Raw genomic sequence first — 56,649 nt, forward strand, 5'->3', positions numbered from 1 at the left:
CCGCCAACGAGCAGCTCCAGCACGCCCAGGAGATCGTCATCGAGTTGCGCAGCAGCCTGCGGGTCGACGTCTGGGAGGGCGGTCCGCGTCTCGCGGCCCTGTACGGCTGGCTGATCACCGAGCTCGTGCAGGCCAACGTCAAGGGTGACCGCAACCGCGTCGAGTCGTGCCTGAGGGTCGTCGAGCCGCTGCGCGACGCGTGGCGCCAGGCGGCCGCCAGTCTCGCGGCCGGCACCGCATGACCGCGGCACACTCCGCCGACGAGCAGCGCCGCGCGGAGTGGACCACCGTCCTCGAGGAGATGGAGGTCGAGGTCCTCGACGCCGAGCGCTCCATCCGCGGCAACCGCGCGGAGGAGATCGCCGCCTGGGGCCGGCGCATGGCCGACTGGACCCCGCCGTCGGTGCTGGGCCCGGTGCCCGTGGACCTGCGCGAGCGGGCCGCCCGCCTGCTGCAGCACCAGCTCGCCGTCGCCGAGGAGCTCGTCGAGCGGATCACCCAGTCCCAGCGCCAGCGCGACGTCGCCGCGCGCATGGCCTACCGCCCCCGCCCGGTGGCCGCCTTCATCGACCGCGCCCTCTAGCACTTCTCGACAGTCCCCGACCCGGCCGGGTCCGCCAGACGGCGGGCCCGGCCGTCGTCGTTCCCGGCCGGTCCCCGCCTCCCGTGCACGGGAGGCGACTCACGGGGCACCACCGACCCCAGCGGCGCCCCTGCGGCTCGTCCACGCCGTCCGTCACACCCGTCCCCGGAGTCACGCCGGGTGGTCAAGGTCTGACGGACCGCTGCCGATGCCACCCCTGCACGGACAGCACAGCCCTCGCCACGGATCGGCGGCCCCTCCCCTGCGCCCTCGCGCGCGCGGGGGTCCCCGACGTACCCGGAGGCCAGTCGTGCCCTGCCGTCCTGCCCGCCGGCGGTCCGCCCGATGCTGATCAGCGACGCCACGATGACCACGCTGCACGCGGCGCTGACCGGCCTGGCCCAGCGCCAGCGCGTGACCGCGGACAACATCGCCAACGTCCAGACCCCGGGCTTCCTCGCCGGCCGGACGGACTTCGAGTCCTCGCTGCGCACCGAGCTGCGCCAGGGGAGGACGCCCACGGTCTCCGGCGGCTCGGTCGCCCGCTCGCTCGAGCCCACCCGTGAGGACGGCAACAACGTGAACCTCGACAGCGAGACGGTCATCGCCACCGAGACCGGCCTGCGCTACCAGTTCGCCCTCACCGCGCTCGACGGCAAGTACAGCGGCCTGCGCACGGCGCTGAGGACGTCCTGACGTGTTCGACGGCCTCGACATCTCCGGGTCCGGCCTGTCGGTCCACCGCCGCTGGATGGACGCCGTCTCGGACAACATCGCCAACATCAACACGGTCAGCTCGACCGACGGCGAGGCGTTCAAGGAGCGCATGGTCGTTGCGCAGGCCGTGGACTACGGCTCCGGCGAGGGCGGCGTGCGCGCCGCCCGGGCCGAGTTCGGCAGCGGCGAGGGCCGGCTCGTGTACGAGCCCGACCACCCGCTGGCCGACGCCGAGGGCTACGTCCGCTACCCGGACATCGACCTCGGCGACCAGATGACCCAGCTGATCATGGCCCAGCGCGGTTACCAGGCGAACCTGGCGTCCCTGGAGCGGGCGACCACCGCCTACCAGGCCGCCCTCCAGCTCGGGAAGGGCTGAGCATGACCTCCCCCATCAGCGGCCTCTCGCTGCCCGGCTTCCCGACCGTCGGCGCGCTCGGCGGAGTCGACGGTCCCACCGCCGCGGCGCCGGCGACCACCTCGGCGTCCGGCGAGGGCTTCGCCGCGGCGCTGACCGGCGCCCTCGACGAGCTGGGGAGCCTGCAGTCGGCGAAGGACCAGCTCGCGGTGCAGGCCGCCACCGGTGACCTGCGCGACGTGCACGACTACATGATCGCCGCGCAGGAGTCCTCCGTGGCGACGGAGATGGTCGTGACCTTCAAGAACAAGGCGGTCGAGGCCTTCACCGAGATCATGAGGATGCCCGTCTGATGCCTGCCGCACTGGCCGGGCCGCTGGCGAAGCTGCGCGGCACGCTCGCCACCATCAGCGTGGGCCAGAAGGTCGTGATCGGCCTGCTGGTCCTCGGGCTGGCTCTGGGTGGCTTCTTCTTCTACCGGTGGATCACGACGCCGACCATGGCGCCGCTGTTCTCCAACCTGGCCTCGGCCGACGCCTCGGCGATCGTCGACGAGCTCAACGCCGGCGGCGTCTCCTACGAGCTGTCCGACGGCGGCCAGACGATCCTCGTGGCCAACGACCAGGTGTACGACCTGCGGCTGCAGATGAGCGGCAAGGGCCTGCCGGCCGGCTCCGACACCGGCTACGCGCTGCTCGACGAGCAGGGCATCACCACCAGCGAGTTCCAGCAGCAGGTGCAGTATCAGCGCGCCATCGAGGGCGAGCTGTCCAACACCCTCGAGGCGCTCGACGGGGTGCAGACCGCCGTCGTGCACGTCGCGCTGCCGGAGGACGAGGTGTTCGCCAGCGACGAGGGCGAGCCGACCGCGTCGGTCCTGCTGGACCTGACGCCGGGCACCCAGCTCTCCGGCGAGCAGATCCAGTCGATCACCAACCTCGTCTCCTCCAGCATCGAGGGGATGGACCCCGAGCAGGTCACCGTCTCCGACTCCACCGGCCAGCTGCTGTCGGCCGCCGGGCAGGGCGTGACCTCCGCCTCCGGCGACGCGCGCTCGCAGATGGAGACCGACTACGAGACGCGGCTGGCGGCCAACGCCCAGTCCATCCTCGACACCGTCCTCGGCCCCGGCCACGCCCGCGTCGCCGTCCGCGCCGACCTGGACATGTCGCAGCGCGACAGCACCGCGACGACCTACGGCTACACCGAGGGCACGCCGCCGGTGTCCGAGCAGAACTCCAGCGAGCAGTACACCGGCGACGGCGCCGTCGTCGGCGGCGTGCTCGGCCCGGAGAACACCGCGGACGCCGCGGACGGCACGGGCGGCGGCACCTCGGAGTACGCGACCGAGTCGACGACGGCCAACAACGCCGTGGACCAGACGGTCACCAACACCGTCTCCGCCCCCGGCGAGGTCAACCGGCTCACCGTCGCGGTCGTCCTGGACGACACCGTGGCCGGCGGCCTCAACCAGGCCCAGGTGCAGGCGCTCATCGGCAACGCCGTCGGCCTGGACCCGGCGCGCGGCGACGGCATCAGCGTCGCCTCGCTGGCCTTCGACACCACGGCCGCCGACCAGGCCGCCGCGGAGATGACCGCGGCCCGCGAGGCCGAGCAGCAGGCGCAGATGTGGTCGCTGGTCAAGAACGGCGCCATCGGCCTGGGGATCGCGCTGCTGGTGCTCGTCGTCTGGCTGCGCTCGCGCCGCCGCGACGACGACGAGGAGGACGAGGACGACGAGCCGCTGGCCCTCGACGAGGGCCTGATCGCCGAGCTGGAGCGGCTGCGGGTGTCCAGCTCGCGCGACGACACCGCCGTCCTGGACAACCGGGCGCTGGAACTGGAGGCCGCGGAGCGGCAGCGGGTGCGAGGGGAGATCGCCACGATGGTCAGCGAACGTCCGGACGAGGTGGCGCAGATGCTGCGCGGCTGGCTGAGTGATGTGAAGTGACCGAGCTCGCGAGGTCACCCATGGGTACCGCGACCTGCGGAGCAGGTCCTACGAGCGCCAGCGAGGAGGAGCTGTGACGCTCGCCAGTGTCGAGCAGCTGGTGGGCGCGGGCGGGACCAACCTGCCCGCCCTGCCGCCGGCCCGGCCCCGGCCCGAGATGCCGGGCCTGCGCAAGGCCGCCGTCTTCCTCGCCCAGATGAGCAAGGACGAGGCCGGGCTGCTGCTGTCCAAGCTGCGTCCCCGCGAGGTGGAGGCCCTCACCCGCGAGATCATGAAGCTCGGCTCGGTGGAGCCGGCCGACGTCGACGGCGTGCTCAGCGAGTTCCACGAGCTCATGGCCGCGCAGCGCTTCGTCGGCCGCGGCGGCGTCGACTTCGCCCGCGAGATCCTGGCGGCCGGCCTCGGCGAGGACAAGGCCGAGGGGATCCTCGCCCGGCTCAACGTCGTCTACACCGAGGTGCCCTTCGCCTCGCTGCGCAACGCCGACGTCCGCCAGCTGGTCACCTTCCTCAAGGACGAGCACCCGCAGGTCATCGCCCTGGTGCTGGCCCACCTGTCGGCCGCGCAGTCGGCCGAGGTGCTCTCGGGCTTCTCCCCCGAGCAGCAGGCCGAGGTGGCGCACCGGATCGCCACGATGGACCGCACCTCCCCGGAGATGGTCCGCCTGGTGGAGGAGGAGCTCGGCCGCCGGATGGGCTCGCTGCTCGCCCACCAGGACATGTCCACCGTCGGCGGCGTCGAGACGCTCGTCGAGATCATCAACCGCTCCCCGCGGCCGACCGAGCGCTCGATCCTCGAGTGGCTGGACACCTCCGACCCGGAGCTGGCCGAGCAGGTGCGCGCGCAGATGTTCGTGTTCGAGGACATCACGACCATCGACGACCGCTCCATGCAGCTGGTGCTGCGCGAGGTGGAGGCCAACGACCTGGCCACCGCGCTCAAGGGCGTGCGCCCCGACGTCCGCGACAAGGTCGTGCGGAACCTCTCCGAGCGCGCCGCCGAGAACCTCGCCGAGGAGATCGAGCTGCTCGGCCCGGTCCGCGCCCGCACGGTCGAGGAGTCCCAGGGCAAGATCGTCGCCGTCATCCGCACCCTCGAGGAGCAGGGCGTGCTGACCATCTCGCGGGGCGGGGACGATGAGTTCGTCGCCTGAAGCAGCCCGTCCCCCCCACCCCTCGCACGCCCGGGGCGGGACCCTGGACGGCGCCGATCGCGGGACACGGCCGTCGGTGCTGCTGCGCGGGGCCTCGGCCACGGCGGCAGCGCCCTACCGCTCGGTGCCCGGGACGACGGTGCCGCCGCGCCCGCGGCCGGAGCCCCAGCAGGCCGGGCCCTCCCCCGTCGTCGCCACCGCCCCCGAGGTCGTCGTCGAGCGGCGCGGCACCGTCCGCCGCGCCGCGGACGTCCCCGTGCCCAACGGCCGTGGCGTGCGGCGGCTCGGCGACGTCTACGCCGAGGAGCTCGCCCGGCTGCGCGAGTTCGCGCGGGCCGAGGGGTACGACGCCGGCCACGCCGAGGGCCTGGCCGAGGCCGGCCGGGTCGTCGCCCGGGCCGAGGCCGACGCCGCCGCCCGGCTGGCCGACGTCCAGGCCCGCTGGGAACGCCGGATGGCCTCGGCCACCGCGGCCCTCGGCGCCGCCGTGTCCGCGCTCGACGCCGCCGCGGTGCCCACCGCCGAGGACGTCCGCGAGACCCTCCTCGGCGGCGTGCTGACGCTGGTGGAGGACCTGCTCGGGCGGGAGGTGTCGGCGTCGACCACCGCCGGGCTCGACGCGGTGCGCCGGGCGCTGACCCTGCTGCCCTCCGACGCCCCGGCCGTCGTCCGGCTGCACCCCGACGACCTGGCCGAGGTCCCCCCGAGGCGCTGGCGGCGCTGCCGCCGTCGGTCCGCGTCGTCGGCGACGAGGACGTCGAGCGCGCCGGCGCGGTCGCCGAGTGCGGTGCCCGGCGGGTCGACGCCCAGCTGTCCACGGCGCTGGCGCGGGTGCGGGCGGTGCTGTCCGCGTGAGCACGACCGCGCTGCTGGAGCGCGCCCGCCTCGCCGCCCGCCCGCAGCTGACCGGCTCGGTGGTCGGCGCGATGGGGCTGACGCTCACCGTCGAGGGCGTCGTCGCCGCCGTGGGTGACCTCGTCGAGGTCGACCCCGGCCCGCGCGGGCTGATGGCGGAGGTGGTCGCCGTCTCCCGCGACCGGCTCACCTGCATGCCGCTGGGCGAGCTCGGCGGCGTGCACGCCGGCGCCCCGGTCCGCAACACCGGTATGCCCCTGCAGGTGCCGGTCGGCGAGGCGCTGCTCGGCCGGGTGCTCGACGGCCTCGGCCGGCCCGTCGACGGGCACGGCCCGCTCGGCGCCGGGGTCGACTGGGTCGACCTGGCCAGCGAGACCCCGCACGCGCTGTCCCGCCGCCGGGTGGACGAGGCGCTGCCGGTCGGCGTGCGCGCGCTGGACACCCTGGTGCCGGTCGGCAAGGGCCAGCGGCTGGGCATCTTCGCCGGTTCCGGCGTCGGCAAGTCCACGCTGCTCGCGCAGATCACCCGCGGCACCGAGGCCGACGTCCGGGTCATCGGGCTGATCGGCGAGCGCGGCCGCGAGGTCAAGGAGTTCCTCGAGGAGAACCTCGGCCCGGAGGGCATGGCGCGCACCGTCGTCGTCGTCGCCACCTCCGACGAGCCGCCCCTGGTGCGGCTCAAGGCCGCGTTCGTGGCCACCCGCATCGCCGAGGGCTTCCGCGACCAGGGCCGCGACGTGCTGCTGCTCATGGACTCGATCACCCGCACGGCCATGGCCCAGCGCGAGGTCGGCCTGTCCGCCGGCGAGCCCCCCGCGACCCGCGGCTACCCGCCGAGCGTCTTTGCGATGATGCCGCGGCTGCTGGAGAAGGCCGGCCCCGGCGCGACCGGCTCGATCACCGGCCTCTACACCGTGCTCGTCGAGGGCGACGACCACAACGAGCCGATCGCCGACACCGCCCGCTCGATCCTCGACGGGCACGTGGTGCTCACCCGCACGCTCGCGACCACCGGCCACTTCCCCGCCATCGACGTCCTGGAGTCCATCTCCCGGGTCGCCGGTGCGGTGGTGTCGCCGGCACGCATGGCCGACGCCCGCGAGGCGCGGCGGTTGCTGGGCGCGCTGCGCGACGTCAAGGAGCTCGTGGAGATCGGCGCCTACCAGGCCGGCAGCGACCCGCTGGTCGACCGCGCCCGGGCGCTGTCGCCCGTCCTCGACGCCTTCCTGCGCCAGCCGCTGGAGGACCGCACCGCTCCCGACGACGCGTGGTCGATGCTGCACCGGCTCGTGACGGCCGGCTGACGTGGGCAAGCGGGCCGGCTTCCGCCTCGAGCCGGTGCTGCGGGTGCGCCGGGCCGCCGAGCAGGCCGCCGAGCGGGCCGCCGCCGACGCCGCCGCCGCGGCACGGGAGGCCGAGCGCCGCGCCGAGGAGCAGGCCGCCGCCCTGGCCACCCGGGTGCCGCCCGTGTCGTCCCCGGCACACGTCTTCCTCGCCGCGATGGTCGCATCGGCCGCCGCGGCTGCCGATGTGACAGCTGCACGGGCGACGGCGCAGGCCTCGGCCGAGCAGGCCGGGCTGCTGCGCGCGCGGTGGACCGCCGCCGCCCAGGAGACGAAGGCGCTGGAGAAGCTGCGCGAGCGGCACCTCCTCGCGCAGCGGCACACCGAGCTCTCCGCCGAGGAGCGCGCGGTCGACGACCTGGTCACCGCCCGGCACGCCGGGACCGGCACCGACGGAGGAGAGGAGGGACCGTGGAGGGACTGAGCGCGGTGCAGGGCCGCATCGCCGAGATCCAGAACCGGATCCTCACCCTCGCCTCGGCGTCGTCGACGTCGACCTCGGCCGCCTGGGCCACCGCGGCCTCCGCCGCCGGGCTCACCGGCACCTCCGCGACGGGCGCGACCGCCGCCGCGGCGACGACGGCGACCGGCACGGAGGGGCAGGTCGTCGCCGCGGCGCAGCGCTACCTCGGCGTCCCCTACGCCTGGGGCGGCACGGACCCGTCGGTGGGCCTGGACTGCTCCGGGCTGGTGCAGCGCGTCTTCGGCGACCTGGGCATCGACCTGCCGCGCACCAGCTCCCAGCAGGCCACCGCCGGCACACCGGTCGCGAGCCTCCCCGAGGCGCGCCCCGGCGACCTCGTCTTCTTCGACAACTCCCCGTCGCGCCCGGGCATCGACCACGTCGGCATCTACGTCGGCGACGGGAAGATGATCGCCGCGCCGCAGGAGGGCGACGTCGTCAAGGTGCAGGACGTGGGCGACCCGGCGCTCATCCGCCGGGTGCTCCCCTCCTCCGCCGCCTCCCCGGCGCCGACCCCCGCCGGCGGAGCGGGGCTGGCCGGCGTCCCCTACGCCGACCTGTTCACCGCCGCCGGCGCCCGGCACGGCGTCGACCCCGCGCTGCTGGCCGGCGTGGCGAAGGTGGAGTCCGGATTCGACTCCGCCGCCGTCTCGTCGGCGGGCGCCACCGGCCTCATGCAGTTCATGCCGGCGACGGCCCGCGGTCTGGGCGTCGACGCCACCGACCCGGCGTCGTCCGTCGACGGCGCTGCGCGCTACCTGCGCCAGCTCACCGACCGGTTCGGCTCGACCGACCTGGCGCTGGCCGCCTACAACGCCGGTCCCGGCACGGTCGCCCGCCACGGCGGCATCCCGCCGTACGCCGAGACCCAGTCCTACGTCCGCAGGGTCACCAGCGCCGCGGAGGCCTACTCGTGACAGCACCCGCCCTGATCGCCACCACCGCGGCCGCGCCCGCCCCGGCTCCCGCGGCCGGCGGCTCCGACCCCGCCTCGGCCGCCGGCTTCGCGTCCGCGCTCGACGACGCCGTCGCCGAGCGCCCGGCCGCCGACCGCCCGTCCGGCGAGCGCGGGGTCGGCCGCGACGGCGAGCGCCCCGGCCGTGCCGTGGGCCGCGACGGCGAGCGCCCCGGCCGCGCCCTCGGCCGCGACGGGGAGCCCGGCCGTCCGGAGGCCGCCGACGCCGGTGCCGCCGCCGACGGCGCGGCGGCCACCGGCACCGCTCCCGCCGTCGACACCGCCGCCGTGCCCGGTGCGCTCCCGGCCGGCTGGGCGCTGGCGCTCGCGCTGGGCACCCCCGTCCCCACCGCCGTTCCCCCGGCCGCCGGCGCCGCCGGCCCGGCCGCCGCGCAGGGCGCCGTCGCCGACGGGACCGGCGCGGTGCCGGCTGTGGCCGCCGGACCGCCGCAGGCCCTCCCGGCCGCGGCCGCCGACGCCTCCGTCCCGGCCGGTGCCCCCGCCGCGCCGCACCCGGGCGCCGTGCCCGCCGCGCCGGCGCCGGTCCCGGCGACCGCCCCCGCGGTCCCCGGCGCGCCCGCCCTCCCCGAGGGGCTCGTCGTCGTCCGGGCCGCCGACCCGGCACCCGCGACGGGCACGACGGCCGCCGTCCCCGTCCTCGCCGAGCCGCTGCCCCCGGTCCCGGTCGTCCCGTCCTCCGGCGGCACCGCCGACAGCGGTCCCCGGGAGCAGGACCGCGGCACCGCGGACGGGCCGGTCCCCACCGCCGCCACCGCCGCACCGGCACCCGCCCAGGCCCCCGCGTCGACGGCCCCGGCCGCTCCCGCCGCCCGGGCCGACGTCCCGCAGCAGCCGGTGGCCGCCCAGGTCGCCCCCGCCGTCGCCACGCTCGCCGACGGACCCGACGGCACGCACACCATGACGCTGGTGCTCACGCCGGAGACACTGGGGCCGGTCGAGGTCCGGGTGACCGTGCACGAGGGCCGGCTCGACCTCAGCCTGCGCGGCGCCTCCGACGCCGGCCGCGCCGCGCTGCTCGACGCGCTGCCCGACCTGCGCCGCGACCTGGAGGCCTCCGGCCTGACCTGCTCGAAGCTGCAGGTCGACCGCGACCCGGCCGGCTCGGGCCCGTCGCAGGCGCAGGCCGGCTGGCAGCAGGCCCAGCAGCAGGCCGGCGGGCAGGGCCGCGGCGGTGCACACGGACCCGCCGACGACCGCGGCCGCCCGTGGCTGCGCGACGCCGACCCCGACGGCGGCCGCCCGGCCGCCGCCCCCGTCCACCCCGCGTCGAGCGGCCTCGACGTCCGGGCCTGAGAGGAGCCGACGATGACCGACCCCGTGGGCGGCGTGGGCAGCAGCCCGGCCACGTACACGGCCAGCACGGCCGTGGACCGCAGCGACCAGATGGGCAAGGACACGTTCCTGCAGCTGCTGGTCGCGCAGATGAGGTACCAGGACCCCAACAGCCCGACGAGCACGACCGAGTTCATGTCGCAGACGGCGACGTTCACGCAGGTCGAGAAGCTCGAGGAGATCGCCGCGCAGAACGCCGAGCTGCTCGCGCTGCAGCGTTCGCTCTCGGCCGGTGCGCTGGTCGGCCACGCCGTGAGCTGGACCGCCGAGGACGGCACCACGAGGTCCGGGACGGTCTCCTCCGTCCGCTTCGGCTCCGACGGGGCGAGCGCCGTCGTCGGCGGCACCGAGGTGCCCATCGGCCGCCTCACCGAGGTCTCCCTGCCGGCGTAAGGCAAGCCCCCGCTCCCCCCTCCCGAGAGGACCCCCCGTGCTCCGTTCGATGTTCTCGGCCATCTCCGGCCTGCGCGCCCACCAGACCAAGCTCGACGTGACCGGCAACAACATCGCCAACGTCAACACCGTCGGCTACAAGAGCAGCCAGACCGTCTTCGAGGACACCCTGTCCCAGGTGATCCGCAACGGCTCGGCGCCCACCGCCGAGACCGGCGGCACCAACCCGGCGCAGGTCGGCCTCGGCGTCAAGGTCGCCGGCATCACCACCAACTTCGGCCAGGGCTCCACGCAGAACACCGGCCGCGCCACCGACTTCATGATCAGCGGTGACGGCTTCTTCGTGACCAAGGCCGGCAACGAGAACCTCTACACCCGCGCCGGGTCCTTCGACTACGACGGCGCCGGCAACCTGGTCACCCCCGACGGCGCGCAGCTGCAGGGCTGGTTGGCCCGGGGAGGCTCCGTCGACCCCAACGGGCCGATCGACGCGCTGAAGATCCCCTTCGGCCAGGTGATGGCCCCCAAGGCGACGAACGCCGGCACGCTGCTCGGCAACCTGTCGACGTCGGCTGCCGTGGGTGACGAGGTCGAGACGCAGGTCACGGCCTACGACGCCGTCGGCACCGCGCACGAGATCGCGCTGAGCTTCAGGCGGACCGCCGCCGGCTGGGACGTCGCGGCGACGGAGAACGGGGCCCCTCGCGGGTCGGGCGCGATCGCCTTCGACGCGTCCGGTCGCCTGGCGGACGGCACGTCCGTCGACGTGGCGGTGGGCACGGGCTCGATGCGCATCGACCTCGACGGGATGACCCAGTACGGCGGCAAGACCTCGCTCACCCCCAGCGGCGTGAACGGCAACGCCATGGGCACGCTGCAGTCGATCTCGCTGAGCGGCGACGGCACGATCATGGGCGTCTACTCCAACAGCCTGCGCGAGCCGATCGGCAAGCTGGCCATGGCCACCTTCGCCAACCCCGGCGGCCTGTCGAAGGCCGGCAACAGCAGCTACCGGGTGGGCGACAACTCCGGCCAGGCCGTCGTCGGCGAGGCCGGTACCGGCGGACGCGGCACCCTGACGGCCGGCGCGCTGGAGATGTCCAACGTCGACCTCGCCGAGGAGTTCACCGGCCTGATCGTCGCCCAGCGCGGCTTCCAGGCGAACAGCCGCGTGATCACCAGCTCCGACGAGATCCTCCAGGACCTGGTCAACCTCAAGCGGTGACGCACGGCCCCCGCGGCCCGGCACCCGTTCCCCGGGGTGCCGGGCCGCGGCGCGTCGCGGCCCCGCTCACGACGCCGGTACGCGTGTGACGTGCGGGAACGCGGTGCCGGGCTCACCCCCGGGGGTGATGCGGCGGGCGCGGTTCGGCTCAAGCAGTCCCCGCGCGGGACCGATGGTCCCTGTAGCCGGCGCCGCACCGTCGCGGCTGCCTCTCCCCCTTCCCGACCGAGCCAGAGGACCCACCCGTGATCCGAGTGACGCGCCTGAACGGGGAGCACTTCGCGCTGAACCCCGACCTGATCGAGCGGGTCGAGGGCCACCCCGACACCGTCGTCTTCCTCGTCGACGGCACCAAGTACGTCGTCAGCGAGGACGTCGACGCGGTGCTCGACGAGATCCGCGAGTACCGGGCCAGCATCCTCGCGACCGCCTACGCCATGGACCGCGGCACCTACCGCACCACCGTGGGCAGCACCGACGCGGACGGCGGGCCCCGCCGGGCGTCGGTCGTGCCCTTCCCGGCCCGTGAGGAGCGCTGACCCGTGGATCCCGCCACCCTGATCGGCTTCGTCGTCTCCCTCGTCGCCCTCCTGGTCTTCATGGTGATGGAGGGTGCCGACCCGACGTCGCTGCTCTTCCTGCCGGCGATCGTCCTGGTCATCGTCGCCACCTTCGGCGCGGCGATGTCCGGCCAGACGATGGACGACGTCAAGAAGGTGGGCGGCTGGTTCAAGATGGGCCTGATGCCGGCGAAGGTGCCGTCGGCGAAGGACCAGATCCAGACGCTGGTCACCCTCGCGGAGAAGGCCCGCAAGGAGGGCCTGCTCGCGCTGGAGGCGCAGGTCAAGGCGATCGAGGACCCCTTCCTCAAGCGCGGTCTGCAGATGGGCATCGACGGCACCGACCCCGAGGAGCTGCGCGCCGTCCTCGAGAGCGAGATCGCCGCCAAGAAGGCGGAGGACAAGGTCGCCGCCAAGTTCATGACCACGATGGGCGGCTACGCCCCGACCATCGGGATCGTCGGCTGCATCGTCGGCCTGATGAACGTCATGGGGAGCCTGAGCAACCCCGAGGCGCTGGGCCCGATGATCGCCTCGGCGTTCGTCGCCACCCTCTGGGGCGTCATGGCCGCCAACTTCTGGTTCCTCCCCATGGGCGCCAAGATCCTGCGGGTCAGCGACCTGCAGGCCGCCCAGATGGAGCTGCTGGTCGAGGGCATCGCCGAGATCCAGGCCGGCACCAGCCCGCGCGCCGTCCGGCTCAAGCTCAACTCCCTGATCCCGCCCAGTGAGGTCGCCAAGGAGGCCGCGTGAGCGGCGGCGGCCACGGCGGCCGCCGCCGCGGCAAGAAGCACGAGGAGGAGGAGCACGAGAACCACGAGCGGTGGCTGGTGTCCTACGCGGACATGATGACGCTGCTGCTGGTCCTCTTCGTGGTGCTCTTCGCGATGAGCCAGGTCGACAAGGAGAAGTTCGCGGCCCTGGCCAGCGGCCTCTCCGAGGCCTTCGGCGCCCCGGTCACCGCCGTGCAGGGCTCGGGGAGCAACCCCGAGGCCTCGGTCCTCGACTCCCTCGACGCCGCCGTCGACGTGCAGATCCCGCCGGCCCCCGCCGACGAGGAGTCGGTCGACGCCGCCGCCGCGCAGGCCGCCGCCCAGGAGGCGGCGCGGGTCGCCGCGGAGGCACAGGCCGAGTACGACCAGCTCGCCGCCGCCCGCGACGCGATCGACGCCGCGCTGGCCGCCGCCGGGCACGCCGACACGGCCCGCTACGAGATCGACGAGCGCGGCCTGGTCGTGCACATCGTCTCCGACCCGGTCCTCTTCGGCCCCGAGGAGGCGACCCTGCAGCCGCAGGGCCGCGAGATCCTCGACGCCGTCGCCCCCACGCTGGCCGCCCTGCCCAACCGGCTGACCGTGGAGGGGCACGCGAACTCCCTGCCGGTGACGCCGGGCGGGCCGTGGCCCTCGAACTGGGAGCTGTCGGCCTACCGGGCGACGACGGTGGTGCGCCACCTCGCCGCCGAGGGCGTCCCGCAGGACCGCCTGTCCGGGACCGGCTACTCCGACACGCGGCCGATGGTGCCCGCGTCCGATCCCGGCGCCCTGTCCCTGAACCGCCGCGTCGACATCGTCGTGCTGTCCGACGCCTCCGCCGAGGCCAACGAGCTGCTGCCCGGCCTCGACGCCCCCGCACAGGCGGCCCCCGCACCGGCAGCCCCCGCACAGGAAGGCACCCACGAGTGAGCACCAAGACCAAGGACAAGGCCGCCAAGGACAAGGACGCGCCCGCGGACGGCGAGGAGGCGAAGGGCGGCAAGAAGAAGCTCCTCCTGGTGCTGGCCGTCCTCCTGGTCGTCGCCGGCGCCGCCGCGTACTTCTTCCTGTTCACCGGGGAGGCCGAGGCCGAGGAGCCGGTGGCCGGCGAGGTCGTGGCCCTCGAGCCGGTGACGGTCAACCTGGCCGGCGGCGGGTACCTCAAGATCGGGATCAGCCTGCAGACCACCGAGGACGCCGCCTCCGGCGGTCACGGCGGCGGCGGCGTCGACGGGTCCAAGGCCCTCGACCTCGTCATCTCCACGTACTCGCAGGCCCAGCCGGCCGACGTCACCGGCGCCCGCGAGGCGCTCAAGGAGTCGCTGGAGCACCAGATCGTCGAGGCCTACACCGACGAGGAGGGGGTCGAGATGGTCATGGGCATCTACTTCACGGAGTACGTGACCCAGTAGCGGCCGCAGGGGTCGACGGTGTGCGCGCAGGCCGCACTCCGGACCGCGGAACCCGGCCCCAGCGCACACGCCCGCCCGTCCACCCCCTGCTCCACCGCCACGGGGGGCAGGACCGCCCCACCGGTCCCGCCCCAGTGACCCCGGGACGCACCACGCGTCCCACCCTCCCCGGCTGACCGGCGGCGCCCCGCGCCGCCGGTCAGTTCGCGTTCCGGCCCCGCCGATGAGGGGACCGTGACCCGCCCCGACACCGCGACCGCGCCCGCTGGGCCCGGGCCGCAGGCGCCGGCCGGTGGCCGCAGCCGGCGCGGTGCCCCCCGCACCTACGACTTCCGCCGTCCCACCAAGCTCGGCCGCGAGCACGTCCGGGTGCTGCAGATCGCGCAGGAGGCCTTCGCCCGGCAGGCGACGACCGTCCTCACCACGATGCTGCGCACCGGCGCCCGGCTGGAGCTGCACGGCATCGAGCAGCACTCCTACGACGACTACGTCGCCACCCTGCCCGACCCGTGCTTCCTGACGACGTTCACCATCGAGCCGCTCGCCGGCAAGGGCCTGCTCGCCTATCCGCTCGACATCGCGATGGCGAGCGTCGACCACATGCTCGGCGGCTCGGGCGCCGCCACCCAGCCCGAGCGGCCGATGACGGCGATGGAGACCACCATCACCGGGCAGCTGATGACCCGGCTGCTGCAGGAGTTCGCCGCCGCGTTCGCGCACATCGCCGTGATGCAGCCGGTGGCCGACGACGTCGAGTACAACCCCGCGCTGGCCCAGGCCGCGGCCGGCTCGGACACCGTCATGGTCGCCCGGTTCACGATGTCGATCGGCAGCCGCGAGGGCAACGCCTCGCTGGTCCTGCCCTTCTCCTCCTTCGCGCCGGCGCTGTCCAACGCCGCCTCGCCGCAGCTGTCGGAGTCCGCGCAGCGCAAGCGGCAGCGCGCCGCGCAGCTGCTGGCCGAGCGCCTCGAGCTCGTCCCGGTCGACGTCAGCGTCCGCTTCAGCCCCCTCGAGGTGTCCTCGGAGGACCTGTTGTCCCTCACCGTCGGCGACGTCCTGCTGCTGCGCCACCCGCGGGACGCCCCGCTCGAGGTGACCACCAACGACGCCGTGTTCGCCCACGCCATCGCCAGCAACCACCGCCGCCGCCTGGCCGCCGCCATCGTCCCCGCCCCCTCCGCCGCGCCGAAGGACCCCGCATGACCGCCACGCTCGAACCCGCCCAGGCCGCCACCTCCGCTGCTGCGGAGACCATCACCGCCGTCGTGGTGGCCGCCGCCCGTGCCGCGGCCGCGCTCGTCCCGGCCGGTGCCGAGCTGCACCCCGGCCCGGCGGTGACCGACCCCGACGCCGTCCCGGTCCCGCCGGCCGCGGCCGTCGCCGTCGGCGCCCGGCTCTCCGGGGAGATCACCGGCGACGTCGTCCTCGTGCTCTCCGCGGAGGTCGTCGAGGCGCTGGACAACTCCCCCGTCGGCCCGATGGACGTCGCGACCGCGCTGCGCCCGGCGCTGGAGGCGGCCGCGGCCACCCTCGGCCGGGTCCGCGTGGACGCCGAGCGCACCGAGGACCCGGTCACCGCGCTCGACGGGCTGCGGGACAAGGGCATGTTCGTGGCGGTCCCGCTGGCCGCCGGCACCGACCACCAGGCGACGCTCGCGCTGCAGGTGACCCTGCCGACCGCGGCCCGCGCGCCGCGCAACAGCCTGGACCTGCTGCGGCACGTGGCCATGGAGGTCACCGTCGAGATCGGCCGCACCCGCATGACCGTGGGCGAGCTGCTCTCGCTGCACCCGGGCGAGGTGGTCGAGCTCGACCGCGCCGCCAGCGCCCCGGCCGACCTGCTGGTCAACGGCACGCTCATCGCCCGCGGCGAGGTCGTCGTCGTCGACGAGGACTTCGGCCTGCGGATCAGCGAGATCGTCAGCGACGCCGCCGCCGAGCTGGGAGCCGCGCAGGCATGACCTGGATGCTGATCCGGCTGATCCTGTCGCTGGCCTTCGTCGGCGGCGTCCTGTGGTTCGCCGCGCGCCTGGCCAGGAAGCGCGGGCTGGGCTCCACCGGCGGGCTGGTCGAGGTCGTGGCCCGTCAGCGGATGGGTCGCACCAGCACGGTCAACGTGCTGCGCATCGCCGACCGCGTCCTCGTCGTCGGCGCGACCGAGGAGCAGGTCACCCTGCTCGCCGAGCTCGACGGCGACGCCGTGGAGACCTCGCTGGCCGAGCGGGCCGCGACGGCCTCCCCGGCCGAGGGCGGCCCGGCCGTCCCGGCGCCGCGTCCCGGCGGCGTGCGGGTCGGCGGCGCGCTGGCCGGCTCGGTGTTCGACCGGCAGGGCTGGGCGGGCTTCGTCACGTCGCTGCGCGAGCGGACGGTCCGCCGCTGATGACCGCTCCCCCGCCACTGCGGTCGCTGCCGCGCCGGGCCGCCGCCGTGCTGCTGGCCCTGCTGGGCTGCGCCGTCGCCGGTGTCCTGCTCGCCGGGCCGGCCGCCGCGGCCCCGACCGCCCCCACCCCGCCCACGGCACCGACCGTGCCCGCGGTCGACGGCGGGGTCGACATCTCGGTCGGCAACGGCAGCCCGAGCACCTCGATCACGCTGATCCTCGCGATCACCGTGCTGTCGGTGGCCCCTGCGGTGCTGCTGCTCTGCACGTCGTTCACCAAGATCGTCGTCGTCCTGTCGCTGACCCGCAACGCGCTGGGCCTGCAGTCCTCACCGCCGAACTCGGTCCTCACCGGCATCGCGCTGTTCCTCACGCTGTTCGTGATGGGCCCGGTCCTGTCCGACGTCAACGAGGTCGCCGTCCAGCCCTACATGGACGGCGCGATGACGGTCTCGCAGGCCTACGACGCCGGCGTCGTGCCGCTCAAGGAGTTCCTGCTCGACAACACCCGCGACGACGAGCTGCAGCTCATGGTCGGCCTCTCCGGCGAGGAGCAGCCCGAGGACCGCGGGGCGGTGAGCATGACGACGCTGGTCCCGGCGTTCGTCCTCTCCGAGCTCAAGAGCGCCTTCATCATCGGGCTGGTCGTGTTCATCCCGTTCCTGGTGCTCGACATGCTCGTCAGCGCCTCGCTGATGGCGATGGGCATGATGATGGTGCCGCCGTCGATCGTGTCGCTGCCGTTCAAGCTGCTGTTCTTCGTGGTGGTCGACGGCTGGGCGATGATCACCACGTCGCTCGTGGGGTCGTACACGTGAGCGACGCCGACGTCACCGACATCGCCATCCAGACGATGATGGTGGCCGCCAAGGTGGCCGCCCCGGTGCTGCTGACCGCCCTGCTGGTCGGCTTCCTGATCTCGCTGTTCCAGGCGGCGACCCAGATCCAGGAACCGACGCTGTCGTTCGTCCCCAAGATGATCGCGGTGAGCATCGCGCTGCTGGTCACGGGCAACTGGGTGCTCGCCGAGCTGGTCGACTTCACCCACACCCTGTTCGCCCAGCTGCCGCACCTGCTCGGGCGGACCTGACCGGCATGGACCTCGAGGTCCCGGCGGTCACGCTCGCGGCCCTGCTGCTGGCCACCGCGCGCGCGGCCGGCTTCGTCCTGCTCGCCCCGCCGTTCACCACCCGCACCATCCCGGCGCCGGTCAAGGGCGCGCTGGCCCTGGCGCTGGCGGTCGCGCTGGTCGACCGCGTGGCGCCCGGGCTGCCCGAGCCGACGACGGGGTTCCTCGTCGTCACCGCCGTCAGCGAGGTGGCCATCGGCGCGGCGCTGGGCTTCGTCGTCCAGCTGTTCTTCACCGCGGTGCAGTTCGCCGGTGAGCTCATCGACGTCACCGGCGGCTTCTCCCTGCAGCCGGCCTACGACCCGCTGGCCATGACCACCAACTCCGTCATCGGCAAGCTGCACTACCTGCTGGCGACGACGCTGCTGTTCACCAGCGGCGGGCACCTGCTGATCGTGCGCGGGTTCGCCACCTCCTACGAGGGGCTGCCGGTGAGCGGCGGCTACCCCGCCGGGGACGTCGCCTCCGTGGTGCTGACGGCGTTCTCCACGATGTTCCTCGCCGCGCTGCAGATCGCCGGCCCGATGGTGGCCGTGCTGCTGCTGGCCGACGTCGCCCTGGCCCTGCTGTCCCGGGCCGCCCCGGCGCTCAACATCTTCGCCATCGGCTTCCCCGTGAAGATCATGCTGACCCTCGCGCTGCTCGGGCTGACCTTCCCCCTGCTGCCGCCGGCGCTCGACGCGCTGCTGGAGCAGGCCACCCGCGCGGTCGTCGGTCTCCGGAGCGGGTGAGCCGGGGTGGCCAAGGACGGTCAGGGGGGTGAGAAGACCGAGAAGCCCACTCCGAAGCGCCTCAAGGAGGCGCGCAAGGAGGGGCAGATCCCGCGGACCCAGGAGCTGGGCACCTGGGCCGGCGTGGCGGCGGCCAGCGTCTTCCTCCCGATGCTGGTCGCGAACGGCTTCGACGCGATCGGCCGGCTGTTCGTGCAGTTCGGGACGGTGGTCGACGAGCCGGAGGCCGAGGCGGTCGGCGTGCTGCTCGGGCAGGCGCTGACGGTCTTCCTCGAGACGCTGCTGCCGATGGCGCTCTCGCTGATGCTCGTCGGGGTGCTGGCGTCGGCCGCGCAGGGCGGGGTCGCCCTGGCCACCAAGGGCATGAAGCCGACGCTGAAGAAGCTCAACCCGTTCCCCGGGATGAAGCGGATGTTCGGCACCCACGGGCTCTGGGAGGCGCTCAAGGCCGTCATCAAGACCGCCGCGCTCGGCACCGTCGTCGTCGTGACCAGCGACCGGGCGCAGGCGCTGGTGTCGGCGTCGGGCGCGCTGCCGCTGTCGGCGGTGGTGGCGACCTTCGCCTCCTCCGCCGTCCTCATGTTCCGCGTCGTGGCGATCACCGGCCTGGTCATCGCGATCGCCGACTACGTCGTCGTGCGCAAGCAGACGATGGCCAAGCTGAAGATGACCAAGTACGAGATCCAGCAGGAGCACAAGCAGTCCGAGGGCGACCCGCACGTGAAGGGGCAGCGCCGCTCCATGCAGCTGGCCATGTCGCGCAACCGGATGATGGCCGAGGTCGCCACCGCCGACGTCCTGCTGGTCAACCCGACACACGTCGCCGTGGCGCTGCGCTACGAGCCCGAGCGGGGCGCGCCGCGGGTGGTGGCCAAGGGCGCCGACGAGCTGGCCGCGCGGCTGCGCGAGCGGGCCGCCGAGGCGCGGGTGCCGATGGTCCAGGACGTGCCGCTGGCGCGGGCCCTGCACGCCTCGTGCGAGCTCGGCCAGGAGGTGCCGCCGCAGCTGTTCACCGCCGTCGCCCGCGTGCTCGCCTTCGTGATGCAGCTCGGCGCCCGCGGCGTGCGCGGCGGGTTCCACCGGCCCGGCTTCCAGGCACCCGACGTCGCGGACCTGCCGCGGGCCGGCCGCCGGAGGACCCCGATCGCGTCCTGACCTCACGGGGCATTGGAGGCGATACGCACGTCCCGCCTGCCGATACGTGCGGAGGGCCTCCCATGCCTCGCCCCGGCGTGGGGCGGCTGTGACTGGTGCGGCGTCCGCGGTCGGCCGGGCACCCCCGGCTGCCGATGGACTGCCCGTGCGAGGGATGACCAAGGCAGCCGTGCCCATCGGCGTGGTGGCCATCGTCCTCATGCTGGTCGTGCCGCTGCCCGCGGCGGTGCTGGACCTGCTGCTCGGCCTGAACATCACCGCGTCCCTGCTGATCCTGCTGGTCGCCATGCAGATCAAGCGGTCGCTGGACTTCGCGGTCTTCCCCTCGCTGATCCTCATCGCGACGCTGTTCCGCCTCGCGCTCAACGTCTCCTCGACGCGGCTGGTCCTCACCGACGGCTACGCCGGCAAGGTCATCGAGGCGTTCGGGCACTTCGTGATCGGCGGCTCGCTCGTCGTCGGCCTGGTGATCTTCGTGATCCTCACGATCATCCAGTTCGTCGTCATCACCAACGGTGCCGGCCGCGTCGCCGAGGTCGGCGCGCGCTTCACCCTCGACGCGATGCCCGGCAAGCAGATGGCCATCGACGCCGACCTGAACGCCGGGCTGATCAACGAGAAGCAGGCGCGCAAGCGGCGCACCGAGGTCACCGCCGAGGCCGACTTCTACGGCTCGATGGACGGTGCCTCGAAGTTCGTCAAGGGCGACGCCATCGCGGCCATCATCATCACGATCATCAACCTGGTCGGCGGGTTCGCCGTCGGGGTCATGCAGCGCGGGATGGCGCCCGGCGACGCCGTCGCCACCTTCTCGCTGCTGACCGTCGGCGACGGCCTGGTCTCGCAGATCCCCGCGCTGCTGCTGTCCACCGCGACCGGCATCATCGTGACCCGCTCGGCCAGCGAGGCCGACATGGGCACCGACCTGCTCGCCCAGCTCGGCCGGTTCAGGCAGCCCGTCCGCATCGCCGGCGGCGCCGCGCTGGCGCTGTGCCTGATCCCCGGGCTGCCGAAGCTGCCGTTCCTCGTGATCGGCGGGGTCTTCCTGTTCATGGCCTCCCGCATGCAGGAGGTCCCGCCCGAGGACGACGAGACGCCGGCGATCGCCGCCGCCGAGGAGCCGGCACCCGACTCCCCCGAGGCGATCGCCGAGCGCATGCGGGTCGACCCGCTGGAGCTCGAGGTGGCCTTCGACCTGGTCGACCTGGTCGACTCCTCCCGCGGCGGCGACCTGCTCGACCGGGTCAAGGCGCTGCGCCGGAAGGTCGCGATGGAGACCGGCCTGGTCATCCCGCTGGTGCGCACCCGCGACAACCTCGACCTGCCGGCGTCGCAGTACGTCATCTGGCTCAACGGCGTCCCGGCGGCCAAGGGCATCTCGCCCGCCGGCACCGTGCTGGCCATCGGCGACGCCCTCGACGGGCTGCCCGGCCGGCCCACCCGCGAGCCGGTGTTCGGCCTGCCGGCCAAGTGGGTGCCGGTCGAGCTGCAGCGGCAGGCGGAGATGGCCGGCGCCACCGTCGTCGACCGCTCCTCCGTCATCACCACCCACCTCGCCGAGGTGGTCCGGCAGAACGCCGCCGAGCTCCTCGGCCGCGAGGACGTGCGGCTGCTGGTGGAGATGGTCAAGCGGACCCACCCGGTCGTCGTCGAGGAGCTCACCCCGGCGCTGCTCACCCTCGGCGAGGTGCAGCGGGTGCTGCACGCGCTGCTCGAGGAGAACGTCTCCATCCGCGACCTGGTGCGCATCTTCGAGGCGCTGTCGCTGCGGGCGAAGACCTCGACCGACCTCGACGGGCTGGTCGAGGCGGTGCGCTCCGCGCTCGGCTCGGCGATCAGCCACCCCTACGTCACGCCCGACGAGCGGCTGCACGTGCTCACCGTCGAGCCCGGCTTCGAGCAGCGGCTGCTGGAGGCGGTCCGGCACGGCGACGGCGGCCAGGTGCTGGCGCTGGACGCCGGCTCGGTCGACGCCCTGGTGACCGGCTGCAGCGGGCTGCTCGAGGACGCCGAGCAGCACGGTCTGTCCCCCGTCCTCGTGTGCTCCCCGCAGGTGCGGGCCGCGCTGTCCCGCCTGATGCGTCAGGTCCTCCCCCGCCTGCCGGTGATCTCGTACTCCGAGGTCTCCCGGACGGCCCAGATCGAGTCACTGGGAGTGGTGAACGGTGCCGTTGCCATCCGTTGAGGCGCCCACGCCCGAGGCCGCCGTCGCGGCGGCGCGGGAGCGGTACGGGCACGCGGTGCGGATCGTCGGCGTGCGCCGCATCCGCTCCGGCGGCGTGCTGGGCTTCTTCGCCACCGAGCGCTTCGTCGCCGAGGTGGAGGAGGTCGAGCCGGCCCGGCGCGCCCCCGCGCCGAAGTCGGAGTCCGCGCGCCGCATCGAGGCCGCGCTCAGCCGTGACCCCGGCCCGCTGCAGGACACCGGCGCCTTCCTGCGGGCGACCGAGATGCACCGCGGCCGGCCCGCGGCGGCCCGCCCCACCGCCCGACCGGCCGCGCCCCGCGAGCTGCCCGACCCGGTCGCCGAGCTGGCCGGCCTGCTCGGCTCCGCCGACGGCGACCCCGGCGCCGGCCTGTACTCCCGCGCGTCGGTGAGCACGCCGCGCCGCCCGGCTCCCGCTGCCGCCGCGCGCCGCCCGGCTCCCGCTGCCGCCGCGTTCCGCCCGGCTGCCGCACCCCGCACCGCGGCCCCTGCCGCTGCGGCTCCCGCTGCTCCCGCTCCGGCCGCCCGCCGGACCGGCCGCGCCCCGGTGCGGCCCCCGGCGACGCCGGCCGAGGCCGCCGGCCCGTCGCTGTTCACCGCCGCGCTGGCCCAGGTCGTCGCCGGCGACCGCGAGGTGCGCGAGGCCGTGGACGACGCCGTCCGCTCGGCCGCCGCGCTGTCGGCCGCCGAGGCCCTGCGCGCGGTCCAGGAGGTCGCCGACGCGACCGCCGCCGCGACGGCCAGGGACGAGGAGCCCGAGCTGTCCTCGGTGCTGCGGACGCCGGAGCCGGCGCCCGCGCCGTCGACGCCGCTGGCCGCCGCGCTCGCCGCGGCGATGGCCGCACCCGCTGCCGCGCCGGCTCCTGCGCCCGTCGCGCCGCTCGCCGAGGAGCCCGCCGTCGAGGAGCCCGCCGTCGAGGAGCCCGCCGTCGAGGAGGCCGCCGTCGAGGAGCCCGCCGTCGAGGTGGCCGAGGCCGTCGAGGTGGCCGAGGCCGTCGAGGTGGCCGTGCCCGGCGTGGACATGTGGGCCGACCCCGTGCCGGTCTCCTGTCCCGCCGTCTCCCCCGAGCCCGTCGCCCAGGTCCACGAGGACGTCGTCGACGAGGTTCTCGAGGAGGCCGCCGAGGAGCCCGCCGACGAGGTCCCGGCCGACGACGAGGTCCCGGCCGACGACGAGGACTCGCTGCTCACCGACCTGCTCGGGCCCGTCGAGGAGCCCGCCGTCGAGGAGCACGCCGTCGAGGAGCCCGCTGTCGAGGAGCCCGCTGTCGAGGAGCCCGCCGTCGGGACCGCCGCCGTGGCCCTCGTGCTCGACGACGAGCCCGTCACGGACGTGCTGCCGGCCGTCGTCGCGGAGCCCATCGAGGTGCCGGCGCCGCGGCCGGTGGCCGAGTGGGCCGCGGAGCCCGACCTCACCGGCCCCGTCACCGGGCGCGAGGAGGCCATCGCCGAGGTGCTGCGCGCCGCCCTGGCGCACGACACCCCCGACGACGCCCTCACCGACATCCTCCGCGGCGTGCTCGCCAGCGCCTCGACGCAGGGCGGCGTGCACCGCGGCCGCCCGCCGGTCCCGGCGCCCTCGCAGCGCGCCGACCAGGAGCCGGCCTGGGTCGAGGCCTCGGCCGAGTCCGACGAGTGGGAGGTCGAGGAGGCGGTGCTCGCGCCGACCGCCAGCGACCCCGCGCCGCTCGCGCTCGACTCCACCGCCGTCCTGCCGCCGCTGTCCCTGCTGCCGCCGCCCACCCCCGGCGCGGAGCTGGCCGTGCCGCGGCTCCTCGGGCGCCCGCCCGTGCCGCCGGCCCGCCGCCTGCCGCCGGTGCCCGGCCAGGCCGTCGCCCGCGTGGCCGCCCCGGCGCCGGGCCTGGCGACCGTGACCCGCCTGCCGGTCGACGCCCGTGCCGGCCGCGGCTGGACCCCGGGTCGTGTCGTCGTGTCGTCGGTCCGCGAGGCCGGCACCACGCCCGCCGGCCGCGGCTGGGTCGACCCGCGCCTGGTCGAGGCCGCCGGGACCGTCGCGCGGCTGCGCGCGCTCGGTGTCCCGGAGGACCTGCTCGGCGCCGGCTTCACCGGCGAGGTCGCCGACGCCGGCACCTACGCGGCGCTCACCCGGGCGCTCGGCGCTGCGCTGCCGGTGGCGCCGCCGGCCCCGACCGGCGCCGGTGAGGTGCTGCTGGTGGTCGGTCCGGGCGTCGAGACGCTCGCCGCCGCCCGCTCGCTGGCGGCCACCATGCGCCTGGACGCCGACCGGCTGCAGTGGGCCACCCGCGGGGACCTCGCCGCGCTGGCGCCCGAGGGCGGACGGATCACCTCGGTCGACACGGCGATCGCCCGCAAGCAGGAGGCCGCCGTCGCGGGGACGCCGACCGTCGTGGCGGTGGACGCCCCGATGCGCGCCGGTGCCCGCACGTGGCTGGAGCAGATCATGGCGATCTTCTCGCCGGCGGGCGTGTGGGCCGTCGTCGAGGCGACCCGCAAGCCCGAGGACGTCGGCCCGTGGCTGGACGCGCTCCCCCGCGTCGACGCCCTCGTCGTCCAGGACACCGACCTGACCGCCGACCCCGCCGCCGTGCTGGGCCGGACGACGGTGCCGGTGGCCCTCATCGACGGGGCGCGGGCCACCGCGCACCGCTGGGCCTCCCTGCTGTGCGAGCGGCTGGAGAGCGCTGAGTCATGAGCCCGCTGCGCTGGGACGTGCTCACGGTGGGGCTCGTGCTGGCCCTGCCGGTGCTCGCGCTGTACCTGCGCGGTGACTTCACGGTCGACGAGGTGGCCGCCCGGCTGCCCTGGTGCCTGCTCGCCGGCTGGGGCGCGGTGGCGCTGCTGCGCTGGGCCGCGACGCCGCGGACCCGCCCCGCCGACCGCCGCGCCCGCGCGACGTCGGCCCTCCCCGACGAGGACCCCGCCCCCGTCCCCTGACCCGCTCCCGCGGCGTCGTTCGTGCTCCTGCGGTGCTGCGACAGCGCCGTCGACGCCGCGCTGGCCAGCGGTCACCTGTCGCGGGAGGACCTGACCGCCTGCCTCGAGCGGATGGGTCCGGTGCCCGGCTCCCGCCGCGCCGCACGCGTCACGACGTTCGCGGACGGACGCAGCGAGAGCGTCGGCGAGAGCCGCAGCCGGGTGCTCCTCCACCGGCTCGGGATCCCGGCTCCCGACCTGCAGGTGCGGCTCCTGCGGCCGAACCGGTCGGTGATCGGCCGGTGCGACTTCGGCTGGCGTGAGCACCGGACCGTCGGCGAGTTCGACGGGCGTGTGGAGTACCGGGCCGACGAGGGCCGCGACCCGGGCGACGTCGTCTTCCGAGAGGAGCTCCGCGAGGACGAGATCCGCGACGCGGGGTGGGAGGTGGCCCGCTGGACCTGGGCCGACCTCGACACCCCGTCCGTGGTCGATCGCCGCATCCGCCGGGCGCCCAGCCGGGCCGGGCGACCGCGCTGACCGGCTCTTGCGGTGTTCCCGTCGCTCCCGCGGTCCTGCAGGGCCGCGAGAGCGGTCGGGACACCGCAAGAGCCCGGTCGGTCAGCCGGTCAGAGGGGGAAGTCCTCCAGCATCTCGGTGACCAGGGCGGCGATCGGCGAGCGCTCCGAGCGGGTGAGCGTCACGTGCGCGAACAGCGGGTGGCCCTTGAGCTGCTCGACCACCGCGGCCACGCCGTCGTGCCGGCCGACCCGCAGGTTGTCCCGCTGGGCGACGTCGTGGGTGAGCACCACCCGCGACCCGCTGCCCAGCCGCGACAGCACGGTCAGCAGCACGCCGCGCTCCAGCGACTGCGCCTCGTCGACGATCACGAACGAGTCGTGCAGCGAGCGCCCGCGGATGTGCGTCAGCGGCAGCACCTCGATGAGGTCGCGCGCGGCGATCTCCTCGAGGACCGCCGTGGACACCAGCGCGCCGAGGGTGTCGTAGACCGCCTGCGCCCACGGGGACATCTTGTCGCCCTCGCTGCCGGGCAGGTACCCGAGCTCCTGCCCGCCGACGGCGTACAGCGGCCGGAAGATCACGACCTTCTTGTGCGCCCGCCGCTCCATCACCGACTCCAGCCCGGCGCAGATCGCCAGCGCCGACTTGCCGGTGCCCGCCCGCCCGCCGAGCGAGACGATCCCGACCTCCGGGTCGAGCAGCAGGTCCAGCGCCACCCGCTGCTCGGCCGAGCGCCCGTGCAGCCCGAACGCCTCGCGATCGCCGCGCACCAGCCGCACCTGCTTGTCCGGCGTCACCCGCCCCAGCGCCGACCCGCGCGAGCTCAGCAGCACCAGCCCGGTGTGCGCGGGCAGCTCCGCGGCCGCCGGCACGTACACCTCGCCGGTGTCGTAGAGGGCCGAGAGCTCGGCGTCCTCCAGCGACAGCTCGGCCATGCCGGTCCAGCCTGCGTCGACGGCGTCGAGCACGCGGTACTCGTCGGTGTCCAGGCCGACCGCCGCCGCCTTGACCCGCAGCGGCACGTCCTTGGTGATCAGGCAGACGTCGCGGCCCTCGGCGCGCAGGTTGAGCGCCACCACCATGATCCGGCTGTCGTTGCTGTCGTTGCGGAAGCCGGCCGGGAGCACCGCGGCGTCGCTGTGGTTGAGCTCGACGTGCAGCGTGCCGCCGTCCTCCCCCACCGGCACCGGCGCGTCGAGCCGCCCGTGGGTGACCCGCAGGTCGTCGAGCAGTCGCAGCGCCTGGCGGGCGAACCAGCCGAGCTCGGGGTGGTGCCGCTTGTCCTCGAGCTCCCCGATGACGACCAGCGGGAGCACCACGTCGGCGTCGCCGAAGCGCAGCAGCGCGCGGGGGTCGGAGAGCAGGACGGAGGTGTCGAGGACGTACGTGCGGCGCATGGTCACGGTCGACTCCCGATGGGGCGCGTGCTGCGCCCCGGCTCGAAGGTGGCCGGGTCCCGGCGCAGGGGCCGGGGACCGGCCCCCTCGGTGGACGTGGACGTCAGCACCAACCGGGCCTCCCGTGGACGGCGGAGCGGGCCCGTCGTCCACCCCGGACGCTAGAGCCGTGAGGTGACAGTCACATGACGACGAGGCGGCGTGTCATCCCTCGGGGGGACCCACGAGTCCCTCCCGTCGCTCAACTGGACTCCCGCCGGAACCGCCGGACGCCGAACCACCAGCCCAGCGCCGCCATCGCCAGGGTCAGCCCGAGCCCCCACCACGCCGTCGCGGAGGTGTACGAACCGTCGAACAGCGACCGCACGCCGTCGACGACGTGCTTGAGCGGGTTGACGTCGCTGACCGCCTGCAGCCACCCCGGCGCCAGGCTCATCGGCAGCAGGATCCCCGACAGCAGCAGGACGGGCAGGACGACGGCGTTGAGCAGCGGCGCGAACGCGTCCTCGCTCTTCAGCGTCAGGGCCAGCGCGTACGACACCGCCGAGAAGGCCGCGCCCAGCAGCGCGACGAGGGCCAGCGCCAGCACCACCCCCAGCACCGGCGCCCGCAGCCCGAGCGGGAGCGACACCAGCACCAGCACCGTCCCCTGGACCAGCAGGACGACGACGTCGCGCAGCACCCGGCCCAGCAGCAGCGCCGTGCGACTGGCCGGGGTCACCCGCTGGCTCTCCACGACGCCGGCCCGCCACTCGGCGATCAGGCCGAAGCCGACGAACAGCGCACCGAAGATGCCCAGCTGCACGAGGATCCCGGGCACGAACACCTGGTAGGCGTTGCCCGACCCGAGCTGGCCCGACAGCGGCTCCAGCAGCGGCCCGAACAGCAGGATGTAGAGCACCGGCTGGGTCAGGCCGATGACCACCCACGCCGGGTTGCGCAGCGAGAGCCGCATCGCGCGCGCGAAGACCGTCCAGGTGTCGCGGCCGATGCCGTTGGTGGCGACCGGCAGGGTCATCGCAGTGCTCCTTCCGGCTGGGGGACGACGGGCGCGACGGGCGTGCCCTCCTCGCGCAGCGACCGCCCGGTCAGCCCGAGGAAGACGTCGTCGAGACTGGGCCGGCGGCTCTCGATGCCGGCGATGCCCAGGCCCGCGGCGTCGAGCTCGCGGACCAGCTGCACCAGGGCGGCGCCGCCGTGGGGGACGCGGCCGACCACCCGGTCGCCGTGCACCTGCGGGGCCTCGGCACCCGGCAGCCCGGCGACCAGCCGCGCGACCTCGCCCGCCTCGTCGGCGCGGGCGGCCGTGACGGTGAGGACGTCGCCGCCGACGCCGGACTTCAGCGCGTCCGGCGTGCCCTCGGCGACGATCGCGCCCGAGTCGATGACGAGGATCCGGTCGCACAGCGCGTCGGCCTCGTCGAGGTAGTGGGTGGTGAGGAAGACCGTCGTCCCCCGCTCCTCGCGCAGTCCGCGGACGTGCTGCCACAGGTTGGCCCGGGCCTGCGGGTCGAGGCCGGTCGTGGGCTCGTCGAGGAAGACCAGCCCCGGCTCGTGCACCAGCCCCATCGCGATGTCGAGGCGGCGCCGCTGGCCGCCGGACATCGCCTTGGGCCTGCGCTCCCACAGCCCCTCGAGGTCGAGCTCGGTGAACAGCCGGCGGCCGCGGGCGGTGGCGTCGGCGGTGCTCATGCCGTAGAGGCGGCCGTGGTCGACGACCTCCTCCCCCGCCAGCGCCTCGGGCTGGGTGGAGCCGCTCTGCGAGACGTAGCCGATGCGGCGGCGCACGCCGACCGGGTCGGCCAGCAGGTCGCAGCCGGCCACGGTCGCGGTGCCCGCGGTGGGCACCAGCAGCGTGGTGAGCATGCGCAGGGTGGTGGTCTTGCCGGCCCCGTTGGGACCCAGGAAGCCGACGATCTCGCCGGCCGCGACGTCGAGGTCTACACCGGCGACGGCACGGACCTCCTGCTTCTTCCTCCGGAAGGTGCGGGCGAGCCCGCGGGCCTCGATCACGCGGGCAGTGTTCAACTTTGACTAGCGGGCGGTCAACCCGTTTCCGGCGCGTCGCCCAGCACCGCCGGCGGCCAGACGCCGTCGACCGGGAGGTCGGGGCCGGGCTCCTCGCCGGCGAACCGGTAGTGCCCGGCGTCGAGGCGCCCGCAGACCTCGCGCACCCACGCGCGCTCGCCCTCGATCCAGTGCCCGGTGACCTGGAACAGCTCGGCGGTGGTCGCCGGCGCCAGCCGGTCGGTGACCACGCTGCGCACCCGTGCCGCCGTGCCGGACGCCGCGGCCTCGAGGTGCAGCGCCCGCGCCCGGAGCGCCTCCCGCACCTCCGCCCGCGGCAGGACCGTCACGAAGCACAGCCCGGCCAGCAGCCGCGAGGGGTCACCGGGTGCGGGCTCGCGCAGCGCCAGGTCCAGCAGCCGGCGGAACTCCACCTCGCCGTCGGGGGTGAGCCGGTAGGACACCGGGTCGCCGGGCACCTCGTCGACCAGGCCGTGGCTGGCCAGCGTCCGCAGGCCCGAGTAGATCGAGCCCGGCTTGACGTGCGCCCAGTCCTCGACCTGCCAGCTCAGCAGCTCGCGGCGCAGCAGGTAGCCGTGCACCGGCTGGAACACCCGCACCGCCCCGAGCAGCAGCAGCCGCGTGGTCGACATGCGCCCACTGTGCCCGGACGGGACCGCGCCGGGACAGCGACCTCACTCGGAGCGGCGGTCCCTGGGCACGTCGGGCAGCCAGGGCAGCTCGCGGGTGGGCGGCGTCCGCGGCGGGACGTCGTCCGGCGGTGGCCAGCCGGCCAGGTCGTCGTCCGGGGGCCACTCGTCGCGGGAGCGCCGGCCGCCCCGTGGCCGCAGCGCCACCAGCGCCCACACCAGCGGGACCGCGAGCACCGGCCACTGCACGCGGAGGTCGCCGATCCACACCAGGCCCGCGAGCAGCAGCGCGAACAGCCAGCCCGCCGTCCACAGGCCGAGTGCGCGGGCCTCCCGGGGATCGCGGCGGGGCACCGGTCAGGCGGCCGACAGCTCGGCGGTGACGACGGCGGGGGTCAGCGGCTCGTCGAGCAGGCGGACGAAGCGGTCGGCGACGTCCTGCCCCTCCGGCCGGGCGGCCAGCCAGCGCTGGAGCAGGTCGTAGCCCTCGACGTAGGTGGTGATGTAGGCCCGCCACAGCGGATGGGTGAGGAAGCGCAGCTGCTGCCGGGCGCGGTCGGGGCTGACCAGCGACCAGCGCTGGATGTAGGCGGCCACCTCGTCGGCGTCGGCACCGCGGTCGTGCAGCATGACGGCGGCGTCCTGGCGCACGCGGTTGAGCGGCGCGGCGGCCGCGGCGATCCGCTCGGCGAGGTGCCCGTCGAAGCGCAGTCCCAGGTCACCGAGCACCTCGGCGCCCCAGGGACCCCACCCCCTGCCGACGGCGGCGTCGACGCCGAGGTCGGCCAGGCCCTCGGCCATGAGGCACTCGGGCGTGTTCACCAGGAACACCGTGTGCTCGAGGTGCCCGTCGCGCTCGACCAGCCCGCGCTCCTTGCGGCAGTGCTCGGTGTGGTGGCCGGGGTAGGACTCGTGCGCCACCAGGTGGGCGAGCTGGCTGAGCCGGTGCGGCAGGTCGGCGTTGATGGCCACCCGGGAGCGGAAGTCGCCCTCGTAGTAGTTGAAGCCCGACCACGGCTTGTCGGTGACCACCTCGTAGCGGACCGTCTCGACCTCGGGCAGGCCGTAGCGGCCGCGCACCCGGTCGCGCAGGGCGCTGGACAGCGCGTGCACCGCCGCCTCCAGCCGCTGCGGCGGGCACTCCTCGCGACGGCGGTGCGCGGCGTAGCGCTCGGCCAGCGTGCCGTCGCCGGGCAGCAGCGCGTCGAGCTCGGCGTGCGCGGCGGCGTAGGAGGCGGCGTCGCCGAGGACGAGGTCGACCTGGAAGTAGCTGCGCACCTCGTCGAGGAAGCCGACCGGCTCACCGCTCATCTTCCGGGCGCTGCACTCCAGGCCGGTCAGCTGGCCGCGGAGGAAGGCCGTGCGGTCCTCGGCGAGGCCGGCGGCGTCGAGCTCGCGCAGCAGCGCGCGGGCCTGGTCGCGCAGCCCCTGCGGGGTGGGCGCCGGCTCGCTCTCCACCTCGGCGCGGATCCGCTTCTCCCCGGTGTAGGCGTCGACGAAGCCGGCCTCCAGCCGGTCGAAGCGCAGTCCCAGCCGCACGTACTCGAGGGGGACGTCGACGGCGCCGGGAGACATGCGCCCGAGTCTGTCACCCACCGAAACGGCGGTGCCGCGCCCCGTAGGCCCGCAGCGCGCGCAGGAAGTCCACCCGCCGGAAGTCGGGCCAGTAGACGTCGGTGAAGTAGAACTCCGAGTGCGCCGTCTGCCAGAGCAGGAAACCCGACAGCCGCTGCTCGCCGCTGGTGCGGATGACGAGGTCGGGGTCGGGCTGGCCGCGGGTGTAGAGGTGCTCGGCGATGTGCTCGACGTCGAGGGACTCGACCAGCTCGTCCAGCGACGTCCCCCGGCTGGCGTGGTCGGCCAGCAGCGAGCGGACGGCGTCGGCGATCTCCCGGCGCCCGCCGTACCCGACGGCGAGGTTGACCGTCGCGCCCGGCCGGGCGCGGGTGACCTCCTCGGCCTCCTTCAGGACGGTGACCGTCTCGGCCGGCAGCAGGCCCAGCGCGCCGACCGGGTGCAGCTGCCAGCGGCGGTCGGGGGCGGAGAGGTCCAGGGCGACGCCCTCGATGATCCGCAGCAGCGGCGTCAGCTCCGGCTCGGGCCGCGAGAGGTTGTCGGTGGAGAGCAGGAAGAGGGTGACCACCTCGACGCCGGCCTCGTCGCACCAGCCGAGGAAGGAGGCGATCCGGTCGGCGCCGCGGCGGTGCCCGGCGTTCGGGTCGAGCAGCCCGGTGGCGCGCGCCCAGCGGCGGTTGCCGTCGATGATCGCGCCGACGTGGCGGGGGACGTCGGCGCCGACCAGCTGCTGCGCCAGCCGGCGCTCGTAGAGCTGGGTCAGCGCGTCGCGGACCCACTGGCGCGCCCCCACGGCGCCCACACTAGGCGTCCGGGGACGCCGCCGTTCCGCAGCCTCCCGGGCGCGCGTCGGGGCTCCGCGCGGATGACGGCGAACTCACAGGTCGCTGCCGGTGCAGGCCGACCTACGCCTCCGTAACCTCGGTGCATGAGCCTCTCCCCCGACGACCGCCGGCGTGTCCGGGTGCAGGCCGACGACGGGGCCGAACTCGAGGCCCCGCGCGGTCCGGCCGTGGCCACGGTCCTGGAGGAGGGGCAGCAGGTCGAGGGGACCTGGACCGCCGAGGACTTCGACGACGACGACTGGGACCACCCCGACACCCGGCCGCGGATGCGCGGCTGGCTGCACCTGTTCGCGTTCTTCGGCGCGATCGCCGCCGGCGCGGTGCTCATCCCGCTGGGCTCGGTGCTCGGCGCCCGGGCCGGCTTCTCCGTCGCCGTCTACTGCCTCACGATCTGCGGGCTGTTCGGCATCAGCGCGCTCTACCACCGCCGGCGCTGGTCACCCCGCGGCTGGCGGATCATGAAGCGGCTCGACCACTCGATGATCTTCCTGTTCATCGCGGGCACGTACACGCCGTTCTCGCTGCTCGCCGTCGACCAGCCCCTGGGCTACTGGATCCTCGGCGGCGTCTGGGCCGGGGCCCTGGCCGGCGTCTGCCTCAAGCTGACCTGGCCCACGGCGCCGCGCTGGGTGGGCGTGCCGCTCTACATCGGCCTGGGCTGGGTCGCCGTCTTCATCCTCACCGACATCCTGCACATCGCCGGCGTGACGTCGCTGGTGCTGCTCGCGGCGGGCGGGGTGCTCTACACGGTCGGCGGCGTGGCCTACGCGATCAAGAAGCCGAACCCGTGGCCGGGCGTGTTCGGCTACCACGAGGTCTTCCACGCGATGACCATCGTGGCCGCGATCTGCCACTACATCGCCGTCTACTTCGCGATGTACAACTCGCCGTTCGTGGGCTGACCCGCGCGGGTCCCGCTCAGGCGAAGAGCGGACGCTCGTCGAGGCGGCGGGAGACGCGGCCGGCGAGGCGCCAGGCCCGGGCGACGACGTCGCGGTCGGCGTCGGTGACCAGGTTGCCCATCACCCGCAGCGCCACCGTCATCAGCAGGCGGGAGCGCATGCCGACCGGTCCCGCCGCGGGCAGCAGGCGCGGCAGGGTGAGCAACCCGGCCAGCCGGCGGGCGATGGAGAACGCCTCGCCGTAGTGGCCGCGCAGGGTGGCCGGCCACGCCGCGGACCAGTCGGCCTCACCGAGCATCCCGGCCAGCGTGCGTCCGGTCTCCAGGCCGTAGTCGATGCCCTCGCCGTTGAGCGGGTTGACGCACCCGGCGGCGTCGCCGACCAGCGCCCAGTTCCGCCCGGCCACACCGGACACCGCCCCGCCCATCGGCAGCAGCGCCGACGCGGGCGCCTGCACCGGTCCCGACAGCTGCCAGTCCCCGCGGCGGGCGGTCGCGTAGGTCTCCAGCAGCGCCCTGAGCTGCACCCCGGCCGGCCGGCGCGCGGTGGCCAGCGTGCCGACGCCGATGTTCACCTGCCCGGCCGCCGCGCCGAGCGGGAACACCCACCCGTAGCCCGACAGCAGCTCCCTCTCGGCGTCGCGCAGCTCCAGGTGCGAGGAGATCCACTCGTCGTCGCTGCGCCCGGAGGCGACGTAGCCGCGGGCGGCGACGCCGTAGGCGGTGTCGCGGTGCCACTCCCGCCCGAGGACCCGCCCGAGGGGCGAGCGGACGCCGTCGGCGACGACCAGCCGCTGGCAGCGCACGGTGGACCGCTCCCCGCCGACGTCGAACACCACGCCGCGCACCCGGTCGCCGTCGCGCTCGACGTCGACCGCCCGGGCACCCTCCAGCGGCGTCGCGCCGGACCGCAGCGCGCAGGCGCGGATGCGGGCGTCGAGCTCGGTGCGCGGCACGGCGCTGCCGTGGTCGGGGAACGCCCCGCCGGGCCAGGGCAGCTCCCAGACCCGGCCGAAGCCGGCGGCGCGCAGGCCGCGGTTGCGGGCCCTGCTGCGCGCCCAGTCGCCGAGGCCGAGCCGGTCGAGCTCGGCGACCGCGCGCGGCGTCAGCCCGTCGCCGCAGGCCTTGTCGCGCGGGAAGACGGCGGCGTCGGCGAGCAGGACGTCGCCCCCCCGCGCGCCGCCCACGCGGCGGCGGCCGATCCGGCCGGCCCGGCTCCCACCACCAGGACGTCGGTGGCGGTGGGGACGGCAGCGGCGGCGGGCACGCCCCCAGTGTCCCTGGTCAGCGCCGCGCGCTAGCCGAACAGGGGGAAGCGGCCGGCGGACCCGCCCAGCGCGGCGCGGTCGGCGGCGGTCAGCGGCTCCCGGCCGGTGCCGCGGCGGGCGGCGGTGGCGTCGTCCCACCCGTCCGGGAGGGCGCCGCCGAGCAGCGCCCCGAGCACCCGCCGGACCTCGGCCAGCCCGTCGGCCGGCGGCCCGGGCCGGTCCAGGTGCGCCACCAGGTCGAGGTGGTGCACCGCGGCCTCGACGGCGAGCGTGGACGTCAGGTCGCCGGCACGGACCACCCGGCCTTGCGTCGCCACGAGGTCGCCGGGGTCGACGCGGCCCGCGGCCACGCAGACCGCGGCCGCCGTCTCCGCGTACAGCGGCGCCAGGTTCGGCATGCCGCCCGCGACGCTGGCCCGCACGCGGGTGCGCCACGCGGTGGAGTCGTCGTCCTCGGGCGTGGGCTGCCACGAGCGCCAGTACGCGACGGCGTCGGTGGTGGCCGGCCCGGCCGCCGGGGTGGCCAGCGCGACCAGTCCCCGGCGGGCGTCGTCGAGCAGGTGCTGGGTGAGGTCGAGGACCGCCCAGCCCGCGCAGCCGCTGGGCCGGTCCCCCTCCTCCGGCGTCAGGTCGCCGACCAGGCCGGACAGGGCGCCGTAGGCGGACCGCAGCAGCTCCAGGCTCACCCCGGCAGCCTGGCAGCTCACAGCTGCGGGCCGCGCTCAACGACGGGCGCCGACTACGCCTGTGGGGACGTAGCCAGAACGGTCCTGGGCCGGCCGCGAGAGCACACACGCCGCTCGTGCGGCCGGTCGGACGTGCGCGCTGGCCCGTCCGGGTGAGGCGGCATCCGTGTCGGCACCAGCCGCGGTGCTGCGTGCCGATGCTCCTCGGGACGAGAGTCCGAACAGCGGAGCAGATGGCGGCCGACGGCGGCCACGGAGCCGCGCAACGACGTGCGGAGAAGGCATGGCGATCACCGGCACCTGGGCCCGGTTGGCGGTCCTCGCCACGGCGGCAGCGGTCCTCCTCAGCGGGGGTGCTCTCCTGCCGGCCGTGAGCGCTCAAGCCGCCCCACCCGGCTGCACCCACGACGCCGTGGTCTGTCCCTCAAGGGTCTACGTCGGCGCCTCGGTCCCAGGCCTGCCCAGCGACCCGAACGCCACCGCCGCCTTCACAGCCGCCACGGGCGTCGACCCGTCGGTGGTCCTGTTCTTCGCTGGCCTGAACTACCAGGTCGACAGGGAGGCGCTACAGCGACTGGTCGATGACGATCGGCTGCCGATGATGACCTGGGAGCCGTACGACTCCACTCAGCCGACAGCGAACCCCTACCCGTTGAGCCGCATCGCGGCCGGCGACTTCGACGCCTACCTCCGCCAACAAGCCAGCAGGATTGCCGCCGTCGACGGCCCGGTCGCCATCCGCTTCGCACACGAGATGAACGGCAATTGGTACCCGTGGGGTGCGGGGGTGAACGGCAACACGCCCGCGGACTATGTGGCCGCGTACCGGCACGTCCATGACGTGGTCACCGGCGCAGGCGCGACGAACGCCGTCTGGGTGTGGGCGCCCAACGTGGTCGACTGGCCGACGCCCGGGGACGTGGGCCCGTACTACCCCGGAGACGCCTACGTCGACTGGGCCGGCTTCGACGCCTACTTCGACGATACGAACGACACCGCCCGTTTGTTCGCCGCCACCGTCGGCCAGCTGGATCGGGTCGCGCCCGCCAAGCCGATCTACGTCGCTGAGACAGCGGTCCTCCCCGGCAGCACTCGGCCAGCGATGATCCTCGACCAAGTCGCCGGGCTGCTGGCCATCCCGCGGCTCGTCGGCTTCACCTGGTTCGACCACCCCTCTCGGCACGACTGGCGCATCGAGAACGACCCGACGGCCGCGGCTGCCCTGCGCGAGGCGCTCACCTCCCCCTATTTCGGAGGAGCCGGGCACGTCGACGACCCTGTCGTCGCCCCGCCGGTCGCCATGGGCCCACCGTGGATCACCGGAACGGCGCACGTCGGTCAGACCCTCGCCTCCTCGACCGGCTCCTGGCGCGCGACGGCCGAGTCCGGCGCCCTGACCCTCGCCCGTCGGTGGTACCGCTGCACCGACCCGGTCAGCCCGTCGTCCTGCGTCGCCACGGCGTACACGGGCGGCGGCTTCGTGCCGGGGTCCGGCTACGTCGGCGCCTTCCTCCGCGTCGCAGTCACCGCGAGCAATGACGTCGGCTCCGTGGTCGCCTGGTCCGCACCCACGCAGGCGGTCCTGATGACCCCCGCCACGCCGGCAGCTCCAACCGTCGAGGGGTATAGCGGCGCACTGAAGATCGTCTTCCCCCGGACCGTTCCCACTGGGGCGACGCACTGGCGGCTGAGCATCGATGGCGCCCCCAAGCAGCTCATCCCGGTCAGCACGACCACGTACTGGCTGACCGGCTTGAGCAACGGCACGAGCTACGACCTGTCGCTGGCCGCGGTCTCTGCATCGTCGACCGGGGCGTTGTCCTCCGCTGTAACCACGGGCACCGCGGTGCCAATGGCCTTCCCCTGGAATCCCTCCGTCAGCGTCACGGGCACGACTGTGACGGTGCAGGTGCCACGGACGGCCCCGACCGGGGCGACCGGCTGGCGACTGACGGTCGGTACGGCCATCCGGGACCTGCCGCTCGACGCCAGGCCCGAGGTGTTCACCGGCCTGCCCCCGGGTGTGGCGACGCCGTGGACGCTGCGGGCGCTCGCTGGCGGGTGGAACGGGCAACCGGGCACCTCGCAAGCCGCGTCGGGAATCTTCACCCCGGTCACCTCGGAACAATTGCCGGCTTCACCTGTGGTCCCCTTCGTCGAGGCCCGCGACGGCGCCTTGCGGGTGGTGTTCCCCCCTGCTCCAGCTCGGGCCACGCACTGGCAGTTGACTGTCGACGGAGTCGCCAAGCAGTTGATCCCGGTCGGCCGAGCCGACTACTGGCTGACCGGCCTGACCAACGGTCGGAGTTACACGATCGGCCTGGCTGGCGCAGTTGTGACGGCCACCGCGTCGGCGACCGGTCCGGCCACCTCTGGCACCGCAGCCCCCATGCCGGCTCCGTGGAACCCGGTCGTGACCGTCGTCGACACCACGGCCACGGTGACCCTGCCGCGCACGGTCCCGGTCGGCGCGACCGGTTGGCAGCTGACCGTGGGCGACGTCACGCGCATCCTGCCGGTCGGCACCACCACCAGTCAGTTCACCGGCCTCGTCCCGGGAGCGGCGACCCGCTGGGAGCTTCGCGCAGTTGCCGGCACCTGGAATGGGCAGTCCGGCTCGGTCACACCTGCCGCCTCCGGGACATTCACCCCGGCCAGCGTCGTACCGGGGCAGCCGGCTGCCCCGCTGGTTGAGGCCCGCGACGGCGCGCTTCGGGTCGTGTTCCCAAGTCCTCCGGCGGACGCCACTCACTGGAGGCTGACGGTCGACGGCGTCGCGAGGCAGCTCGTCGGCATCGACCGTGCCGACTACTGGCTGACCGGTATGACGAACGGCCGGAGTTACTCACTCAGTCTCGCGGCCGTGCACATGAGCTCCTCGGCCAGCACGACCGGTCCGGCGACCACCGGTACCGCGGTGCCGATGCCCGCTCCTTACGCTCCCTGGATCTCCGTGAGGTCGAGTACTGCGACGGTCCAGCTGCCTCGTGTCGCGCCGACGGGCGCGACGGCGTGGCGGCTCACAGTCGGTGGCGTCACCCGCGACCTGCCCATCGGGACGGTCATGAGTGAGTTCACGAGCCTGTCCGGTCAGGTCGTCTCCTGGGAGCTGCGGGCGGTCGCCGGTATCTGGGCTGGTGGCCCCGGGTCCACCACCCCGGCGGTGAGCGGGACGTTCACGGGATAGGAGCCTGCCGGACCGCCGGGGTCAGCCGGCGCGGCGGCCCAGGGCCCGGTAGGTCCAGCCGGCGGCGGTCCAGGCCTCGCGGTCGAGCGCGTTGCGCCCGTCGAGGACCCGCTTCTGCCGGACCAGCTCCCCGAACGCGGCCGGGTCGAGCTCGCGGTACTGGCGCCACTCGGTGAGCACCAGGACGGCGTCGGCGTCGGCCGCGGCCTCCTCCGGGGTGGCGGCGTAGTCCAGGTGCGGCCACTCCCGGCGGCTGTTGTCCACCGCGGCGGGGTCGGTCACGCAGACCACCGCGCCCTGCAGCTGCAGCTGGGCGGCGACGTTGAGCGCCGGGGAGTCGCGGATGTCGTCGGAGTCGGGCTTGAACGCCGCGCCGAGGACCGCCACCCGCTTGCCCAGCAGCGACCCGTCGAGCACCTCGCGCGCCAGCTCCACCATGCGGATCCTGCGGCGCATGTTGATGTTGTCGACCTCGCGCAGGAACGTCAGCGCCTGGTCGGCACCCAGCTCGCCGGCACGGGCCATGAACGCGCGGATGTCCTTGGGCAGGCAGCCGCCGCCGAACCCGAGCCCGGCGTTGAGGAACTTCCGCCCGATCCGGTCGTCGTAGCCGATGGCGTCGGCCAGCAGCTTGACGTCGGCACCGGTGGCCTCGCACAGCTCGGCCATCGCGTTGATGAAGGAGATCTTCGTGGCGAGGAAGGAGTTGGCCGCCGTCTTCACCATCTCGGCGGTGGCGTGGTCGGTGGTGACCTGCGGCGTGCCGCGGGCGACGATCGGCGCGTACACCTCGTCGAGCAGCTGCCGGGCCACCTCGCCGTCGGGGCCGGCGGGCAGGCCGTAGACCAGGCGGTCGGGGTGCAGGGTGTCGCGGACGGCGAACCCCTCGCGCAGGAACTCCGGGTTCCACGCCAACAGCGCCCCGGGGACCTTGCCCTCGATGACGGCCGCCAGCTCGGCCGCGGTTCCCACGGGGACGGTGGACTTGCCCACCACCAGGTCCCCGGGCTCGAGGACCTCCAGTAGAGACTCTGCGGCGGCCTGGACGAACCGCAGGTCGGCGGCGTACTCGCCGTGCTTCTGCGGCGTGCCCACGCACAGGAAGTGCACCCGGGCGCCGGCCGCGTCGGCCACGTCGGTGGAGAACGACAGCCGGCCAGTGCCGAGGGTGCGGCGGAGCAGGTCCTCGAACCCGGGCTCGTAGAAGGGTGCCCGGGCGTCGCGCAGGGTCGCCACCTTGCGCTCGTCCACGTCGATGCCGACCACCTCGTGGCCGAGCTCGGCCATCGAGGCCGCGTGCACCGCACCCAGATAACCGCAACCGATGACCGAGACGCGCATGGAGAACCTTCCGAAGTGGGGTCCGCACCAGGGAGGACGGACGCGGTGACCGGTGGGTGGAGCGGACTCAGACCAGCTCGGCCATCGGCATCGCCTCGGGCTCCGAGCAAGCAGGAGGCGGTGGGATGACGCGGCTGATGACCGTCTGCGGTTCGTCCGAGCGACGGCGGGGTGGCGGGACCGCCGGCAACCCCGACCGCCCGCGGGGTGGAGTGGCGGCGACATAGCCGGGGTGCAAGCCGGGCGGAGCGATCACGGCGGCCGACACGGCCCTGCCCGCCGCCGGGTGAAGGTCCCAGGTCGGCGCAGCAGTCGGGACCAGTGCCACGACGGCAGTGCGGGCCCCGGAGAGAGGCGCCAGGGACGGGCCGTGCGCCGACGCGGGAGCCGGGGCTCCGGCAGGGGCCACGGGGAACACCGGACGGCGGACCACCCCCCAAGGACGGGAGTCACGGAGGGGGAGGAGCGCCGGCACCTGGATGTAGATGCTGACGCCCGCGAGCACGAGCATGGGCCACAGTCGCTGCACCCCCAGCTGAGACCAGTTCCACGCGATGCCGCTCCACATCGCCAGTTGAGTGCTGAGCACCGTCGCCGTCATGACGCGACGGATGGTCACCGCCAGTGGGGTGCCCTTGCCCGCCGCGCCCGTGGGGACCCAATCCGCCGTTCGGCCCCCCAGCGTGTGCCAGATGGCCAGGGCGTGCGCGAAGCTGTAGAGCATCTGCACGCGGAGGACCGCGGGCCTCCAGGTGCTGCGCATGACGAGTGGGGTCAAGGCGTATGTCACCGCGAGCGCCGGCAGTAGCACACGGTAGTTCCCCACGAAGATCTCGTACGGGAAGAGCCAGAGCATCACCAGTGACGGCAGCGCCACGGTGAAGACGAACAGCCCCGTGGAGATGTAGTAGAGGAACCCGCTGAAGAAGCACAGTCGCTGGCGCAGCGTCAGCGGAGCCGCGTGGAACTTGGGATCAGCCAGGAGACTCATCGATCCGGAGCACCAGCGGTATTGCTGGTTGAGGAAGCCCGACAGGTTGTCGGGGCACAGGCCCTTCGCGACGAGCACCGGGACGTACCGGACGACGTAGCCGACCTTCAGCAGGTTGACACCGGTGTGCACGTCCTCGCTGTGCCCGATCTGGGCGAATCCGCCGGACCGCTCGAGGCCCGCGCGACGATAGAGGGCGCAGGTCCCCACACAGATGGCGGCATCGGCCCGGTCCCGGGACGGCTGCACGAAGCGGTAGAACAGCTCCTGGGTCGCACCGGCGGCCCGCTGCAGCCAGTTCATCCCGCTGCTGGTGTCGAAGAACTGCGGCGATTGGACGATGCCGACCCTGGGGTCGTCGAAGTACGGCACTAGGTCGTGCAGGTACTCGCGGCGCGGCACGAAGTCAGCGTCGAACACGGCGATGAGGTCGCCGGAGGAGTGCTCGAAGCCGTACTTGAGGTTCCCCGCCTTCTTCATGCGCCCCCGGTCGGGCCGGGAGTGATAGGCAAAGCCATAGCCGGCGGCAAGCTGGGCGACCTCGTCACGGCCGGAGTCGTCGAGGACGTGCACGACCAGCCGTCCGGGCCACTCCATCCTGGCCACGTGCCAGTAGGTGTTGGCCAGGACCTGAACATCCTCACCGGCCGACGGCAGGAACACGTCGACACTCGGGTACACGTCGGGCTGCCAGTTGCCGACCTTCTCCACGTGACTGCTGTAGGTGACCCGCCGGCGACGTGAAGAGGTCCCCAGGCCGACGGCGGTGGTCACCACGCGAAGCACCACCAGGGCGAGGAAGATCCAGGTGACCGGGTGGCTGAGCGCGAACTCGACCAGGCTGGCCAGCACCAGCACGCCTGCGGCCACCGCCGCCCACAGGAACCACCGATTCTGGTGACCGAGGTACCAGTACTTCTCCTCCTCGGTCGGCGGCGTGGGGAGGATCAGCAGAGGCAAGTCCGTGCGCCGGTGTCCGACGAGGGGCTCCGAGGGGAGGGGGGGCAACACCCTGGTGACCGCTTCGTCGAGAGAGTCCGCCGGAACCACGGAGGCCACCCCTCGCCGCGGGTCGTGCTGATGCAGCTGCGGCCGAGGCATGGAGAGCACGTTACGAGACGAAGCCATCCACTAACGCCCCGTGACAGCTGCAGGTCCGCCACATCGCGCCCATCACGCCTCAGCTGTCCGCTCACGACCCATGCGCCACAGGCACCACAGCTACCTCATCCGCGACAACCCGACACAAGGGTGCCCTGACGCCGCACCCACCGGCCTGGTGACCGCCGTGGCGAGCAACCGACACCTACCTTGAGTCGGCCTGCTGTCGGTCGGAGAGGTCCCCGCGATGCGTTCCATAGTCCCCACCCACGCACCCCGAGAGGGGCGTCGTGTCGGCCGCATGCTGGCCGGGACACTGGTGGTCGTGGTGATGGCCGTGGCCGTCGCACTGGCGGTCCATCCGCCCTTGCTGTCAGCGCTGGCAGCACCGCTGCTCGGCGACGGTCGTGCCGACGCGTCCTCGACGACACCCGTTCTCGGCGGTCAGACGGCGGAGCCCACGCAGGCCCAGGTGCTCAGCGCACTGCCGACCGACGAGCGCCGGTACTTCGGCGTGTCGGTCGCCGAGGTCGCCGGTGCCGGCGACCCGTCGGCGGCGTTCACCAGCGCGGTCGGGGTGGCACCCACCCTGCAGATGTTCTTCGGGTCGTTCGCCGGCTCCTTCGACGTCGGCGCCGCCCGCCGGATCACCGCGGCCGGCCGGCTGCCCATGTTGACCTGGGAGCCCTTCGACCACCGCACTCCTACGGTGAACGCCTTCCCATTGCAGGCCATCGCGGCGGGACAGTTCGACGTCCACCTCCGCGAGGAGGCCGCCCGCTTCGCCTCCGTCGACGGACCGCTCGTCGTGCGATTCGGGCACGAGATGAACGGTGACTGGTACCCGTGGGGCATCACCGCGCCCGGCAACTCGGCCGCCGACTACATCGCCGCCTACCGGCACGTACACGACGTCGTCACCGCCGCGGGTGCGATGAACGTCGTGTGGATGTGGTCGCCGAACCTCATCGACGCCGAGCCGGCCGTTCCACTGGCATCGGTGTACCCGGGCGACGACGTCGTCGACTGGGTCGGCCTCAGTGGCTACATCACCAGCGCGACGCAGACGTTCGCCAACCGCATGACCCCCACGCTTGCACAGCTGGACCTCGCCGCCCCGGCGAAGCCGGTCGTACTGGCCGAGACGGCCGTCGAACGGACCTCCAACCGTGCCGCACAGATCCGTGACCTGGTCGAGGGCGTCCTCAGCACGCCCCGGTTCATCGGCTTCGTGTGGTTCGACGTGGCCAAACGCGCCGATTGGTCCGTCGACGACGACCCGGCGGCAGCCGCCGCGCTCGGTGAGGCGGTGCGCGCCGGTGGGTTCGGGGCCGGTCCACACCTCGTGCCCGCCCGGACCAGGTCCGCGGCGCCGACCCCGGGCCGCTGACGCGCCGCCGCCCGGCCCCGTCGGACGGGCGCTCCCCGGGCGCAATCCGGGATCCCTCCCCCACGTTCCGACCAAGGAGACCACCCGTGTCCACATCCGGCCGCGCCCTGCGGCCTGACATCCAGGCGCTGCGGGCTCTAGCCGTGACCCTCGTCGTCGCGTACCACGCGCACTTCCTGGGCTTCGGCGGTGGATACGTCGGTGTCGACGTCTTCTACGTGGTCTCCGGCTTCCTCATCACCGGCCAACTACTGCGGGAACTGGGCGAGACGGGTCGCATCCGGCTGGGTGCCTTCTTCGCCCGCCGCGCCCGCAGACTCATCCCGGCCGCATCGGTCGTCCTGCTCGTCACCATCGCCGCCGCGGCGGTGTTCCTGTCACCACTGCGCCTGCCCCAGCTAGGAGGTGACGCGGCGGCGGCCGCGCTCTACGTGTCCAACCTGCGCTTCGCGCAGGCCCAGACCGACTACCTGCACGTCGGCGATGCCCCCAGCCCGTTCCTGCACTTCTGGTCCCTAGCGGTGGAGGAGCAGTTCTACCTGCTGTGGCCGGCGCTGCTCCTGCTCCTGCTCCGCCGGAGGGATGACCAGGTCCGGTCGCCCCTTCGCTGCGCCGCCGTGGCGATCGGCGTCGTGTTCGCCGTCTCGCTGGCGTCCTCGGTGTTCCTCACGCCGCGTTATGCGAACTGGGCCTTCTACCTGTCCCCGGTCCGCGCGTGGGAGTTCGCAGCCGGTGCCGCGGTCGCCGTGGCTGCTGGACTGCTGGCCCGCCGCGGGGCCGTCTTCGCGACACTGACCGCCCTGACAGGTGTCACGTTGATCGTCATCGCGGACCTCCGCTTCGACGACGCCACCGCGTTTCCGGGCGTGGCCGCACTGGTGCCGGTGGCCGGGACCGCGCTCTTCCTCGCTGGCGGCGCCGCCGGCGCGAACCCGTTGAACCGGATCTGGTCCGCAGCGCCGCTCCAGCGGCTGGGGAAGCTGTCCTACTCGCTCTACCTGTGGCACTGGCCGATGCTGGTGATGCCGGCAGAGGCGCTGGGCCGACCGCTCACGCTCGTCGAGAACGCCGCCGCGGTGCTCGCCTCGATCGTCGCGGCCGAGATCACCATGCGCCTCGTCGAGGACCCCGCCCGCCGGTCGACCCTGCTGCGGGGCAGCATCAAGGGGGTCGGCTTCGGGCTCGCCATGAGCCTCGTGACGGCCTGGGGAGTGGTGGCCGTCCCCGACGTGGTCACCACGGTCACCTTCGACGGCAACGGCAGTGTGACGGCCGCCAGCGTCGTCGACTTCGACGGTGGCGCGGTCCCGGCCGACCTGACCCCAGCACTGCTCGACGCCGCAACTGACGCCCCGGACAGCCAGGACGACGGATGCCAGACCGAGACGGCGAGGTCCGGCTACTGCCTCTACGGGGACCCGGACGCGGAGACGACGATCGCCCTCTACGGCGACAGCCACGCTGGCCAATGGCTCCCGGCCCTGCAGAGGCTGGCCCGGGAGCACGGGTGGAATGTCCTGGCGATGGTCAAGTCCGGCTGTCCGGCACCGAGCGTGTCAGTGTGGAAGTTCGACTCACGCTCCCCGTACACGGCCTGCGACGAGTGGCGCCTGCACGCCTTCGAGCGCATCGTCGATGCCGACCCGGACCTGATCGTCGTCAGCGGCCTACAGAGCTACCTTCCGAAGAACGGCGCCACCGGCCGCCCTGCGCTGGATTGGTGGGCCGAGGGCTGGCAGACCACGCTGGCGCGACTCACCCCGGTCGCGCCGACGATGGTGCTGGCCGACACGCCACACCCCTCCCAGGACATCCCGGCGTGCCTCGCCGAGAACCTGGACAACGCGGGAGCGTGCGCCGTGCCCACCGAGGTCGGCTTCGCGCAGGACCGCCGAGCCACGGACGAGGTGACCGTCACATCCGCCGGCGCGCACTTCGTGAGCCTGGACGATGACATCTGTGATGAGCAAATGTGCTCGGCGGTCCGCGGCAATCTCCTGGTGTTCCGCGACGACAGCCATCTGTCGACGCCGTTCGCGGAGTCCCTGGCCCCGCAGCTGGCCGCTCAGATGCGGCTGGTCCTCCCGGCGCTCCCCTGGTGACACCCGCCCCGGACCTCCTGGGGTCCGGGGCGGGTGCCGACGATCGGTCGGTCAAGACTCCGACCGCTGCCCGGCCGGGCGACTCCGCCCACGGTTGAACCGGACTCAGAGCTGCGGGCCGCGCGCCCGGACCTCCTCCACCGAGGACATGGCGTCGCGCAGCTCGGTCAGCCACGCGTCGGCGTGCTGACCCACCAGCCGCACCGCCCAGACCAGGGCCTCGGAGCGGGACCGGGCGACGCCGGCGTCGACGAGGGTGTCGAGCACCAGCCGCTCGTTCTGGCGCAGCCGGGTCATCACCGGTACCGAGGCGTTGGTGAACACCTCGCGGACGTCGCCGCACGAGGCACCCCACGCCACCGAGCGGCCGTAGCGCTCCTGCGCGGCGTCGACGATGGCCATCCGCTGTTGGCGGGTGTCCTCGCGGAAGCGGGCGATGCGACCGGCGCGCGCGGCGGCGGGGTCGCCCTCGCCGGCGTCGGGCTCGGCCAGCGGGCCGACGACGGTGATCTCGTCGCGGTCGACGACGAGGTCCACCGGGCCGGTGAACCAGCCGTCGGGCAGCCGCCCCGCGAACCAGCCGGCGACCTCGGCGCGGTCGACCGGCGGCGGGGCGTCGCCCCCGCGTCCGCCCGGGCCGCGGCGGCGGAAGCCCGGGGCGCCCATCCGGGCGAAGGGGGAGTCGGCGAATCGGGAGTGGGATCGGTGCACAGCAGCCTCCTCGGCAGCGGCGATTACACGCTTACACGGTAAGACGCTGAGGGGACAGGTGACGAGTCCCCCGCGCTCCGCCGTGAGCGGACAGCACCCACCGTCATCACCTGACGACGGAAGCGGACCTGCCACTCCGTGTCGCGCCCGAGCGCCCGTTTTCTGTCACTTGTGCACATCTGTACGCCCCGAGGATCGACGTCCGTGGGCGATCCCGGCCATGGTGCACAGGGTGGGCGTCGGCGGATCCTCGCCGGCGTCAGCACGTCCCCCTGACCCCGGGAGCCCGACATGAGCACCATCCGCACCCGCGTCGCCGTCGTCCTGGCCGCCGCCGCCACCACCCTCGGCACGGCCACCCTCGGCACCGCCCTGCCCGCCGCCTCCGCCGCCGGCTGCAGCACCGCCTGGGGCTCGCTGCCCGAGGCCGTCGACGACCGCGGCGGGGGCACCCTCGACGACGTCCGCGCCGGCCGGCACGAGTGCTACGACCGACTGGTCCTCGACCTCGACGGGATCGACGCCGCCGACGTGTCCTACGACGTCCGCTACGTCGGCCAGGTCGTGCAGGACGGCTCGGGCCGGCCGGTGCCGCTGCGCGGGGCCGCCGACCTCCAGGTGGCGGTGCACACCCCGGCGTACGACGGCGGGAGGGCCACCTACGACCCGCGCGTCGACGCCGAGGCGGTGGCCGTCGGCGGCTACCGCACCTTCCGCCAGGTCGCCTGGGCGCAGTCGTTCGAGGGCACCAGCACCGTGGGCCTCGGCGTGCGCGCCCGGCTGCCGTTCCGCGTGACGGTCCTCGACGGCCCGGGCGACGGCGCACGCCTCGTCGTCGACGTCGCGCACACCTGGTGAGCACCGCGGCCGGGCCGGGGACGCCCGGCCCGGCCGCCCGCCAGGATGGCGCCGTGGACGAACGGACCCCCCTCGACGTCGTCGCCGACCTGCTGACCACCGTGCGCTCGGGGGTCGACCCCGACCGCGCCGCCGCCCTCATGGCACCCGAGGTCCTCGCCCACCAGGGCGACTCGGGGGTCGTCGTCCGCCGGACGCCGGCCGGCTACGCCGACCACGTGCGGGAGATGCTCGCCGAGCACGGCCCGTGGGACTTCACCGTCACCCGGCTCGCCCCCGACGGCGACGGCGTGGCCGCGGAGTGGCGGCAGGTCGGCCGCCCCGACCCGGCGACCGGGCTGCGGGTGGTCGAGCACGGCCGCGCCCGGTACACGGTCCGGGACGGGCGGGTCACCGAGTACGTCATCGCCTTCGACCACGTCGTCGAGAGCTGACCTCTCGACGCTGCCTTGGTCCTGGGTCCATACTCAGCACCGTGGCACTGGGCGAGGCACTCTCCGTGTTCGGCGACCGCTGGGCGCTGCTCGTCGTCCGCGAGGCGGCGCTCGGCGTCCGCCGGTTCACCGAGCTGCAGCAGACCACCGGCGCACCCCGCACCGTGCTGTCCGACCGGTTGCGCCGGCTGGTGGCCGCGGGCGTGCTCGAGCAGCGGGAGTACGTCCTGCCCGGCGCCCGGCCACGGCAGGAGTACGTGCTCACCGACGCCGGACGCGACCTGTTGCCGGTCCTCGCCGCCTTCTCCGACTGGGCGGCGCGGCACCTCGCCGACGACCGCCCGGCCGACGTGACCTACCGGCACGCCGGCTGCGGTGGCCACGTGGGCGCGCACCTGGTGTGCGACTGCGGGGCCGAGATCACCCACGGCGACCGGCTGGTCGCCTCCGTCCTCAGAGAGGGGACCCCGTGAGCAGCACCCTGCCCCAGACCACGGACGCCACCTTCGCCGCCGACGTCCTCGGCAGCGACGTGCCCGTGCTCGTCGACTTCACCGCGGCCTGGTGCCCGCCGTGCCGCATGGTGACGCCGGTGCTCGAGCAGCTGGCCGCCGAGGAGCGCGACCGGCTGCGGGTCGTCCAGGTCGACGTGGACGCCGCCCCCCGGACCGCGCGGGCCTACGGGGTCATGGGCCTGCCCACGATGAGCCTCTTCCGCGACGGCGAGATGGTGGCCACCGTCGTCGGCGCACGGCCGCGGGCGGCCATCACCCGCGAGATCGAGCCGTTCCTGACCGCGCGGTGACCCCGCGGGGCCCGCCGGCGTCAGCGCGCCGGCGGGTCGCTCCGGTCGTCGTCGCGGCGCTCGGGGCGCGGGCCCTCGATCGCACGCGGGGCGCGACGGAGGTCGTCGAGCAGGTCCTGGCCGGGCCGGCGCTGCTCCTCGACCAGCTCGGCCGGGGTGTCGGGGACGACGACCCGCGGCCCGGCGTCCTCGTCGAAGCTGCGCGGCAGGCCCCTGAGGTGCCGGTTCATCGACCGGACCAGCAGCGCGACGGCGACCAGCAGCAGGAGGAGCAGGAAGAGGCCGAGCGGGCCGGACTTGCCGACGTCCTCCGGCAGCTGCTCCTCGACGGCCAGCACGCTGCCGGCCAGGACACCCTGGATCGATCCGGCGCTCACGGGACCGGCACCTCGCTGCGGATGCCGGCGAACAGGTCGTCCTCGGGCAGCGGCGAGTCGACCAGCGACCGGGCCAGCTCGTAGTCCTCGGTGGGCCAGATCCGCTGCTGCACCTCCATCGGGCAGGCGAACCAGCGGCCGGTGGGGTCGATCTGCGTGGCGTGCGCGATGAGGGCGGCGTCGCGGACCGGGAAGTACTCGGCGCAGGGCACCCGGGTGGTGACGCGGGCGGACATGTCCCGCTCCGGGTCCCAGTTCGCCAGCCACTCGGCGTAGGGCGACTCCGCGCCGGTCTCGAGCATCGCCTCGTGCAGCGCGCGCATCCGGGTCAGCGTGAAGCCCATGTGGTAGTAGAGCTTGCTCGGCTGCCAGGGCTCGCCCAGGTCGGGATAGCGCTCGGGGTCACCGGCGGCCTCGAAGGCGTGCACCGAGACCTCGTGGGTCTTGATGTGGTCGGGGTGCGGGTAGCCGCCGTTCTCGTCGTAGGTGAGCACGACCTGCGGCTTGAACCGGCGGATCAGCTCGACCAGCGGCGCGGCGGCCTCCTCGGTGGGGACCAGCGCGAAGCAGCCCTCGGGCAGCGGCGGCAGCGGGTCGCCCTCGGGCAGGCCGGAGTCGACGAAACCGAGGAACTCCTGCGCGACGCCGAGGATCTCGCGGGCGCGCGCCATCTCCTCGACGCGCAGCTGCGGCAGGCGCTCCCAGACCTCGGGGCGGTCGAGCGCCGGGTTGAGCACGGAACCGCGCTCGCCGCCGGTGCAGGTCGCCACCATCACCTGGACACCCTCGGCCACGTACCGGGCCATGGTCGCGGCGCCCTTGCTCGACTCGTCGTCGGGATGGGCGTGCACGGCGAGCAGGCGCAACTGGTGGTCCTCGGTCACCCGCCCAGTGTCCCCCGAGGCGACGACGGGACGCCGCGAGCCCCGTCCCCCGGACGCGTGGATGTGGTGCTCGTCACGGGGGCGTCGAGTACGGTCCGCTCCCCTGCGGGGTCGCCCGAGTCCCTGCAACGGCCTCTCGGCCGGTGTTAGTTTGGCCGGATCGACGTCGACCGCCTCCCCGACCGGGGAGGTGGCCCCGAGCTGCAGGAGTACCGCGCGTGACCACCCCCACTGAGAACGAGCAGGGCATCTGGCTGACCCAGGAGGCCCACGACCGGCTGAAGGCCGAGCTCGACCAGTTGGTGGCCGGCCGGCCCGCCATGGCCGCCGAGATCAACGCCCGCCGCGAGGAGGGCGACCTCAAGGAGAACGGTGGCTACCACGCCGCCAAGGAGGAGCAGGGCAAGCAGGAGGGCCGGATCCGGCAGCTGACCGACCTGCTGCGCAAGGCGCGCGTCGGCGAGCCGCCCACGACGGCCACCACCGCGGAGCTGGGCACGGTCATCACCATCCGCTTCCAGGGCGACGACGAGACCGAGAAGTTCCTGCTCGGCTCGCGCGAGATCGCCGGCACGACCGACCTCGCCGTCTACTCGCCGGAGTCGGCGATGGGCTCGGCGATCATGGGCGCGGAGCCGGGGACGACGGTCACCTACAAGGCGCCGAACGGCCGCGACATCACCGTCGAGGTCGTCGCCGTCGAGCCGTTCGTCCCCTGACCCGGGCCGCGCGCCCCGTCACGGGCATGACCCGCTCCCGGCGGGCGGAGAACACCGGCTTCGTCTGCGTGCACTGCGCCGCCGACGTCCCCGCGAACAGCGACGGGCACTACCGCAACCACTGCCCGGCCTGCCTGTGGTCGCTGCACGTCGACGACCTGCCCGGTGACCGCGCCAGCGAGTGCCGGCAGCCGATGGAGCCGATCGGGCTGGTCGAGAAGTCCGGCAAGGGCTGGCAGGTGGTCCACCGCTGCACGGCGTGCGGCCACCGCCAGCCCAATCGGCTCGTCCGCGACGGCGACGCCCCCGACGACCTCGACCTGGTCCTCTCCCTGCCCTGGCTGTGACGCACTCCTGGGGTCCTCCTCGCGGTCCCGGGGTCCTGCAGGACCCCTGAGGCACGAGGAGCACCTCAGGGGTGCGCTCCCTCAGGCCGGGGCGAGGCCCCGGCGGCGGAGCAGCGGGGCGGGGTCGGCGTCGCGGCCGCGGACGGCGCGGAAGGCCTCCAGCGGGTCCACCGAGCCGCCGCGGGAGAGCAGCCGCTCACGGAAGACGTCGCCGTTCTCCCGGCGCAGGCCGCCGTTCTCGCGGAACCACTCGACGGTGTCGGCGTCGAGGACCTCCGACCAGATGTAGGAGTAGTAGCCCGCCGCGTAGCCGCCGGCGAAGACGTGCTGGAAGTACGTCGTCCGGTAGCGCGGCGGCACCAGGTCGTCGGCGACGCCGGCGTCGGCCAGCGCCCGCCGCTCGAACTCCGCGGGGTCGCCGATCTCGGTCTCCGGGGTGATGCGGTGCCAGGCCTGGTCGAGCAGCGTGGCGGCGAGGTACTCCAGCGTCGCGAAGCCCTCGCCCCACAGCCGGGCGTCGTCGAGCGCCTCGACGACGGCCGGGGGCAGCGGCTCGCCGGTCTCGACGTGCCGCGCGTAGGCGGAGAGGACCTCCGGCCACAGCGCCCACATCTCGTTGACCTGGCTGGGGAACTCGACGAAGTCGCGGGGCACCGCGGTGCCGGCGAAGCGCGGGTAGGTCACCGCCGAGCTCAGCCCGTGCAGGGCGTGCCCGAACTCGTGGAACAGCGTGTCGACCTCGTCGAGCGTGAGCAGCGTCGGCCGCCCCTCGGGTGCCCGGGCCACGTTGAGGTTGTTGACGACGACCGGCCGGGTGCCGAGCAGCCGCGACTGGGTCACGAACGAGCTCATCCACGCCCCGCCGCGCTTGCCCTCGCGGGCCGTGAAGTCACCGAGGTAGAGGCCCACCGCCTCGCCGTCGGGGCCGCTGACCTCCCACACGCGGACGTCGGGGTGGTAGCCGGCGAGGTCGGGGCGCGGGCTGAAGCGGAAGCCGTAGAGCAGCTCGGCGGCCCGGAAGACGCCGTCGACGAGGACGCGGTCCAGCTCGAACCACGGCCGCAGCGCCGCGGTGTCGACGGCATAGCGCTCGGCGCGCACCCGCTCGCTGTAGAAGGCCCAGTCCCACGGCGCCAGCTCGTCAACGCCGTCCCGGGCGGCGGCCTCGGCCAGCACCTCCGCCTCGGCCCGCGCGTTCGCCGTCGACGGACCGACCATCGACGAGAGCATCGCGTCGACGGCGGCGGTGCTCCCGGCGGTCTGGTCGGCGAGCACCAGGTCGGCGTGGGTGGCGAAGCCCAGCAGCCGCGCCCGCTCGGCGCGCACCCGCGCGATCCGCGCGGCGACCGGGCCGTTGTCGTGCTCGCCCGACGACGCGCGGGTCACCGACGCCTCGAACACCCGGCGGCGCAGCTCCCGGTCGCGCAGCTTGGCCAGCACCGGCTGACCCGTCGGGAGCAGCAGCGGCAGCACGTACCCGTCGAGGCCGCGGTCGGCGGCGGCACGGGCCGCCGCGGCGACCTCCTCCTCGCCCAGCCCGTCGAGCTCGGCGGCGTCGGCCACCCGGACGGCGGCGGCCTCGGTGGCCAGCTGCAGGTTCTGCCCGAACTGCGTGGACAGCTCGGAGAGCTCGCGGTTCATCTCCGACAGCCGGGCGCGGCCGGCATCGTCGAGACGGGCGCCGGCGAGCACGCGGTCGAGGTGGTGGCGCTCGACCAGCCGGACCGCCTCGGGGTCCAGCCCCGAGGCGTGTCGCGCCTCGTGGACGGCGTCGACGCGGGCGAACAGCACGGGGTCCAGCCGCAGCGCGTCGGCGTGCGCGGCCTCCAGCGGCGCGAGCTCGCGCTCGATCTCGCGCAGCCGCGGCGAGGACAGCGAGGAGGAGAGGTTGCCGAACACCGCCTCGGCGCGGCGCAGCAGCGCACCGGAGCGCTCGAGCGCCTCGACGGTGTTCTCGAACGTGGGCGGCTCGGCCGACCCGGTGATCGCGCCGAGCTCGGCGCGCTGCTCGGCCATCCCGGCCAGCACCGCCTCGCGGCAGTGCTCGAGGGTGGTGTCGGCGAACGGCGGCAGCCCGTAGGGCAGCGGCGACTCGGACAGCAGCGGGTTGGACGACACGGCGGGGGCGGGATCGGCGCTCATCGAGCGCCATCCTCCGCCCCCGCCCGGCCCCTCCGCAGGGGCCTCCCCGTCCCGGCGACGGCGTCTGCGGCGCCGGGACGAGGGGCTCAGCGGCTGGCGGTCCGCTTGTAGAGCCGCACCGACAGCGGGAGGAACACCGCGACGATCACCGCCGCCCAGAGCAGCGAGTACAGCGCCGGGTGCTGCAGCGACCAGGCCTCCGGCGCCGGCAGGCCGGGCACGGTGTTGCCGAACAGCTGCCGCGATGCCTCCACCACCGCCGACACCGGGTTCCACTCGGCGAAGGCGCGCAGCCACGACGGGAAGCTCTCCAGCGGCACGAAGGCGTTGGAGGCGAACGTCAACGGGAAGATCACGATGAAGGACGCGTTGTTCACGACCTCCGGCGTCCGCACCAGCAGCCCGACGACCGCCATCAGCCAGCTGATCGCGTAGGAGAACACGAGCAGCACGAGGAAGCCGGCCGCCGCCTCACCCGCCGAGGTGTGGATCCGCCAGCCGACGACGAGGCCGGTCAGCGCCATCACCGCGACCGACAGCGCGTTGAGCCCGGCGTCGGCGACCGTCCGGCCCACGAGCACGGCCGAGGACGCCATCGGCAGCGACCGGAACCGGTCGATGAGCCCCTTCTGCAGGTCGTCGGCGACGCTCGCCCCGGTGATCGTGGCGCCGAAGACCACGGTCTGGGCGAAGATCCCGGGCAGCAGGAACTCCGCGTAGGACAGGTCGCCCGGGACCTGGATCGCGCCGCCGAAGACGTAGCGGAACAGCAGCACGAACATGATCGGCGACAGCGTCGCGAAGAACAGCAGGTCGGGCACCCGCTTGACCTTGATCAGGTTCCGGCGGGTGATCGTCAGGCTGTCGCTGACGGCCACGGACAGCGAGCTCATCGGGCACTCCCTGCGGTCTCGGCGGGCACGCGCCCGGCGGTCTCCCCGGCGTCCGGGTCCTGCTCGCCGTCCTCGGCCGCGTGGCCGGTCAGGCTGAGGAAGACGTCGTCGAGGTCGGGCCGGCGCAGCCCGATGTCGAGCACCTCGACGTCGGTGCCGGCCAGCAGGCGCAGCGCCTCGGCCAGCGAGTCGGTGCCCCCGCGCACCGGCAGGCTCAGCCGCCGGGTCTGCTCGTCGGGGTGGGCGCCGCCCGCCGACAGCGGCACCAGCAGCCGGGCGGCCTCGGCGAGGTCCCCGGCGCGGCCGACGGTCAGCTCCAGCCGCTGCCCGCCGACCTGGGCCTTGAGCTCGTCGGCGGTGCCGCGGGCGATCACCCGGCCGCGGTCGATCACCACCATCCGCTCGGCCAGGCGGTCGGCCTCCTCGAGGTACTGGGTGGTCAGCAGGATCGTCGTCCCGCCGCCGGCGAGGTCGGCGATGAACTCCCACATGCCCAGCCGGCTGCGCGGGTCCAGACCGGTGGTCGGCTCGTCGAGGAACAGCACCCGCGGGCGGGCGATGAGCGAGGCGGCGATGTCGAGCCGGCGCCGCATGCCGCCGGAGTAGGTCTTCGCCGGCCGGGCCGCCGCGTCGGTGAGGTCGAAGCGCTCGAGCAGTTCCTCCGCCCGCGCCCGCGACTGCTGCCTCCCGAGCCGGTAGAGCCGCCCGACCATCTCCAGGTTCTCGAAGCCGGTGAGGTACTCGTCGACCGCGGCGTACTGGCCGGTCAGCCCGATGAGCGAGCGCACCCGGTCCGGCTCGCGCAGGACGTCGACCCCGGCCACCTCGGCGCGGCCGCCGTCGGGCTGCAGCAGCGTGGTGAGGATGCGGACGACGGTGGTCTTGCCCGCCCCGTTGGGCCCGAGCAGGCCGAGCACGCTGCCCTCGGGAACGGCGAGGTCGACCCCCGCCAGCGCGGTGTTGGACCCGAAGCGCTTCTGCAGTCCCTCGACGAGGATGGCGTTGCTCATGCCCGCGAACCTAGGTGTGAGCACCGACACTTCCCGGACCCTCGTCGCGCACCGCGGACCATCTCCATGCCACACCGACCGCGGCGACGGCGGGAACTCATCGCCGGCGCCGGCTCAGCCCTCCGAGACGGGGAACCCGGCGTCCTCCAGCGCGGTGACGACGGTCCGCGCGTGGTCGGGGCCCCGGGTCTCGAGGACGACGAAGACCTCGACCTGCCCGAGGTCCAGGCGGGTCGAGGTCCGCTCGTGCTCGACCTCCAGGACGTTGGCGCCACCCTCGGCGAGGACCGCGAGCACCGCCGCGAGCGACCCCGGCCGGTCGGGCACGGCCAGGCGCAGCCGCAGGTACCGGCCGGCCGCCGCCATGCCGTGCTGGACCACCTTGAGCAGCAGCACCGGGTCGACGTTGCCGCCGGACACGACGGCGACCACCGGCGGCGGGAAGGCCTCCGGCTCGGCCAGCACCGCCGCCACGGCGGCCACCCCCGCCGGCTCGACGACGAGCTTGGCCCGCTCCAGGCAGAACAGCAGCGCGCGGGAGAGGTCCTCCTCCCCCACCGTGCGCACCTCGTCGACCAGGTCGCGGACGTGCGCGAGCGTGAGGTCGCTGGGCGCGCCGACGGCGATCCCGTCGGCCATCGTGGACACCCCGGTCAGCGGCACGGGGTACCCGGCCGCCAGGGAGCCGGGGAAGGCGGCGGCCCCGGCGGCCTGCACCGCCACGATCCGCACCTCCGGCCGCCGGGCGCGGACGGCGGCGGCGACGCCGGACACGAGCCCGCCGCCCCCGGTGCAGACGACGAGCGTGGCGACGTCGGGGCACTGCTCGAGCACCTCGGCGCCCACGGTCCCCTGCCCGGCGATGACGTCGGGGTGGTCGAAGGGGTGGATGAAGACCGCGCCGGTCGCCTCGGCGTGCGCGACCGCCGCGGCCAGCGCCGCGGTGAGGTCGACGCCGCCCAGGCGGGCCTCGGCGCCGTAGCCGCGGGTGGCGGCCACCTTGGGCAGCGGCGCGGACTCGGGCATGAAGACGGTGGCCGAGATCCCGAGCATGCGGGCGGCCAGCGCGACGCCCTGCGCGTGGTTGCCGGCGCTGGCCGCGACCACCCCCCGCGCCCGCTCCTCCGGCGTCAGCCGCGACAACCGCACGTAGGCGCCGCGGAACTTGAACGAGCCGGTGTGCTGCAGGTTCTCGCACTTGAGGTGCACCGGGCCGCCGACCCGCTCGGCCAGCGCGCGCGAGTGCTCCAGCGGCGTGCGGCGTGCGACGCCGTCGAGCAGGTCGGCCGCGGCGGCGACGTCGGCACCGGTGACGAGGTCGGCTCCCATGCCGTGATCCTCCCAGGGGCGGCCGGGCCGCTCCCGCATCCTCGCTGGTCGTCGTACCGTGGCTGAGGTGACGGACGTCGCCCCAGCGCAGACCCCACCCGCACCCACGACCCTCGGCGCGCTCCGTGCGGACGGAGCCGCCTTCCGGCCGGTCAAGGCCGAGATCCGCGCCAACCTCCTCGCCCGCCTCGGCACCGGCGAGCCCAGCCTGCCCGGCATCGTCGGTTTCGAGGACACCGTCGTCCCCGAGGTCGAGCGGGCCCTCATCGCCGGCCACGACCTCGTCCTGCTCGGCGAGCGCGGCCAGGGCAAGACCCGCCTGATCCGCACCCTCGTCGGCCTGCTCGACGAGTGGACGCCGGTCCTGGCCGGCAGCGAGCTCAACGAGCACCCGCTGAACCCGGTCAGCGTGTGGGCGCACCGCCAGATCGCCGAGCACGGCGAGGACACCCCGGTCGGCTGGCTGCACCGCAGCGAGCGCTTCGGCGAGAAGCTGGCCACCCCCGACACGAGCGTCGGCGACCTCATCGGCGACGTCGACCCGATCAAGGTCGCCGAGGGCCGCACCCTGGGCGACCCCGAGACGGTCCACTACGGCCTGGTCCCGCGCACCAACCGCGGCATCTTCAGCGTCAACGAGCTGCCCGACCTCGCCGAGCGCATCCAGGTGGCGCTGCTCAACGTGCTCGAGGAGCGCGACATCCAGATCCGCGGCTACCGCGTGCGGCTGCCGCTGGACCTGCTGCTCGTGGCCAGCGCCAACCCCGAGGACTACACCAACCGCGGGCGGATCATCACCCCGCTCAAGGACCGCTTCGGCGCCGAGGTCCGCACGCACTACCCGCTGGAGCTGGCCGACGAGATCCGGCTGCTCCAGCAGGAGGCGCGGACCAGCGGGCTCGGTGCGCCGAGCGGGCACGACGGCTTCGACGCTCCCGTGGTCCCCCAGCACCTGGTCGAGATCGTCGCCCGGTTCACCCGGCTGGTGCGCGAGTCCAGCCACGTGGACCAGCGCTCGGGCGTCAGCGCCCGGTTCGCCATCGCGGGGCTGGAGACCGTCGCCGCCTCCGCCGTCCGCCGGGCCGCGATCGCCGGGGAGACCCGGCCGGTGGCGCGCGTCGTCGACCTGCCGGGCATCGTCCCGGCCAGCCGCGGCAAGGTCGAGTTCGCCGACTCCGGCAGCGACCCCGACGACGACCGGGAGACCGAGGTACTCGAGCACCTGCTGCGGCAGGCCACCGCGCAGACCTTCCGCGCCCGGTGCGGCGGGCTGGACCTGACCGGCCTGCAGGAGCACTTCACCGGCGGGGAGACCGTCGAGTCCGGCGAGCTCGTGCCGGGCGCGGCGCTGCTGGGCCAGCTGGGCACCATCCCGCGGCTGGCCGAGCTGCTCGGCCGCCTCGGCGTGCCCGAGGGCGAGGAGTCCGCCGAGCAGGCCGCCGCCGCCGTCGAGTTCGCCCTCGAGGGCCTCTACCTCACCCGCCGGCTGGCCAAGGACACCGACGGCACGCGGACGGTCTACGGCGCATGAGCCGTCCCCGCCCCGGCAGGGGCTACCGGTACGGCCGCTGGCGGGGCGGGCCCGACCCGCTCGCCCCGCCCTACGAC

Annotated in this window: 59 protein-coding genes (2 of these 59 only partly in view); 41 read left to right on the top strand and 18 right to left on the bottom strand. The window is 74.4% G+C overall.

The window, feature by feature from the left end; all coding sequences use genetic code 11:
* The 29 genes from fliS to JD79_RS02215 all read left to right on the top strand — a co-directional run.
* On the top strand, positions 1-242 hold the 3' portion of the coding sequence (gene fliS / locus JD79_RS02075; RefSeq protein WP_245899552.1) for a flagellar export chaperone FliS. Its footprint begins 115 nt before the window's first position; only the last 242 of its 357 coding nucleotides appear in the window; its start codon lies beyond the left edge, outside the window; its stop codon occupies positions 240-242.
* Entirely contained in the window at positions 239-583 is a 345-nt protein-coding gene (locus JD79_RS02080) for a hypothetical protein (RefSeq protein WP_110004196.1), read from the top strand. The genes fliS and JD79_RS02080 overlap by 4 nt, the downstream gene beginning before the upstream one ends.
* Before the next feature lie 345 nt (positions 584-928).
* The gene (flgB, locus tag JD79_RS02085) at positions 929-1,279 is read left to right on the top strand and encodes a flagellar basal body rod protein FlgB (protein WP_245899554.1); all 351 of its coding nucleotides are present in this window, start codon (positions 929-931) and stop codon (positions 1,277-1,279) included.
* Between the two features lies 1 nt (position 1,280).
* Positions 1,281-1,679 carry a flagellar basal body rod protein FlgC gene (flgC, locus tag JD79_RS02090; protein ID WP_110004197.1) on the top strand — a complete coding sequence of 133 codons (399 nt, stop codon included), beginning with the start codon at positions 1,281-1,283 and terminating at the stop codon, positions 1,677-1,679.
* Positions 1,680-1,681: 2 nt separating this feature from the next.
* Entirely contained in the window at positions 1,682-2,011 is a 330-nt protein-coding gene (gene fliE, locus JD79_RS02095) for a flagellar hook-basal body complex protein FliE (protein WP_211307827.1), read from the top strand.
* Entirely contained in the window at positions 2,011-3,609 is a 1,599-nt protein-coding gene (gene fliF / locus JD79_RS02100) for a flagellar basal-body MS-ring/collar protein FliF (RefSeq protein WP_110004198.1), read from the top strand. Before fliE ends, fliF begins: the two co-directional genes overlap by 1 nt.
* A 73-nt stretch (positions 3,610-3,682) precedes the next feature.
* On the top strand, positions 3,683-4,762 hold the full coding sequence (gene fliG, locus JD79_RS02105; RefSeq protein ID WP_110004199.1) for a flagellar motor switch protein FliG: 1,080 nt from the start codon (positions 3,683-3,685) through the stop codon (positions 4,760-4,762).
* 76 nt (positions 4,763-4,838) lie between these two features.
* Positions 4,839-5,735, top strand: coding sequence for a FliH/SctL family protein (locus JD79_RS02110; protein WP_245899556.1), 897 nt, complete (start codon positions 4,839-4,841; stop codon positions 5,733-5,735).
* On the top strand, positions 5,677-6,921 hold the full coding sequence (locus JD79_RS02115; RefSeq protein ID WP_245900298.1) for a FliI/YscN family ATPase: 1,245 nt from the start codon (positions 5,677-5,679) through the stop codon (positions 6,919-6,921). The genes JD79_RS02110 and JD79_RS02115 overlap by 59 nt, the downstream gene beginning before the upstream one ends.
* Before the next feature lies 1 nt (position 6,922).
* The gene (locus tag JD79_RS02120; protein ID WP_110004201.1) at positions 6,923-7,384 is read left to right on the top strand and encodes a flagellar FliJ family protein; all 462 of its coding nucleotides are present in this window, start codon (positions 6,923-6,925) and stop codon (positions 7,382-7,384) included.
* Positions 7,372-8,340, top strand: coding sequence for a transglycosylase SLT domain-containing protein (locus JD79_RS02125; RefSeq protein WP_110004202.1), 969 nt, complete (start codon positions 7,372-7,374; stop codon positions 8,338-8,340). The genes JD79_RS02120 and JD79_RS02125 overlap by 13 nt, the downstream gene beginning before the upstream one ends.
* Positions 8,337-9,692: a flagellar hook-length control protein FliK gene (locus JD79_RS24125; protein ID WP_110004203.1), complete on the top strand. Its 1,356-nt coding sequence runs from the start codon at positions 8,337-8,339 to the stop codon at positions 9,690-9,692. The genes JD79_RS02125 and JD79_RS24125 overlap by 4 nt, the downstream gene beginning before the upstream one ends.
* A gap of 12 nt (positions 9,693-9,704) precedes the next feature.
* A complete protein-coding gene (locus JD79_RS02135) occupies positions 9,705-10,124 on the top strand; it encodes a flagellar hook assembly protein FlgD (protein ID WP_110004204.1) in 420 nt (139 codons plus the stop codon).
* Between the two features lie 37 nt (positions 10,125-10,161).
* Positions 10,162-11,349, top strand: coding sequence for a flagellar hook protein FlgE (locus JD79_RS02140; RefSeq protein WP_110004205.1), 1,188 nt, complete (start codon positions 10,162-10,164; stop codon positions 11,347-11,349).
* A gap of 245 nt (positions 11,350-11,594) precedes the next feature.
* A complete protein-coding gene (locus JD79_RS02145) occupies positions 11,595-11,888 on the top strand; it encodes a flagellar FlbD family protein (protein ID WP_110004206.1) in 294 nt (97 codons plus the stop codon).
* Between the two features lie 3 nt (positions 11,889-11,891).
* Complete coding sequence (locus JD79_RS02150) at positions 11,892-12,662, top strand: motility protein A (protein WP_110004207.1); 771 nt, start codon at positions 11,892-11,894, stop codon at positions 12,660-12,662.
* Positions 12,659-13,594, top strand: a complete 936-nt coding sequence (locus JD79_RS02155) for an OmpA/MotB family protein (RefSeq protein ID WP_110004208.1) — start codon at positions 12,659-12,661, stop codon at positions 13,592-13,594. The genes JD79_RS02150 and JD79_RS02155 overlap by 4 nt, the downstream gene beginning before the upstream one ends.
* The gene (locus JD79_RS02160; protein ID WP_110004209.1) at positions 13,591-14,076 is read left to right on the top strand and encodes a flagellar basal body-associated FliL family protein; all 486 of its coding nucleotides are present in this window, start codon (positions 13,591-13,593) and stop codon (positions 14,074-14,076) included. Before JD79_RS02155 ends, JD79_RS02160 begins: the two co-directional genes overlap by 4 nt.
* 234 nt (positions 14,077-14,310) lie before the next feature.
* Positions 14,311-15,279: a flagellar motor switch protein FliM gene (locus tag JD79_RS02165; RefSeq protein ID WP_110004210.1), complete on the top strand. Its 969-nt coding sequence runs from the start codon at positions 14,311-14,313 to the stop codon at positions 15,277-15,279.
* Positions 15,276-16,037 carry a flagellar motor switch protein FliN gene (gene fliN, locus JD79_RS02170; protein ID WP_110004211.1) on the top strand — a complete coding sequence of 254 codons (762 nt, stop codon included), beginning with the start codon at positions 15,276-15,278 and terminating at the stop codon, positions 16,035-16,037. The genes JD79_RS02165 and fliN overlap by 4 nt, the downstream gene beginning before the upstream one ends.
* Positions 16,034-16,456, top strand: a complete 423-nt coding sequence (locus JD79_RS02175) for a FliO/MopB family protein (protein WP_110004212.1) — start codon at positions 16,034-16,036, stop codon at positions 16,454-16,456. Before fliN ends, JD79_RS02175 begins: the two co-directional genes overlap by 4 nt.
* On the top strand, positions 16,456-17,274 hold the full coding sequence (fliP, locus tag JD79_RS02180; protein ID WP_110004213.1) for a flagellar type III secretion system pore protein FliP: 819 nt from the start codon (positions 16,456-16,458) through the stop codon (positions 17,272-17,274). The genes JD79_RS02175 and fliP overlap by 1 nt, the downstream gene beginning before the upstream one ends.
* Positions 17,271-17,546 carry a flagellar biosynthesis protein FliQ gene (gene fliQ, locus JD79_RS02185; RefSeq protein ID WP_110004214.1) on the top strand — a complete coding sequence of 92 codons (276 nt, stop codon included), beginning with the start codon at positions 17,271-17,273 and terminating at the stop codon, positions 17,544-17,546. Before fliP ends, fliQ begins: the two co-directional genes overlap by 4 nt.
* Positions 17,547-17,551: 5 nt before the next feature.
* A complete protein-coding gene (fliR, locus tag JD79_RS02190; RefSeq protein ID WP_110004215.1) occupies positions 17,552-18,316 on the top strand; it encodes a flagellar biosynthetic protein FliR in 765 nt (254 codons plus the stop codon).
* A gap of 6 nt (positions 18,317-18,322) precedes the next feature.
* Positions 18,323-19,471: an EscU/YscU/HrcU family type III secretion system export apparatus switch protein gene (locus JD79_RS02195; protein WP_110004216.1), complete on the top strand. Its 1,149-nt coding sequence runs from the start codon at positions 18,323-18,325 to the stop codon at positions 19,469-19,471.
* A gap of 154 nt (positions 19,472-19,625) precedes the next feature.
* Positions 19,626-21,656: a flagellar biosynthesis protein FlhA gene (gene flhA, locus JD79_RS02200; RefSeq protein ID WP_245899558.1), complete on the top strand. Its 2,031-nt coding sequence runs from the start codon at positions 19,626-19,628 to the stop codon at positions 21,654-21,656.
* Entirely contained in the window at positions 21,643-24,348 is a 2,706-nt protein-coding gene (locus tag JD79_RS02205; RefSeq protein ID WP_146220366.1) for a hypothetical protein, read from the top strand. Before flhA ends, JD79_RS02205 begins: the two co-directional genes overlap by 14 nt.
* Entirely contained in the window at positions 24,345-24,590 is a 246-nt protein-coding gene (locus tag JD79_RS02210; protein WP_110004218.1) for a hypothetical protein, read from the top strand. Before JD79_RS02205 ends, JD79_RS02210 begins: the two co-directional genes overlap by 4 nt.
* Before the next feature lie 21 nt (positions 24,591-24,611).
* A complete protein-coding gene (locus JD79_RS02215; protein ID WP_110004219.1) occupies positions 24,612-25,109 on the top strand; it encodes a hypothetical protein in 498 nt (165 codons plus the stop codon).
* Positions 25,110-25,198: 89 nt separating this feature from the next.
* Here JD79_RS02215 and phoH2 read toward each other — a convergent pair whose 3' ends face one another.
* The 7 genes from phoH2 to JD79_RS02250 all read right to left on the bottom strand — a co-directional run bounded on the left by phoH2 (position 25,199) and on the right by JD79_RS02250 (position 31,513).
* A complete protein-coding gene (gene phoH2, locus JD79_RS02220) occupies positions 25,199-26,488 on the bottom strand; it encodes an RNA 5'-3' helicase PhoH2 (protein ID WP_110007337.1) in 1,290 nt (429 codons plus the stop codon).
* A gap of 241 nt (positions 26,489-26,729) precedes the next feature.
* Positions 26,730-27,506, bottom strand: coding sequence for an ABC transporter permease (locus JD79_RS02225; protein WP_110004220.1), 777 nt, complete (start codon positions 27,504-27,506; stop codon positions 26,730-26,732).
* Positions 27,503-28,501, bottom strand: a complete 999-nt coding sequence (locus JD79_RS02230) for an ATP-binding cassette domain-containing protein (protein ID WP_110004221.1) — start codon at positions 28,499-28,501, stop codon at positions 27,503-27,505. Before JD79_RS02230 ends, JD79_RS02225 begins: the two co-directional genes overlap by 4 nt.
* A 32-nt stretch (positions 28,502-28,533) precedes the next feature.
* Entirely contained in the window at positions 28,534-29,148 is a 615-nt protein-coding gene (locus JD79_RS02235; RefSeq protein WP_110004222.1) for a PadR family transcriptional regulator, read from the bottom strand.
* Between the two features lie 42 nt (positions 29,149-29,190).
* The gene (locus JD79_RS02240; protein ID WP_110004223.1) at positions 29,191-29,499 is read right to left on the bottom strand and encodes a hypothetical protein; all 309 of its coding nucleotides are present in this window, start codon (positions 29,497-29,499) and stop codon (positions 29,191-29,193) included.
* Positions 29,500-29,502: 3 nt separating this feature from the next.
* The gene (locus JD79_RS02245) at positions 29,503-30,720 is read right to left on the bottom strand and encodes a DUF885 domain-containing protein (RefSeq protein ID WP_110004224.1); all 1,218 of its coding nucleotides are present in this window, start codon (positions 30,718-30,720) and stop codon (positions 29,503-29,505) included.
* A 13-nt stretch (positions 30,721-30,733) separates the two neighbouring features.
* The gene (locus JD79_RS02250) at positions 30,734-31,513 is read right to left on the bottom strand and encodes an isoprenyl transferase (protein WP_110007338.1); all 780 of its coding nucleotides are present in this window, start codon (positions 31,511-31,513) and stop codon (positions 30,734-30,736) included.
* 135 nt (positions 31,514-31,648) lie between these two features.
* Here JD79_RS02250 and trhA point away from each other — a divergent pair, with 135 nt between their 5' ends.
* The gene (gene trhA, locus JD79_RS02255) at positions 31,649-32,467 is read left to right on the top strand and encodes a PAQR family membrane homeostasis protein TrhA (RefSeq protein WP_110004225.1); all 819 of its coding nucleotides are present in this window, start codon (positions 31,649-31,651) and stop codon (positions 32,465-32,467) included.
* 16 nt (positions 32,468-32,483) lie between these two features.
* On the opposite strand, the gene JD79_RS02260 is transcribed toward trhA, so the two are convergent.
* Positions 32,484-33,653, bottom strand: coding sequence for a geranylgeranyl reductase family protein (locus tag JD79_RS02260; RefSeq protein WP_281270262.1), 1,170 nt, complete (start codon positions 33,651-33,653; stop codon positions 32,484-32,486).
* A 110-nt stretch (positions 33,654-33,763) separates the two neighbouring features.
* Positions 33,764-34,420 (bottom strand): maleylpyruvate isomerase N-terminal domain-containing protein, encoded by a 657-nt coding sequence (locus JD79_RS02265; RefSeq protein ID WP_110004226.1) that lies wholly within the window; start codon positions 34,418-34,420, stop codon positions 33,764-33,766.
* A gap of 283 nt (positions 34,421-34,703) precedes the next feature.
* Between JD79_RS02265 and JD79_RS02270 the strand changes: the two genes are divergently transcribed.
* The gene (locus JD79_RS02270) at positions 34,704-37,607 is read left to right on the top strand and encodes a glycosyl hydrolase (protein ID WP_110004227.1); all 2,904 of its coding nucleotides are present in this window, start codon (positions 34,704-34,706) and stop codon (positions 37,605-37,607) included.
* 21 nt (positions 37,608-37,628) lie between these two features.
* Here JD79_RS02270 and JD79_RS02275 read toward each other — a convergent pair whose 3' ends face one another.
* Both JD79_RS02275 and JD79_RS02280 read right to left on the bottom strand, forming a co-directional pair.
* On the bottom strand, positions 37,629-38,948 hold the full coding sequence (locus JD79_RS02275; protein WP_110004228.1) for a UDP-glucose dehydrogenase family protein: 1,320 nt from the start codon (positions 38,946-38,948) through the stop codon (positions 37,629-37,631).
* A gap of 67 nt (positions 38,949-39,015) precedes the next feature.
* Positions 39,016-40,899: a glycosyltransferase family 2 protein gene (locus JD79_RS02280; protein ID WP_170149077.1), complete on the bottom strand. Its 1,884-nt coding sequence runs from the start codon at positions 40,897-40,899 to the stop codon at positions 39,016-39,018.
* 442 nt (positions 40,900-41,341) lie between these two features.
* Here JD79_RS02280 and JD79_RS02285 point away from each other — a divergent pair, with 442 nt between their 5' ends.
* Together JD79_RS02285 and JD79_RS02290 are read left to right on the top strand one after the other, a co-directional pair.
* Positions 41,342-42,430 (top strand): glycoside hydrolase family 26 protein, encoded by a 1,089-nt coding sequence (locus JD79_RS02285; RefSeq protein WP_170149078.1) that lies wholly within the window; start codon positions 41,342-41,344, stop codon positions 42,428-42,430.
* An 86-nt stretch (positions 42,431-42,516) separates the two neighbouring features.
* The gene (locus JD79_RS02290) at positions 42,517-44,532 is read left to right on the top strand and encodes an acyltransferase family protein (RefSeq protein WP_110004231.1); all 2,016 of its coding nucleotides are present in this window, start codon (positions 42,517-42,519) and stop codon (positions 44,530-44,532) included.
* 105 nt (positions 44,533-44,637) lie between these two features.
* Here JD79_RS02290 and JD79_RS02295 read toward each other — a convergent pair whose 3' ends face one another.
* Complete coding sequence (locus JD79_RS02295) at positions 44,638-45,243, bottom strand: hypothetical protein (RefSeq protein ID WP_110004232.1); 606 nt, start codon at positions 45,241-45,243, stop codon at positions 44,638-44,640.
* A 291-nt stretch (positions 45,244-45,534) separates the two neighbouring features.
* Here JD79_RS02295 and JD79_RS02300 point away from each other — a divergent pair, with 291 nt between their 5' ends.
* The 4 genes from JD79_RS02300 to trxA are packed head-to-tail and all read left to right on the top strand — an operon-like array spanning position 45,535 to position 47,340.
* Entirely contained in the window at positions 45,535-46,101 is a 567-nt protein-coding gene (locus JD79_RS02300; protein ID WP_110004233.1) for an AMIN-like domain-containing (lipo)protein, read from the top strand.
* Positions 46,102-46,154: 53 nt separating this feature from the next.
* Complete coding sequence (locus JD79_RS02305) at positions 46,155-46,535, top strand: nuclear transport factor 2 family protein (RefSeq protein ID WP_170149080.1); 381 nt, start codon at positions 46,155-46,157, stop codon at positions 46,533-46,535.
* Between the two features lie 41 nt (positions 46,536-46,576).
* Positions 46,577-47,008, top strand: a complete 432-nt coding sequence (locus tag JD79_RS02310; protein WP_211307830.1) for a winged helix-turn-helix transcriptional regulator — start codon at positions 46,577-46,579, stop codon at positions 47,006-47,008.
* Positions 47,005-47,340: a thioredoxin gene (trxA, locus tag JD79_RS02315; RefSeq protein ID WP_110004234.1), complete on the top strand. Its 336-nt coding sequence runs from the start codon at positions 47,005-47,007 to the stop codon at positions 47,338-47,340. Before JD79_RS02310 ends, trxA begins: the two co-directional genes overlap by 4 nt.
* A gap of 20 nt (positions 47,341-47,360) precedes the next feature.
* On the opposite strand, the gene JD79_RS02320 is transcribed toward trxA, so the two are convergent.
* Positions 47,361-47,717, bottom strand: coding sequence for a hypothetical protein (locus JD79_RS02320; RefSeq protein WP_110004235.1), 357 nt, complete (start codon positions 47,715-47,717; stop codon positions 47,361-47,363).
* Positions 47,714-48,601, bottom strand: coding sequence for a mycothiol conjugate amidase Mca (gene mca / locus JD79_RS02325; protein WP_110004236.1), 888 nt, complete (start codon positions 48,599-48,601; stop codon positions 47,714-47,716). The genes JD79_RS02320 and mca overlap by 4 nt, the downstream gene beginning before the upstream one ends.
* A 218-nt stretch (positions 48,602-48,819) precedes the next feature.
* On the opposite strand from mca, the gene greA reads away from it, so the two are divergent.
* Positions 48,820-49,320, top strand: coding sequence for a transcription elongation factor GreA (gene greA / locus JD79_RS02330; protein WP_110004237.1), 501 nt, complete (start codon positions 48,820-48,822; stop codon positions 49,318-49,320).
* 26 nt (positions 49,321-49,346) lie between these two features.
* A complete protein-coding gene (locus tag JD79_RS02335) occupies positions 49,347-49,667 on the top strand; it encodes an RNHCP domain-containing protein (RefSeq protein WP_110004238.1) in 321 nt (106 codons plus the stop codon).
* 81 nt (positions 49,668-49,748) lie between these two features.
* Here JD79_RS02335 and JD79_RS02340 read toward each other — a convergent pair whose 3' ends face one another.
* The 4 genes from JD79_RS02340 to ilvA all read right to left on the bottom strand — a co-directional run bounded on the left by JD79_RS02340 (position 49,749) and on the right by ilvA (position 55,041).
* On the bottom strand, positions 49,749-51,809 hold the full coding sequence (locus JD79_RS02340) for a M3 family metallopeptidase (protein ID WP_110004239.1): 2,061 nt from the start codon (positions 51,807-51,809) through the stop codon (positions 49,749-49,751).
* Positions 51,810-51,895: 86 nt separating this feature from the next.
* A complete protein-coding gene (locus JD79_RS02345) occupies positions 51,896-52,702 on the bottom strand; it encodes an ABC transporter permease (RefSeq protein ID WP_110004240.1) in 807 nt (268 codons plus the stop codon).
* Positions 52,699-53,712, bottom strand: a complete 1,014-nt coding sequence (locus tag JD79_RS02350; protein ID WP_110004241.1) for an ATP-binding cassette domain-containing protein — start codon at positions 53,710-53,712, stop codon at positions 52,699-52,701. The genes JD79_RS02345 and JD79_RS02350 overlap by 4 nt, the downstream gene beginning before the upstream one ends.
* Before the next feature lie 114 nt (positions 53,713-53,826).
* Entirely contained in the window at positions 53,827-55,041 is a 1,215-nt protein-coding gene (gene ilvA / locus JD79_RS02355) for a threonine ammonia-lyase (protein WP_110004242.1), read from the bottom strand.
* Between the two features lie 67 nt (positions 55,042-55,108).
* Here ilvA and JD79_RS02360 point away from each other — a divergent pair, with 67 nt between their 5' ends.
* Both JD79_RS02360 and JD79_RS02365 read left to right on the top strand, forming a co-directional pair.
* Positions 55,109-56,572 (top strand): sigma 54-interacting transcriptional regulator, encoded by a 1,464-nt coding sequence (locus JD79_RS02360; RefSeq protein ID WP_245899560.1) that lies wholly within the window; start codon positions 55,109-55,111, stop codon positions 56,570-56,572.
* Positions 56,569-56,649: the start of a VWA domain-containing protein gene (locus JD79_RS02365; RefSeq protein ID WP_245899562.1), read on the top strand. 1,974 nt of this gene lie beyond the right edge of the window; 81 of the gene's 2,055 nt are visible here — the first part of the coding sequence; its start codon is at positions 56,569-56,571; its stop codon lies off the right edge, out of view. The genes JD79_RS02360 and JD79_RS02365 overlap by 4 nt, the downstream gene beginning before the upstream one ends.

Source organism: Geodermatophilus normandii, assembly GCF_003182485.1.
In the GTDB taxonomy this organism is placed as follows: Bacteria; Actinomycetota; Actinomycetes; order Mycobacteriales; family Geodermatophilaceae; genus Geodermatophilus; species Geodermatophilus normandii.

What these genes read in the sequence shown, in the direction of transcription:
- fliP (WP_110004213.1), top strand. Translation starts at nt 16,456, where the DNA reads ATGACCGCTCCCCCGCCACTGCGGTCGCTGCCGCGCCGGGCCGCCGCC.
- JD79_RS02235 (WP_110004222.1), bottom strand. Translation starts at nt 29,148, where the DNA reads ATGTCGACCACGCGGCTGCTGCTGCTCGGGGCGGTGCGGGTGTTCCAG.
- fliF (WP_110004198.1), top strand. Translation starts at nt 2,011, where the DNA reads ATGCCTGCCGCACTGGCCGGGCCGCTGGCGAAGCTGCGCGGCACGCTC.
- JD79_RS02225 (WP_110004220.1), bottom strand. Translation starts at nt 27,506, where the DNA reads ATGACCCTGCCGGTCGCCACCAACGGCATCGGCCGCGACACCTGGACG.
- JD79_RS02340 (WP_110004239.1), bottom strand. Translation starts at nt 51,809, where the DNA reads ATGAGCGCCGATCCCGCCCCCGCCGTGTCGTCCAACCCGCTGCTGTCC.
- JD79_RS02135 (WP_110004204.1), top strand. Translation starts at nt 9,705, where the DNA reads ATGACCGACCCCGTGGGCGGCGTGGGCAGCAGCCCGGCCACGTACACG.
- flhA (WP_245899558.1), top strand. Translation starts at nt 19,626, where the DNA reads ATGACCAAGGCAGCCGTGCCCATCGGCGTGGTGGCCATCGTCCTCATG.
- JD79_RS02285 (WP_170149078.1), top strand. Translation starts at nt 41,342, where the DNA reads ATGCTGGCCGGGACACTGGTGGTCGTGGTGATGGCCGTGGCCGTCGCA.
- fliN (WP_110004211.1), top strand. Translation starts at nt 15,276, where the DNA reads ATGACCGCCACGCTCGAACCCGCCCAGGCCGCCACCTCCGCTGCTGCG.
- JD79_RS02245 (WP_110004224.1), bottom strand. Translation starts at nt 30,720, where the DNA reads ATGTCTCCCGGCGCCGTCGACGTCCCCCTCGAGTACGTGCGGCTGGGA.
- JD79_RS02350 (WP_110004241.1), bottom strand. Translation starts at nt 53,712, where the DNA reads ATGAGCAACGCCATCCTCGTCGAGGGACTGCAGAAGCGCTTCGGGTCC.
- JD79_RS02275 (WP_110004228.1), bottom strand. Translation starts at nt 38,948, where the DNA reads ATGCGCGTCTCGGTCATCGGTTGCGGTTATCTGGGTGCGGTGCACGCG.
- JD79_RS02345 (WP_110004240.1), bottom strand. Translation starts at nt 52,702, where the DNA reads ATGAGCTCGCTGTCCGTGGCCGTCAGCGACAGCCTGACGATCACCCGC.
- trhA (WP_110004225.1), top strand. Translation starts at nt 31,649, where the DNA reads ATGAGCCTCTCCCCCGACGACCGCCGGCGTGTCCGGGTGCAGGCCGAC.
- fliE (WP_211307827.1), top strand. Translation starts at nt 1,682, where the DNA reads ATGACCTCCCCCATCAGCGGCCTCTCGCTGCCCGGCTTCCCGACCGTC.
- JD79_RS02175 (WP_110004212.1), top strand. Translation starts at nt 16,034, where the DNA reads ATGACCTGGATGCTGATCCGGCTGATCCTGTCGCTGGCCTTCGTCGGC.
- ilvA (WP_110004242.1), bottom strand. Translation starts at nt 55,041, where the DNA reads ATGGGAGCCGACCTCGTCACCGGTGCCGACGTCGCCGCCGCGGCCGAC.
- phoH2 (WP_110007337.1), bottom strand. Translation starts at nt 26,488, where the DNA reads ATGCGCCGCACGTACGTCCTCGACACCTCCGTCCTGCTCTCCGACCCC.
- JD79_RS02335 (WP_110004238.1), top strand. Translation starts at nt 49,347, where the DNA reads ATGACCCGCTCCCGGCGGGCGGAGAACACCGGCTTCGTCTGCGTGCAC.
- JD79_RS02080 (WP_110004196.1), top strand. Translation starts at nt 239, where the DNA reads ATGACCGCGGCACACTCCGCCGACGAGCAGCGCCGCGCGGAGTGGACC.
- flgB (WP_245899554.1), top strand. Translation starts at nt 929, where the DNA reads ATGCTGATCAGCGACGCCACGATGACCACGCTGCACGCGGCGCTGACC.
- JD79_RS02300 (WP_110004233.1), top strand. Translation starts at nt 45,535, where the DNA reads ATGAGCACCATCCGCACCCGCGTCGCCGTCGTCCTGGCCGCCGCCGCC.
- fliR (WP_110004215.1), top strand. Translation starts at nt 17,552, where the DNA reads ATGGACCTCGAGGTCCCGGCGGTCACGCTCGCGGCCCTGCTGCTGGCC.
- JD79_RS02210 (WP_110004218.1), top strand. Translation starts at nt 24,345, where the DNA reads ATGAGCCCGCTGCGCTGGGACGTGCTCACGGTGGGGCTCGTGCTGGCC.
- JD79_RS02270 (WP_110004227.1), top strand. Translation starts at nt 34,704, where the DNA reads ATGGCGATCACCGGCACCTGGGCCCGGTTGGCGGTCCTCGCCACGGCG.